Raw genomic sequence first — 52,633 nt, forward strand, 5'->3', positions numbered from 1 at the left:
CTCCCACCCGACCCTCGATGGAGGAATCGTGTCCACGCACCCTGACATGCCCGAAAGATCCCATAGATCCAGCTTATTATCCCGGCGTTCCTTCGCCACAGCGGCCGGCGGCACCCTGGTCGCCCTCGGCGCCGGACAGGCCCTCGCCCGCGCCGCCGACGCCCCGGGCGGGGCCGCCGCGCAGGCGGCTGCTGCCGCCGCCAACGGCCCGTACACGGAGGCCTTCCTCGCTCAGTACGAGAAGATCAAGAACCCGGACAGCGGCTACTTCAGCCCGGACGGCATCCCCTACCACTCCGCCGAGACCCTGATCGTCGAGGCCCCGGACCACGGACACCAGACGACCTCCGAGGCGTTCAGCTTCTGGATCTGGCTGGAGGCGGCGTACGGCCGGGTCACCGGCGACTGGGCCCCCTTCAACAAATCCTGGGAGGTCGCCGAGGCCTCGATCATCCCGCCGCACATCGACCAGCCCACCAACGACTCGTACAGCGCCGCCAAGCCCGCCATCTACGCGCCCGAGCACCCCCAGGTCACCAGCTACCCGGCCGAGCTGACCGCCTCCGTCCCCGTCGGCTCCGACCCCATCGCCGCCGAACTCGCCTCCGCGTACGGGACGATGGACATCTACGGCATGCACTGGCTGATGGACCTCGACAACGTCTACGGCTTCGGCAACAAGCCCGGCACCGGCGACGAGCTCGGCCCCGGCAGGATGGCGTCCTTCGTCAACAGCTACCAGCGCGGCGCGCAGGAGTCCGTCTGGGAGACCATCCCGCAGCCCTCCACCGACCTCTTCAAGTACGGCGGGCCCAACGGCTACCTCGACCTCTTCGTCAAGGACGCCTCGTACGCGAAGCAGTGGAAGTACACCAACGCCCCCGACGCCGACGCGCGCGCCGTGCAGGCCGCCTACTGGGCGCTGACGTGGGCGACGGCGCAGGGCAAGGCGGGCCAGGTGTCCGCCTCCGTGGCCAGGGCCGCGAAGATGGGCGACTACCTGCGCTACTCGATGTTCGACAAGTACTTCAAGAAAATCGGCAACTGCACCAGCCCCACCGGGTGCTCGGCCGCCTCAGGGCGCGACGCGCAGCACTACCTGCTGTCCTGGTACTACGCCTGGGGCGGCTCCTCCGGCACCGGCGGTGGCTGGGCCTGGCGGATCGGCGACGGCATCGCCCACCAGGGCTATCAGAACCCCCTCGCGGCCTGGGCGCTGTCCACCGTCCCCGCGCTCACCCCCAAGTCGCCGACCGCCAAGGGCGACTGGCAGAAGTCGCTCACCCGGCAGCTGGAGTTCCTGCGCTGGCTGCAGTCCGCCGAGGGCGGGCTCGCCGGCGGCTGCTCCAACAGCTGGGACGGCCAGTACGGCACCCCGCCGGCCGGCACCCCGACCTTCTACGGCATGGCGTACGACTGGCAGCCCGTCTACCACGACCCGCCGTCCAACAACTGGTTCGGCTTCCAGGTCTGGTGCATGGAGCGCGTCGCCCAGTACTACTACGTCACCGGCAACGCGGCCGCCAGGACCGTCCTCGACAAGTGGGTGGCCTGGGCCGCCGGGGAGACCACCGTCGGCGCCGACGGCAGCTACCGCTTCCCCGCCACCCTGCGCTGGACCGGCGCCCCCGACACGTGGAACGCCGCCGCCCCCGGCGCCAACACCGGCCTGCACGTCTCGGTCGTCGACTACGGCGACGACGTCGGCGTGGGCGCCGCGCTGGCCATGACGCTGATCTATTACGCCGCGAAGTCCGAGGACGCCGACGCCGCCGGACTCGCCAAGTCACTGCTCGACGCGATGGCCGCGCACGCCGACGCCAAGGGCATAGCGGTCCCCGAGACCCGCCGCGACTACGACCGCTTCGACGACCCGGTGCACTTCCCCTCGGGCTGGTCCGGCACCTCCCCGCAGGGCGTCAAGCTGGGTTCCGGCACCACCTTCATCTCGATGCGGCCGTGGCTCAAGCAGGAGCCGGGCTGGTCGAAGGTGCAGGCGTACCTCGACGGCGGCGCCCCGCCGGTCTTCACCTACCACCGCTTCTGGGCGCAGGCGGCGCTGGCGCTCTCCTTCGCCTCGTACGCCGAACTCCTCGGCGACGAGGGCGACCCCGGCGGCGACGACACCACCCCGCCGACCGTCCCCACGGGCCTCACGGTCACCGCGACCACCAGCACCAGCGTGTCGCTGTCGTGGACCGCGGCCACCGACGACACCGGCGTGGCGGCGTACGACGTCTACCGCGACGGCACCCCGGCCGGCACCCCGACCGCTACGGCCTACACCGACTCCGGGCTCTCCGCGTCCACCGCCTACCGTTACCGGGTCGCCGCCCGCGACGCGGCGGGCAACGCCTCCGCACTGTCCGCCGAGGTCACCGGCACCACCAAGGCCGGCGGCGGTACGGGCGGGGTCAAGGTCCAGTACAAGAGCAGCGACTCCAATGCCACCGACAACGCCATCCGGATGTCCCTGAAGGTCGGCAACACCGGCGGCGGCGCGCTCTCCCTCTCCACGGTGACCGTCCGCTACTACTTCACCGGCGACGGCGGCCCGTCCACGTACACCACCTGGTGCGACTGGGCGATGCTCGGCGGCTCCAACATCACCCACAAGGTGGTCGCGCTGAGCAGCCCGAAGGCCGGCGCGGACCGCTACCTGGAGGTCGGCTTCACCGCGGGCGCGGGCAGCGTCGCCGCGGGCGGCGACTCCGGCGAGATCCAGCTGCGGGTGCACAAGAGCGACTGGTCGAACTTCAACGAGGCGGACGACTACAGCCGCGGCACCAACCCGGCCTTCTCGGACGCCTCCAAGATCACCGCTCATGTCGGCGGTGAGCTCGTATGGGGGACGGCGCCGTGAGGAGACGTCAGCTGCGCGGCGCGCTCGCCGCGGCCGCCGCGGGCATCCTGCTCGCCGGGCTCGCGCTGTTCACCGGCGCGGGCCGGGCGGCGGCCGCGACGATCACCGACTGCACCCAGTGGGGCACCACCGCGATGCAGGGCGGCGCCTACACGTACCAGCAGAACGAGTGGAACTCAACGGCCCGGCAGTGCGCCAGCATCGACACCGAGACCGGCGCCTGGAAGCTGACCGAGGCGAACTTCTCGCTCACCACGGCCGGGCCACCGGCCACGTATCCGTCGAGCTACAAGGGCTGTCACTGGGGCGCGTGCACCGCGAACAGCGGCCTGCCGATCAAGGTGAGCGAACTGGGCAGCGCCCGCTCGACCTTCGACACCACCCAGGTCGCCTCCGGCGCCTGGAACGCCGCGTACGACCTGTGGTTCAACTCCACGCCCACCACCGACGACCAGCCGGACGGCACCGAGGTGATGATCTGGATCAACCACCGCGGCGGCGTCCAGCCCATCGGCTCCCGCACGGCCACCTTCACCGCGGACGGGCGGACGTGGGACGTGTGGACAGGGCCCGGCGCCTCCGGGTGGAAGGTCATCTCGTACGTGCTGCAGGGCGGCGCCACCGCGGTGCGGGACCTCGACGTGAAGGACCTCGTCGACGACGCCACCGCACGCGGCCAGATCAACCCCGCGCACTACCTGATCGACGCCGAGGCCGGCTTCGAGATCTGGCAGGGCGGCCAGGGGCTGGGCGTGAACTCCTTTACGTTCGAGGCCAGTAAGGACACGGGGGGCGACGAGGACACCACGCCGCCGACCGCGCCCCGCGACCTGCGGTCCACCGGGTCGACCTCGTCGTCCGCCGCGCTGGCCTGGGATCCCGCCACGGACAACACCGGCGTCACGGCGTACGACGTCTACCGCGGCGGCACGCGCGTCGGCTCCACCGGCGGCACGACGTACACCGACACGGGGCTGGCGGCGTCCACCGCGTACAGCTACACCGTGCGCGCCCGCGACGCGGCCGGGAATGTCTCGCCGCCCGCGGGGCCGGTGAGTGTCACCACGCAGCCGGGCGGTGGCACCGGGGACGGCGATCTGAAGGTGCAGTACAAGACCAGCGATACGAGCTCGTCGGACAACGCGATCAGGATGAGCCTGCAGTTGGTCAACACGGGCAGCAGTGCGCGCAGCCTGAAGGACGTTGAGATCCGCTACTGGTTCGGCGACGAGGCCTCCTCGTACAGCACGTGGTGCGACTGGGCGCAGCTGGGCTGTTCGAACCTCACCCACTCGGTGTCCACGAACGGCACGGCGACCGGGGCGAACCGCTATCTGAAGGTGAACGTCACCGGCGGCTCGCTCGCCGCGGGCGCCTCGACCGGCGATATCCAGCTGCGGCTGCACCGCAGCGACTGGTCGAACTTCAACGAGGCCGACGACTACAGCCACGGGACCGCGAGTTCATACGCGGACGCGCCGAAGATCGGCGTCTACTCCGGCGGCGAACTGCTGTGGGGCACCGCGCCCTGATCCACCCCCAAGACACCCGGTGGCGGGAGTCCTTCCCGCTGCCCCTTCCCGCCACCGGGGCACGTACGTGCAGCCTTATCCGAGAGGAGCACCAGAGCCGCGATGAACACCACCACGCACCTCAGACGCAGGAGCCGCTTCAGGAGGCTCGCCGCGCTGCTGCCGGCGTTCGCCATGGGCGCCGCGCTCAGCGTCGCGCTGCCGGCCTCGCCCGCCGCGGCCGCCCGCGTCGACAACCCGTACGTGGGCGCCAAGCCCTACGTCAACCCCGACTGGTCCGCCAAGGCCAAGGCCGAGCCGGGCGGCTCCGCCATCGCCGACCAGCCCAGCTTCGTCTGGATGGACCGGATCGCCGCGATCACCGGCACCGCCAACGGCCGCGGCCTGCGCGCCCACCTCGACCACGCGCTGACGCAGGGCGCCACGCTCTTCCAGGTCGTCATCTACGACCTGCCGGGCCGTGACTGCTCGGCGCTCGCCTCCAACGGCGAGCTGAAGGCGGAGGAGCTCGGCCGGTACAAGGCCGAGTACATCGACCCGATCGCGGCGATCCTCGCCGACCCGAAGTACGCGGCACTGCGGATCTCCGCGCTGATCGAGCCGGACTCGCTGCCCAACATGGTCACCAACGCGGGCAGTGCGGCCGGCGCCACGGAGGCCTGCCGGCACGTGAAGGAGCTGGGGTCGTACGAGAAGGGCGTCGGCTACGCGCTGAACAAGCTCGGCGACATCCCCAACGTCTACAACTACATCGACGCGGGCCACCACGGCTGGCTCGGCTGGGACACCAACTTCGACCCGGCGGTGGACCAGTTCAAGAAGGCCGCCACCACCGAGGGCGCGACGGTCGACGACGTGCACGGCTTCATCGTCAATACCGCCAACTACAACGCGGTGAAGGAGCCGCACTTCAAGGTCACGGACTCGGTGAACGGCACCACCGTGCGCCAGTCCAAGTGGGTCGACTGGAACTACTACGTCGACGAGCTGTCCTTCGCCCAGGCGCTGCGCGACCGCCTGGTCAGCCGCGGCGGCTTCAACTCCGGCCTCGGCATGCTCATCGACACCGCCCGCAGCGGCTGGGGCGGCACCGCCCGGCCCACCGGCCCCGGCCCGATGACGTCGGTGGACGGCTACGTCAACGGCAGCCGCGTCGACCGCCGTATCCACACCGGCAACTGGTGCAACCAGGAGGGTGCCGGTGTCGGCGAGCGCCCGAAGACCGCGCCCGAGCCGGGCATCGACGCGTACGTGTGGGCCAAGCCCCCGGGCGAGTCGGACGGCAACAGCAAGCCCATCGACAATGACGAGGGCAAGGGCTTCGACCGGATGTGCGACCCGACGTACGGGGGCAACGACCGCAACGGCAACAACCCGACCGGCGCCATGGCGGACGCCCCGCTGGCCGGCCACTGGTTCTCGGCACAGTTCCGGATGCTGCTGGCCAACGCCTACCCGCCGCTGGACGGCGGCGGCGACCCGGGCGACGACACCGAGGCGCCGAGCGTCCCGGCGGGACTGAAGACGACGTCTGCCACCTCGTCGTCCGTGTCGCTGTCCTGGACAGCCTCGACGGACAACGTGGGCGTCGCGTCGTACGACGTCTACCGCAACGGGACCCTCGTCGGCTCCACCGGCGGCACGACGTACACCGACAGCGGCCTCACCGCCTCCACCACCTACCAGTACAAGGTGCGGGCGCGGGACGCCGCCGGGAACGCCTCGGCCCAGTCCGCGCAGGTCGCCGGCACGACGACCGCGGGCGGCGGGCCCGGGACCGGCAATCTGAAGGTGCAGTACAAGACCAGCGATACGGGCATGACGGACAACGCGATCCGGATGAGCCTGCAGCTGGTCAACACCGGCAGCAGCGCGCAAAGCCTGAAGGACGTCGAGATCCGCTACTGGTTCGGCGACGAGGCGTCCTCGTACACGACCTGGTGCGATTGGGCGCAGATCGGCTGCTCGAACCTTACCCACTCGGTGTCGGCGAACGGTTCGGCGACCGGGGCAAACCGCTATCTGAAGGTCAACGTCACCGGCGGCTCGCTCGCCGCGGGCGCCTCGACCGGCGATATCCAGCTGCGGCTGCACCGGGCCGACTGGTCGAACTTCAACGAGGCCGACGACTACAGCCACGGGACCGCGAGTTCATACGCGGACGCGCCGAAGATCGGCGTCTACGCGGCCGGCGAACTGCTGTGGGGCACCGCCCCGTAATCCGAATGGAGGCCTGACCCACGTACGGCGCAAAGCGCCCCCGGTGCGGGTTCCGCACCGGGGGCGTGCCGTCGGTTCAGCACTCGATGACGTTCACCGCGAGCCCGCCCCGCGCCGTCTCCTTGTACTTGACCTTCATGTCGGCGCCCGTCTCCTTCATCGTCTTGATGGCCTTGTCGAGCGAGACGAAGTGGTGGCCGTCGCCGCGCAGGGCCATCCGGGCGGCGGTGACCGCCTTGACCGCGGCCATGCCGTTGCGTTCGATGCAGGGGATCTGGACCAGGCCGCCGACCGGGTCGCAGGTGAGGCCGAGGTTGTGCTCGATGCCGATCTCGGCGGCGTTCTCGACCTGTTCCGGGGTGCCGCCCAGCACCTCCGCGAGGCCGCCCGCGGCCATGGAGCAGGCGGAGCCGACCTCGCCCTGGCAGCCGACCTCGGCGCCGGAGATGGAGGCGTTCTCCTTGAAGAGCATGCCGATCGCGCCCGCGGCAAGGAGGAAGCGGACGATCGAGTCCTCGTCGTCGGCCACCCCGGGGACGAAGTCCCGCGCGTAATGCAGCACCGCCGGGATGATGCCCGCGGCGCCGTTCGTCGGGGCGGTGACCACGCGGCCGCCCGCGGCGTTCTCCTCGTTGACGGCCATCGCGTAGAGCGTCGTCCACTCCATCGCGTGCGTCTCACGCAGGCCCTCGGCGCGCAGCTGGCGGGCCGAAGTGGCGGCGCGGCGGCGGACCTTGAGACCGCCCGGGAGGATGCCCTCCTTGGTCAGGCCGCGGCGGACGCACTCCTGCATCACCCGCCAGAGCTCCAGCAGCCCGGCCCGGATCTCCTCTTCGGTACGCCAGGCCTTCTCGTTCTCCAGCATCAGCGCCGAGATCGACAGGCCCGTCTCGCGGGCCATCCGCACCATCTCGTCGCCGGTACGGAACGGGTACTTCAGCACCGTGTCGTCCAGCTTGATGCGGTCCTCGCCGACCGCGTCCTCGTCGACGACGAAGCCGCCGCCCACCGAGTAGTACGTCTTCTCCAGCAGCGGCGTCCCGGCGGCGTCGTACGCGAAGAGCGTCATGCCGTTCGCGTGGTACGGCAGCGAGCGCCGGCGGTGCAGGATCAGCTGCGACGGCTGGTCGAAGTCGATCTCGTGCGCCTCGCCTATCTCGGCGCCGAGCAGCCGCAGGCGGCCTGAGGTGCGGATACGTTCCACCTCGCTGTCCGCCCACTCCACGTCCACCGTGCGCGGGGAGTAGCCCTCGAGGCCGAGCAGCACCGCCTTCGGGGTGCCGTGGCCGTGGCCGGTGGCGCCGAGGGAGCCGAAGAGTTCGGCGCGGACGGAGGCGGTGTGCGCCAGCACGCCGTCGTTCTTCAGCCGGCGGGCGAACATGCGCGCGGCGCGCATCGGGCCGACCGTGTGCGAGCTCGACGGGCCGATGCCGATCGAGAAGAGGTCGAAGACGGAGATGGCCACGGTGGCAGGACTCCTTTGTCCGGTCGTGGGTGAACCGGTGACGGGGGTGCAGCAGGGGGCAGAGAGCGCGACTTGGGCTTGCGCGCTGCCCTGCCCCCGTTCGTATTGCTTTTTACAGACTCGGGTACAGCGGGTGCTTCTCCGCCAGGGCCGAGACCCGGGCGGCGAGCGCCTTCTGCTTGTCCTCGTCGTACGACGGCTTCAGCGCCTCCGCGATCACGTCCGCGACCTCACGGAAGTCGTCCGCCGTAAAGCCACGGGTAGCCAGCGCGGGCGCGCCGATGCGCAGTCCCGAGGTCACCATCGGCGGCCGCGGGTCGTTCGGGACCGCGTTGCGGTTGACCGTGATGCCGATCTCGTGCAGCCGGTCCTCGGCCTGCTGGCCGTCGAGATCGGACTTGCGCAGGTCCACCAGGACCAGATGCACGTCCGTGCCGCCCGACAGCACCGAGACGCCGGCCTCGACCGCGTCCGGCTGCAGCAGCCGCTCGGCGAGAATCTTCGCGCCTTCCAGCGTACGACGCTGGCGCTCCTTGAACTCCTCGCCCGCCGCGATCTTGAAGGAGACCGCCTTGGCCGCGATCACATGCTCCAGCGGGCCACCCTGCTGACCGGGGAAGACCGCCGAGTTGATCTTCTTCGCCAGCTCCTGCTTGGACAGGATCACGCCACCGCGCGGCCCGCCGAGGGTCTTGTGCGTCGTGGTCGTGACGATGTCCGCGTACGGGACGGGGTTCGGGTGCAGCCCCGCCGCCACCAGGCCCGCGAAGTGCGCCATGTCGACCATGAGCAGCGCGCCGGTCTCGTCCGCGATCCGCCGGAAGGCGGCGAAGTCCAGCTGCCGCGGGTAGGCGGACCAGCCGGCGATGATCAGCTGCGGCCGGTGCTCCTTGGCGAGCCGCTCGACCTCTTCCATGTCGACCTCGCCGGACTCCTCGTCGACGTGGTACGCGGCCACGTTGTAGAGCTTGCCGGAGAAGTTGATCTTCATGCCGTGGGTGAGGTGGCCGCCGTGCGCCAGGTCCAGGCCGAGGATGGTGTCGCCAGGCTTGAGCACGGCGAACATCGCCGCGGCGTTCGCCGAGGCGCCGGAGTGCGGCTGCACGTTCGCGGCCTCGGCGCCGAAGAGCGCCTTGATCCGCTCGCGGGCCAGGTCCTCGACCACGTCGACGTGCTCGCAGCCGCCGTAGTAGCGGCGGCCCGGATAGCCCTCCGCGTACTTGTTGGTGAGCACCGAGCCCTGCGCCTCCAGCACCGACACCGGCGCGAAGTTCTCGGAGGCGATCATCTCCAGGGTGGACTGCTGGCGGTGCAGCTCGGCGTCCACGGCGGCGGCGACCTCGGGGTCGACCGTCTTGAGGGAGTCGTTGAGAAGCGTCATCAGTTACGTACCTCAGCCGGCCGTGAAGGCCGTGTACTCGTCGGCGGACAGCAGGTCGCCCGGCTCGTCGGTGACCCGCACCTTGAACAGCCAGCCGCCCTCGAAGGGGGCCGAGTTCACCAGCGCCGGGTCGTCCACGACGTCCTGGTTGACGGCGGTGACCTCGCCGGTCACCGGCGCGTACAGGTCGCTCACCGACTTGGTCGACTCCAGCTCGCCGCAGGTCTCGCCCGCGGTCACCGTGTCACCCACCTCGGGAAGCTGTACGTACACGACGTCGCCGAGGGCATTGGCGGCGTGGGCGGTGATGCCGACCGTGGACGCGCCGTCCTCGGCGGGCGACAGCCACTCGTGTTCCTTGCTGTAGCGGAGCTGCTCGGGGTTGCTCATGGGGCTGATTCTCCTAGATCAGAGTCGGTGCTGCAGACATGGGCGGGGCCGCAGTGAAGCAGTGAAGTTCAGCGCTCGCGCTTGTAGAAGGGGAGGGCGACGACGTCGTACGGCTCGTGGCTGCCGCGGATGTCCACGCCCACGCCGGCCGTGCCGGGCTCGGCGTGCGCGGCGTCGACGTACGCCATCGCGACCGGCTTGCCGAGGGTGGGGGAGGGGGCGCCGGAGGTGATCTCGCCGATCACGGAGCCGTCGGCCACCACCTCGTACCCGGCCCGCGGCACCCGCCGCCCCTGGGCGACGAGCCCGACGAGCTTCCGCGGCGGCGCGGTCTCGGCCCGCTCGGCGGCCTGCTCCAGGGCCTTGCGGCCGACGAAGTCCACCGGCTTGTCGAACTTCACCACCCGGCCGAGCCCGGCGTCGAAGGGCGTGAGGGCGGTGCTCAGCTCGTGCCCGTAAAGCGGCATCCCGGCCTCGAGCCGCAGGGTGTCGCGGCAGGAGAGCCCGCACGGGATCAGGCCAGCGCCCTTGCCCGCCTCGGTCAGCGCCTCCCAGACGGTGACGGCGTCGGCGGGCCGTACGAACAGCTCGAAGCCGTCCTCGCCGGTGTAGCCGGTACGGGCGATCAGGGCGCTGACGCCCGCGACCGTGCCGGGCAGGCCCGCGTAATACTTCAGCCCGTCCAGGTCGGCGTCGGTGACGGACTTCAGGATGCCGGAGGACTCCGGGCCCTGGACGGCGATCAGCGCGTACGCGTCCCGGTCGTCGCGCACCTCGGCGTCGAAGCCGGGGGCGCGGGCGGTGAGGGCGTCGAGGACGACCTGCGCGTTGGAGGCGTTGGCGACGACCATGTACTCGTGGTCGGCCAGCCGGTAGACGATCAGGTCGTCCAGGATGCCGCCGTCCTCCTGGCAGATCATGGTGTAGCGGGCCCGGCCGACACCCACCGCGGACAGCCGTCCGACCAGTGCGTAATCGAGGAGCTCGCCGGCCTGCGGGCCGGTGATCGTGATCTCGCCCATGTGCGAGAGGTCGAAGAGCCCGGCGCGCGTACGGACGGCGTTGTGCTCGTCGCGCTCGCTGGCGTACCGCAGCGGCATGTCCCAGCCGGCGAAGTCGGTCATGGTCGCGCCGAGGGCGCGATGGGTGGCGTCGAGGGCGGTGCGACGGGGGGCATCGGTCATGATCATCAGGCTCCCGGACAGGGGTGGGCGGATGTCCCTCCCCATCTGTCATCGGCACCTGAGAGGTTCGCCACAACCGCTGGGGCGGGTGGCTTGCACCTTGGGTGGAGCGCGCGGGGCCTGCGGCCTGCGGCTCGCTTTTCAGACTTGCCTATTCCGTGCGGTATCTGTGCCTGAGAGATTCGAGGGGGTCTTGCTCCTTCGGCGCCTGGCGTGATTCCAGGACTCTCCCGCGCGGAGTCGAGCGGCCTGTATGCGGTTGTCGGCACATCATGGCACGGATGGCGGGCGGCGGTGGCCGGTCGCGGGGGACCCATGGAAGGAGCGGGCGGCTAGGGTGCTGGATGTGGTCGACCCGTTACAGCCGGTTGCGAGAGGCACCCTTGCTGCAGATTGCCATTTCTTTACACTCGGCCGGGACAGGCCAAACGCGCCTGGAACCCTAGGGGGACGATGAACGTGCACGATGTCGCCCCGGCACAGCCGGACCTCGAACGGTCCGCGCGGGTGCCCGCGCGCCGCGGGCCCACGGTGTGGGCGCCGCCGCCCGGGCTGTCCGATCTGCGGGGACGGCCGTTCCCCGGTCGGGCGCTGGCCTTCCCCGCCGGTGATGTGGTGGTCGTCTCCGGGCTGCCCGGCAGCGGGAAGTCCACGCTGATCCGGCGGGCCGGAAGCGTCCGGCGGGTGGACTCGCAGGACACCCGGGACCGCTGGGACACCCGGCTCGGGCGCCGGCTGCCGTACGCCGTCTACCGTCCCCTGGTGCGTGCCGCGCACTACCTCGGCCTCGGCCGCGCGCTGCGCGGTGCCGCCGGCGTCGTCGTACACGACTGCGGCACGCTGCCCTGGGTACGGCGCTGGGTCGCCCGCGAGGCGCGGCGGCGCGGCGCCGGCGTGCACCTGCTGGTCCTCGACGTGCCGCCGGATCTCGCCCGCGCCGGCCAGCGGGCCCGCGGCCGCGAGGTCTCCCGCTACGCCTTCGCCCGCCACCAGCAGGCCACCCGCTCCCTCGTCAGAGCCGCCGAGGAGGGCACCCTGACAACAGGCTGCGACAGCGTGGTCCTGGTCGACCGCGAGGCAGCGGACGGCGTCCGGGCCATCCGCTTCGAGTAGCGCGGGCGGCCGCGGGCCCTCAGCCGGCGGCGACCAGGGCGAGCGTGGGCGCGGCGGTGGCGGCGGCGCTCACCCAGCCCAGGGCGAACACGGCGAGTACCGGCGTCGCGACGATCACCCAGGGCAGCACCCCGTCGTTCTCGGTCGGGTTGCCCACCGTGAGGCCGCGGGCCTTCAGGGGCCAGTTGACGGCAAAGTAGAAGAGCAGCCAGAACGGCACGACGGCCGGCAGTCCCAGCAGCAGGTTGACCGCCAGCGGTGCCGGCCACTGCTTGCGCATGCTTCCCCCCCCCACAGGGGCGGCGTGGTCCAAGGCGCCCGGCTCGGATTATCGTTCACCGCGTGAGCTATCCGGAGCAGCAGTTTCCCGTCAATGAGCTGGAAGAGGTGCTTGCCGCGGCCGTTGGGCGGCCGGAGGCGGGGGCGCGGTTGCTGGAGGTGGTCGGGCGGAGTCATCTGTGGGTGCCGCTGCCGGAGGGCGGGAGTCCGGGCAGCGCGACGCTGGATCTGCCGACCACCGAGATCGGCGGGCAGGCTTACGTGCCCGTCTTCTCCTCCAAGGAGGAGTTCCTGAAGGTCGTCGGCAGCCATATGTCGTTCACGGTCGCGCCGGCCCGCGAGTTCGCCCGCGGACTGCCCCCCGAGCTGGGAATCGCGCTGAACCCGGGCGGCGCCATCGGCGTGCCGCTGCCGCCGCAGGCCGTCGCCGAGCTGTGCCGCGAGCCGTACGCGGGAGCCGCCGGCGGCCGGGTGCGGCTGAGCGAGCCGGACTGGCAGGAGGACCCGGTGGACTTCCTGCGCCGGGCGGGCGACGAATTCCACGCCTCCGGCGTCGTGCTGTCCGCGCGCCGCGCGCTGGCCTCGGTGGAGGGCGCGCCCCCGCAGCTGTACGTGGGCGTCCAGCTGACCGAGGCCTCGGATCAGGCCCAGCAGGCAGCGGTGGACGCCCTCGGCCGGGCCCTCGGCGCCCACCCGACGCCCTGGCCCGTACAAATGGTCTTCCTCGACGCGGTAGCAGATCCGGTGGTCACATGGATGGCGGAGCGGGTGCGTCCCTTCTTCGGGGCGGCCTAACCTGATTTGATTGCCAGGGCCGCCGCGCACGCGTGTGCGGCGGAACGTGTGACGTGCAGGACTGATACGGGGGCTGGAGGCGTGCGGTGAGCGGGGGCGCGACGGTGGGGCAGCTGGTAGAGCAGCAGGCTCCGGGGCGCTATGACGCGTACGAGGCGCTGCTGGCCGCGCTCGCCGAGGGGCAGGTCTGGATGCTGCTGTGGCAGGGCATGCCCGGCACCCACGACGCCCAGTACGGCAACATGCAGGTCGACGGCCTCGGCTACGCCCCCTGCGTCAGCTCCGCCCAGGAGCTCGCCGCCAGCGGCTGGACCCGCTCGCACGAATCGGTCGCAGGCCGCGACATCGCCGCCGCGCTGTACCCGGACCACTGGGGCCTGTGGCTCGACCCGCACGCCCCGGGCGGCGGCGTCGGCATCCCCTGGCTCGACCTGCGCCGGATGGCCACCGGGCTGGAGCGGCTGCCCGCGGGCCCGCTGCGGATCAGCGAACCGACCGTGGAGGCGCAGCAGTTCTACGCCGTCCTCGGCCAGGCCGCGCATCGCACCCAGGCGGTACGGGCGTTGACCCGCGCCTGGGTGGAACCGGCGCTCGGCGAGCCGTACTTGGCGATCGGCCTCGACCTCTACGACGACGCGACCCCGTCGGTCGCGGCGGCGCGCACGATGATGCAGGAAGCGGTGGCCGCGGTGCCGCCCGGGCTGCCGGTGTCCACGGTGGCGATGGCCGACGACTACGACCCGGTGGCGATGTGGATGCGGGCGAACGCGCGCCCCTTCTTCGACCGCGGCGCGTACAGCGAGGGCGGCCTGGCGGTCTCCCCGGCCGCCTCCGGCTACGGCTACCCGCCCCAGGGCGGCTGGCAGCAGGGCGCCGCGCCGCGGGCGTACTGAGCGCCCGTCCGGCCCGCGCCCGGCTGAGGTTCCGCCCGGCCCGCGCCGGGCGCCCACAGACTGAGACAGTGCGCACCCATTAGTCCGTTATGGCCCCAGATCCCGGCCATGCCGGGCTACTTGACCCACCGTTTACCGTCCGTGGACGTCCGGATAACGGAAGACGGTGTCGCACATCACGAATAGGCATCCTTTCCCCGTCAGGGCTGGCGGGTGATCGCGACCCCCATGAAGACTCCCGGTCCAGGGACTTTCGTCCCGGTGTACGAATGGCCTCAACGAGCTCTCCCGCACCATCCGTACATCCAGCACCAGTGATGTGACTCAGCCGCTACCACGGCGCAGCACGGGCCGGCCGATCGCCGGCCGAGAGGGGTCCTGCCACGATGACGGCGCCATTGCACGACACGCCCGCGGAAGCGGCCCCGAGTGAGGTATCCGGGGCCGCTGATCAGGCCGGGGCGAAGAAGGTTGAAGGGCGGTCGCTGAAGCAGATCGCCTGGAACCGCCTGAAACAAGACAAGCTCGCGCTTGCCGGTGCGGTCATCGTGCTCGTGCTGGTCATCGTCAGCGTTTTCGCGCCGTTGATCGTCGACCTGTTCGGGCATCCGCCGACGGAGTTCAACCAGGACAAGCTCGACCCGCTCACCAACCTGCCCCAGGGCGCCCTCGGCGGAGTCAGCGCCGAGCACTGGTTCGGTGTCGAGCCGAACAACGGCCGCGACATCTTCAGCCGGATCATCTACGGCGCCCGGGTGTCGATGCTGGTGGCGTTCCTCGCCGCGATCCTGGCCGTGGTGCTCGGCACCCTCTTCGGCATCATCGCCGGCTTCTTCGGCGGCTGGGTGGACGCGGTCATCAGCCGTGTCATGGACGTGCTGCTGGCCTTCCCGCAGCTGCTGTTCATCATCTCGCTCGTGTCGGTGCTGCCCAACGACCTGTTCGGGCTGACCGGCAGCGGGGTGCGCATCATGATCCTGATCCTGGTGATCGGCTTCTTCGGCTGGCCGTACGTCGGCCGGATCGTCCGCGGCCAGACGCTGTCGCTCAGGGAGCGCGAGTACGTCGAGGCGGCCCGCAGCCTCGGCGGCGGATCCCGGCACATCCTCTTCCGCGAGCTGCTGCCGAACCTGGTGGCGCCGATCACCGTCTACACCACCCTGATGATCCCGACGAACATCCTCACGGAGGCGGCGCTCAGCTTCCTCGGCGCGGGTGTCCGGCCGCCCACCGCATCGTGGGGCGGCATGCTGCGGGACGCGCTCGGCACCTACGAGCACGATCCGATGTTCATGGTCTTCCCCGGTCTGGCGATCTTCATAACCGTCCTGGCCTTCAACCTCTTCGGTGACGGTCTCAGGGACGCGCTCGACCCGAAGGGAACGCGCTAGCTACCAACTCCTGCCCCCTGCCGTCCAGGTCGGGTGGCTCTTCCCCACGGTTCTCCGGCAGCAAGGCCAAGGACCCAGAATCTCGGAGGATGCGAGAAGAATGCCCAGAGTTTTCAAGAAGCGACGGCTCACCGCGGGTGCGGCCATCATCGTCGCGTCGACGATGGCCCTCACCGCCTGCGGCGGCGGAGACGAAGGCGAGGACGGCGGCGACAGCAAGGCTGCCGGCTACAACGCCGCGATAGGCAAGATCGCCAACCCGTCGAAGAAGAAGGGCGGCACGCTCAAGTTTGTCGCCAAGCAGGACCTGGACTACGCCGACCCGCAGCGCATGTACTTCGGTATGTCCTGGGACTTCAGCCGCTACTACGCGCGCACGCTGGTCACCTACGACACCAAGCCGGGCGAGGCGGGCAACAAGCTGGTCCCGGACATGGCCGAGGACATGGCCAAGGTCTCCGAGGACGGCAAGACCTACACGTACAAGCTGCGTGACGGTCTGACGTGGGAGGACGGCTCCAAGCTGACCTCCGAGGACATCAAGTACGGCATCTCCCGCATCTGGGACAAGGATGTCATCACCGGTGGTCCGGGCTACCTGCGCAGCACGCTCGACCCGAAGGAAGAGTACAAGGGTCCCTACAAGGACAAGAACCTTGACAACCTGAAGTCGATCGAGACGCCGGACGACCAGACCATCGTCTTCAAGCTGCCGAAGCCCAACGGTGACTTCGAGCAGATGCTGGCGATGCCGACCGGTGCTCCGGTCAAGGCGGCGAAGGACACCCGGGCCAAGTACGACCAGAAGCCGTTCTCCAACGGCCCGTACAAGTTCGAGTCCCGGCACGTGAACAAGTCGATCACGCTGGTCCGCAACAAGGCCTGGAAGAAGTCCTCGGACCCGATCCGCCCGGCGCTGCCGAACAAGATCACGGTCGCCATCAACAAGAACCTCGAAGAGAACGACAAGCGCCTGATGGCGGGCGACTACCACATCGACATGAACGGCACGGGCATGACCCAGTCGGGTCGTACCACCGCCATCCAGGACCACCGCGACAGCGTGGACAACATGCAGACGGACTTCATCCGTTACGTGGCGCTGGTGACCAAGACCAAGCCGCTGGACAACGTCAACTGCCGCAAGGCCGTCTTCTACGCCACCGACTTCGCGGCCCTGCAGCAGACCCGTGGCGGCAAGCTGGTCGCGGGTGAGATCGCCAACAGCCCGTACCCGAAGTCGATTCCGGGCAACGACGACTACGACCCGTACGGCGTGCTGGAGCGCAAGGGCAAGCCGGACGAGGCCAAGGCCAAGGCCGAGCTGAAGAAGTGCGGCAAGCCGAACGGCTTCGAGACCGTCATCACCGCCCGCAACGACAACCCGGGTGAGGAAGACGCCGCCGAGGCGATGCAGGAGCAGCTCGGCAAGGTCGGCATCAAGCTCGAGATCGCCACCTTCTCCGGCCAGGACTCGTCCAACATGTCCGGCAGCCTCGAGAAGGTCAAGAAGGAGGGCTACGGCATGGTCATGACCGGCTGGGGCCCGGACTTCCCGTCCGGCCAGGGCTACGGCCAGCCGCTGTGGGACAGCCGCTTCATCCAGAAGACCGGTAACTACAACGAGGCCCAGATCAACGACAAGTCGATCGACAAGGCCTTCGACGACGCGATCGCGACGACCGACCCGGCCGAGGCCAAGAAGATCTACACCGACCTGGGTCACAAGATCCTGGACGAGGCCTACTGGATGCCGTTCCTCTACGAGAAGAACATCAGCTGGCGCAGCCCGAACGCGACGAACGTGTACTCGACGGCCGGCTACAGCGGTCGCTACGACTACGTCATGCTCGGCGTCAAGTAACCGCGACCGGTCCCTGAAGAGACACCACGCCAAACCCGCCAGTCCGAAGGGCAGGTGATGGCCCCGGCCGGCGGCCGGGCCCCCGCAACCCGGGGTCCCGGCCGCCGGAGGGCCGCGCACAGTGCTTGCTTACCTCATCCGGCGCATCATCGCCGTCATCATGATGGTGCTGGTCGTGCTGCTCACGACCTTCTCCATCTTCTATCTCTTGCCCAAGTGGTCCGGGCAGGACCTCGCGGTGGTCTACGCCGGAAAGGGGACATCCCCCGAGGCGCTCGAGGGCATCCGGAACAAGCTCGGCCTGGATGAACCGGTGCTCGCGCAGTTCTGGGAGTTCGTCAAGGGCATCCCGATGGGCCGCGACTACGCCAACGGCGCGGACGACGTGACCCATTGCGACGCCCCCTGCCTCGGCTACTCCTTCCGCACCGAGACCTCGGTGTGGGACGCGCTCACCTCCGCCCTCCCGGTCACCGGCGCGCTCGCCCTCGGCGCGTGCATTATGTGGCTGGTCGGCGGTGTCGCGGTCGGCGTCCTCTCCGCGCTGAAGCGGGGTTCGTTCTGGGACCGCACCGCCATGATCGGAGCGCTCTCCGGCGTCTCCATGCCGATCTTCTTCACCGGCATGATCATGATGGGCGTCTTCGTCCACAGCCTCGGTCTGCTCAAGCTGGACGACGAGCTGACCTCCAGCGACTCGATCGGCGTCTGGTTCGAGACGCTCTTGCTGCCATGGATCGCGCTGGCCTTCCTGCAGGCGGCGATGTACGCGCGCCTCACCAGAGCCACCATGCTCGAGGTCATGGGCGAGGACTACATCCGCACCGCCCGCTCCAAGGGCCTCGGCGAACAGGCCGTGATCATCCGGCACGCCCTGCGCTCCACGATGACCCCGATCCTCACCGTCTTCGGCCTCGACCTGGGCGTGCTGATGGGCGGCGCCATCCTCACCGAGCAGACCTTCGGCCTGAAGGGCATCGGATACGAGGCGGTCAACGCCGTCGGCTCCAAGGACCTCCCGGTGATCCTGGGCGTCACCCTGATCGCGGCGCTCGCCATCGCGGTGGCCAACCTCGTCGTGGACATCATGTACGCCGTCATCGACCCGCGAGTGAGGCTCGGATGAACGACCTGAACCGAAGCGGAGCCGTGGCCGGCGAACCCGTGGACACCACCTCCGCACCCCCCTCCGCCTTCCTTGAAGTCCGCGACCTCAAGGTGCACTTCCCCACCGACGACGGCCTGGTGAAGTCCGTCGACGGCCTGAGCTTCTCGCTGGAGAAGGGCCAGACCCTCGGCATCGTGGGCGAGTCCGGCTCCGGCAAGTCCGTCACCTCGCTCGGCATCATGGGCCTGCACACCGTCGGCCAGTACTCCAAGCGGCGGGCACGGATCTCCGGTGAGATCTGGCTGGACGGGCAGGAGCTGCTCACCGCCCCGCCGGACAAGGTGCGCAAGCTGCGCGGCCGCGAGATGTCGATGATCTTCCAGGATCCGCTGTCCGCGCTGCACCCGTACTACTCGATCGGCAAGCAGATCGTCGAGGCGTACCGGGTCCACCACAACGTCGACAAGAAGACCGCCCGCAAGCGGGCGATCGAGCTGCTCGACCGCGTCGGCATCCCGCAGCCGGACAAGCGGGTGGACTCCTACCCGCACGAGTTCTCGGGCGGCATGCGGCAGCGCGCGATGATCGCGATGGCGCTGGTCAACAACCCCGAGCTGCTGATCGCCGACGAGCCGACGACGGCGCTGGACGTCACCGTCCAGGCGCAGATCCTCGACCTGATCCGGGATCTGCAGAAGGAGTTCGGCTCCGCGGTCATCATCATCACCCACGACCTGGGCGTGGTGGCCGAGCTGGCCGACAAGATCGTGGTCATGTACGGCGGCCGGTGCGTCGAACGCGGGCCGGCGGAGCAGGTGTTCACCCACCCGCAGCACCCGTACACGTGGGGCCTGCTCGGCTCCATGCCGCGCATCGACCGCGACCAGACCGACCGGCTCAACCCGGTCAAGGGCTCGCCGCCCAGCCTCATCAACATCCCGAGCGGCTGCGCCTTCCACCCCCGCTGCCCGTACGCCGACCTGCCCAAGGGCAATGTCACGCGGACGGTGCGGCCCGAGCTTGAGCTGGTGGACGGGAGCGCCGAGTCCCACTTCTCGGCCTGCCACTTGTCGGCGGAGCAGCGGGAGCGGCTGTGGACCGAAGAGATTGCGCCGAAGCTGTGAGCGAGGACAAGAAAGTGACGATTCCCGCGCAGAGCGCCAAGGACGCCGTACCGGCTGCCGCGAACGGCGAGACCCTGCTCAAGGTCACCGGCCTGCAGAAGCATTTCCCGATCCGCAAGGGCCTGCTCAAGCGGCAGGTCGGCGCGGTGCGGGCGGTGGACGGCATCGACTTCGAGGTGCGCTCCGGAGAGACGCTCGGCGTGGTCGGCGAGTCCGGCTGCGGCAAGTCGACCATGGGCCGCCTCGTCACCCGGCTGCTGGAACCGACCGCCGGCACCGTCGAGTTCGAAGGCCGGGACATCACGCACCTCGGGGTGCGGGGCATGCGGCCGATGCGCCGCGACGTCCAGATGATCTTCCAGGACCCGTACTCCTCCCTCAACCCGCGGCACACCGTCGGCACCATCGTCAGTGCGCCGTTCAAGCTCCAGGGCGTGCAGCCCGAGGGCGGGCTGAAGAAGGAGGTCCAGCGGCTGCTGGAGACGGTGGGCCTCAACCCCGAGCACTACAACCGCTATCCGCACGAGTTCTCCGGCGGCCAGCGGCAGCGCATCGGCATCGCCCGGGCGCTGGCGCTGCGGCCGAAGATGGTCGTCGCGGACGAGCCGGTGTCCGCGCTGGACGTGTCGATCCAGGCGCAGGTGGTCAACCTGCTGGACGACCTGCAGACCGAGTTCGGCCTGACGTACCTGATCATCGCGCACGACCTGTCGGTGGTACGGCATGTGTCGGACCGGATCGCGGTGATGTACCTCGGCAAGATCGTCGAGCTCGCGGACCGCAAGTCGCTGTACGAGGCGCCGATGCACCCGTACACGAAGGCGCTGATGTCGGCGGTGCCGATTCCGGACGTCAAGCGGCGCCAGCAGCGCGAGCGGATCTTCCTCAAGGGCGATGTGCCGTCGCCGATCTCGCCGCCGAGCGGCTGCCGCTTCCACACCCGCTGCTGGAAGGCGACGCAGGTGTGCACGAAGGAGGAGCCGCCGCTGATCGAGCTGCGGACCGGGCAGCAGGTGGCGTGCCACCACCCGGAGAACGCCGAGGACCGGAAGCCGGGTGACGCGCCGCTCGCCGGCGCGGAGACCGTGGTGGAGAAGAAGACGGTGGCGTAACGGGGCTCGGACAGGCCGATGCGCATCCGCGGACACCCGACCGTGTAGAACGGTCGCGTGTCCGCGGATCTGTTCTCCCCCTCCCTGCAGCACTGGCTCGACCTGGCCGGGATCTTCGTCTTCGCGATCTCCGGCGCCCTGCTCGGCGTGCGCAAGAACTTCGACGTGTTCGGCATGGCCGTGCTCGCGCTCGTCACCGGCCTCGGCGGCGGGCTCTTCCGCGACCTGGTGATCGGGTCGGTGCCGCCCGCGGCCTTCGCGGATCTGGGGTATTTCCTGACGCCGCTGGTCGCCACGCTGCTCGTCTTCTTCCTGCACCCCGAGGTGGAGCGGATCAACACCGCGGTGGGCGTCTTCGACGCGGCCGGGCTCGGGCTCTTCTGCGTGGCCGGGACCGTGAAGGCGTACGAGCACGGGCTCGGGATGACGGCGTCGACGGCGCTGGGGGTGGCGACCGCGGCCGGCGGGGGAGTGCTGCGCGACATGCTCGCCGGCGAGGTGCCGGCGCTGCTCCGCTGGGACCGGGAGATCTACGCGGTCCCGGCGCTGCTCGGCGCGACGCTGACCGCGCTGCTGCTGAAGGCCGATCAGCTCAGCCCGGCGGCCGGCGCGGCCGCGGCGGCGCTGGCGTTCACGGTGCGGCTGCTCGCGATGCGGTACGGATGGCGGGCCCCGCGGGCGTGGCAGCGCAGGAGCGGGCGGGCCGGGGAGGCATAGCCCCGCCGCCGGGCTCGTAGAATCGTGGCTTGTGTCCCCCATCGAGCCGCCCGCTTATCTCGACCATGCCGCCACCACACCCATGCTCCCGGAGGCGGTCCGGGAGCTGACCGGGAAACTCGGCGTCGTCGGCAATGCCTCCGCACTGCACTCCGCGGGGCGGCAGGCCAGACGGGTCGTCGAGGAGGCGCGGGAGCGGCTGGCCGGGGCGTTCGGCGCGCGGCCCAGCGAGGTGGTCTTCACCGGCGGCGGTACGGAGTCGGACAACCTCGCGGTCAAGGGCCTGTACTGGGCGCGGCGGGACGCAGAGCCGCGCCGGGTGCGGGTCATCGCCAGTCCCGTCGAGCACCACGCCGTGCTCGACGCCGTGCACTGGCTGGCCGAGCACGAGGGCGCGCGGGTCGACTGGCTGCCCGTCGACGCGTACGGGCGGGTCCACCCCGAGGCCTTCGCCGAGGCCATCGCGCACGACCCGGGCGATGTCGCGCTGGCGACGGTGATGTGGGCGAACAACGAGATCGGCACCGTCATGCCGCTCGCCGAGCTGGCCGCCGTGGCCGCCGAGTACGAGGTGCCGCTGCACACCGACGCCGTGCAGGCCGCGGGGCAGATCGAGGTCGACTTCGCGGCGGCCGGGCCCGCGGCCCTCACCCTCTCCGCGCACAAGATCGGCGGGCCGTACGGCATCGGCGCCCTGCTGCTCGGCCGGGACCGGTCGCCCGTACCGCTGCTGCACGGCGGCGGACAGGAGCGCGACGTGCGCTCCGGGACCCTCGACGTCCCCGGCATCGCGGCGTTCGCCGTCGCGGCGGAGCTGGCCGTGGCGCGGCGCGAGGAGTTCGCGCGCGAGGTGGGCAAGCTGCGGGACGGGCTGATCGCGGCGGTACGGGCCGCCGTGCCGGACGCCGTGCTCGGGGGCGATCCGGTGGACCGGCTGCCGGCCAACGCGCACTTCTCGTTCCCCGGGTGCGAGGGGGACTCGCTGCTGTTGCTGCTGGACGCGGCGGGGATCCAGTGCTCGACGGGTTCCGCGTGCACGGCGGGCGTCGCCCAGCCCAGTCACGTCGTGCTGGCCACCGGGGCGGATCCGGAGCTGGCCCGCGGCACGCTGCGGTTCTCGCTGGGGCATACCTCGACGCAGGCGGATGTCGACGCGCTGGCCGCCGCCATCGGGCCCGCGGTGGAGCGGGCGCGGGCCGCCGGGCTCAGCTGACCAGGCGCTCCAGGACCGCCTGGAACTCCTCGTCCACCGTCACCCGCAGCTCTTCGTCCTCGATGCTGCTGAGCTGAGTGAGATGGCCGGCCCGCCACCAGTAGACGCACGGGCTGAGCGGGCCGACCGAGTCCATGTGGCCGGCCACGGCGAAGCGGGCCAGGGTGTTCAGGGCCGGGATGACGTTCTGGTCCCGGATGGGGTGGAAGGCCAGCTGGTGGCGGTGCGGGAGGACCACCAGGGCGCCGTCGGGGCTGAGGGCGCGGCCGGTGAGCTTGGTCGTCAGCTCGTCGAGGAGCAGGACGAAGCTGGTGGTGTAGAGCGATTCGCCCATCACCACGTCGATGTCGCCGCCGTCCTCGCGCTCGATGTGCTCGTACTCCATGAGCGGCAGCTGCCGCAGGTTGTCCAGCGCCTGGGCGGTGAGGTCCGGGAGGGTGCCGTACTTGTCGAGGGTCTGGCGCGGGAGCAGGGCGACGCGGTCCGGGTAGTCGAGCGCCAGGCCCTCGCGGAGGCCCGGGGCCAGGGTGCGGCCGTAGTCGAAGATCTCGGCGGCCGAGCTCTCGGTGAGCAGCCGCGGGTAGATGCGGGAGCGGAAGTCCTCGGGTGTGAGGTCGTCCGGCTCGGGTGCCTCCAGGCCGCGCAGCATGATGTCGACGTGCCGGTCGATCAGGCCCGGCCAGACGGCCTGTCCGCGCTCGTCGTTGTGGCAGACCGCAGCGATGTTGCCGAGGCCGAACTGGCGGCCGGAGTCGTCCCGCACCACCGCGGCCGGCACGGTCACCTCGACGCCGCGCTCGGCGAAGGCGCTGCGCACCTGGGTACGGAACAGGGCGCCCTCGGCCTCGGAGAAGAAGGTGAAGTCGGGATCGCGCGGCGCCTCGGGGCCGTCGCGGCGCGGCTTCCTGCGGAAAATGCCCATGCTGTTCCCGTCCTGCTGGTGCCAGGAGGGCCGAGCCTAACGCGGAGCGTATGGCCCTGGCCCATGATTTCGGCGGGGGCGGCGCGGCGGAACCAGATCTCCGCGGCGGGCGTTCTCTCCTCACGTATGAACGAGAATCCCGGGCCCGAGGCCTCAGGACCCCGCATCAGCCGGCGCAAGCTGCTCATCGGCGGCGCTGCCGTCGTCGGCGCCGGCGCGCTCGCGGCCACCGAGCAGGACACCCTCGCCCGCTGGTGGTGGCGGACGCCGGGCGTCGACAAGCCGCGCAAGGCCGGCGAGCTCGACTACCCGCGGGCCCGCTGGACCGCCGCCGACCAGGCGAACTGGCGGCGGGCCGACCGGCCCGCCGACTACGGGATAGACCGCGTGATCATCCACGTCACCCAGGGCGGCTACGCCAGCACCCTCAAGGTCTTCCGCGACCCCGCCCACCAGGCCGCCACGCACTACGTCGTCCGCGCCCAGGACGGCCATGTCGAGCAGATGGTGCGCGAGCTGGACGTCGCGTACCACGCGGGCAACCGGGAGTACAACGAGCGCTCCATCGGCATCGAGCACGAGGGGTGGGTGGACCGGGCCGACTCCTTTACGGACGCCATGTACCAGTCCTCGGCCCGGCTGACCGCCGACATCTGCCGCCGGTACGACATCCCGGTGGACCGGAAGCACATCATCGGGCACAACGAGGTCCCCGGCGCCGACCACACCGACCCCGGGCCGCACTGGGACTGGGACCGGTACCTGGAGCAGGTGCGTACCCTGTAAGGGCTATGACTGACGCCAGCAGCACGACCACCCGCCCCCGCCTGAAGGTCCTCGCCGCCATGTCCGGCGGCGTCGACTCCGCCGTCGCCGCCGCCCGCGCCGCGGAAGCCGGCCACGACGTGACCGGCGTGCATCTGGCGCTGTCGAAGAACCCGAAGTCGTTCCGCACCGGCGCCCGCGGCTGCTGCACCATCGAGGACAGCCATGACGCCCGCCGGGCCGCCGACGTCATCGGCATCCCGTTCTACGTGTGGGACCTCGCCGAGCGCTTCCGCGAGGACGTGGTCGAGGACTTCTTCGCCGAGTACGCGGCCGGGCGCACCCCCAATCCGTGCCTGCGCTGCAACGAGAAGATCAAGTTCGCCGCGCTGCTGGACAAGGCGCTGGCGCTGGGCTTCGACGCGGTCTGCACCGGGCACTACGCGCAGGTGATCGTCCGCGCGGACGGCGGCCGCGAGCTGCACCGGGCCGCCGACATGGCGAAGGACCAGTCGTACGTCCTCGGCGTGCTCGACGACCGGCAGCTGGCGCACGCGATGTTCCCGCTCGGGGACACGGCGACGACCAAGGAGCAGATCCGGGAAGAGGCCGCCGAGCGCGGGCTCTTCGTCGCCAAGAAGCCGGACAGCCACGACATCTGCTTCATCGCCGACGGCGACACCCAGGGCTTCCTCGCCCAGCGCCTCGGCACCGCCGAGGGCGACATCGTCGACGAGAGCGGCGACAAGGTGGGCACGCACTCGGGCGCATACGGCTTCACCATCGGCCAGCGCAAGGGCCTGAAGATCGGCACCCCGGCCCCGGACGGCAAGCCGCGCTACGTGCTGGACATCTCGCCCGTCGACAACACGGTGACGGTCGGCCCGGCGGAATCCCTGGACGTGACCGCGCTGACGGCCGTAACGCCGCGCTGGTGCGGCACGGCGCCGCAGGGCCCGGGCACGTACACGGCGCAGCTGCGCGCGCACGGCAGCGAGACGCCGGTGGCGGCGGAGGTCGTGGACGGCGAGCTGCGGGTGGAGTTCGCCGAGCCGGTACGGGGCGTGGCGCCCGGCCAGGCGATCGTGCTGTACGACGGCACCCGGGTGGTCGGGTCCGCGACGATCGCGGCGACGACCCGGCGTGGGGTGCTTGACCAGGGCATGTCCGCTCCGACAGCGTCATAGGGCATCTCCCGCCCCCCACAAAACCGGAGACCCCGCATGCGACGTCGCCGTCGCCCCATGGCGCTCGTGGCCGCCCTCGCGACCTTGCTGCTCCTGCCCGCCGCGGGCCACGCGACGACGCCCGCCGCGGCGGAGGGCTCGGTGCGGGCGGACGAGCTGCTGGCCGCGCTCCGCGGCTGCGACGCCCAGCTCTCCCGCGGTAAGTACCGCACCGACAGCGACGCTCGCGCCTCCGTACCGGTCTGCGGCCGGAAGGGCGCCGTCTACTGGCACGCCGACATGGACATCGACTGCGACGGCCAGCCCACCGAGCGGTGCAACAAGAAGACCGACCGCTGGTTCCAGCCGGAGACCGCCTTCCAGCAGTCCGACGGGCGGCATCTGAACTCGGCCGGGCTGCCGTTCATCGTCGTACCGCTGCCCAGCAAGATCTGGGACTACCGCGGCGCGGGCATCGGCGGTGGGACCATCGCCGCGGTGATCCACAAGGGCGAGGTCCAGTACGCGGTGGTCGGCGACCTCGGGCCGAAGAAGATCATCGGCGAGGCGTCGTACGCGAGCGCCGCCGGGCTTGGCGTCGACCCCGACCCGTCGTCGGGCGGGGTGGACTCGGGGGTGACGTACCTGCTCTTCCCGGGCTCGGCCGCGGAGCCGATCGAGGACCACGCGGCCGCGGTGGCGGCGGGGGAGGCGCTGGCGGAGAGGTTTCTGGCGGAGAACTGACCGGGGCGCGATGAATTCCCGGCGCGGGGCTGGTCTACCTGACCATGGACCCGTATCTCATCGCGGAACCGGTGGTCGTCGAGCGCGCCGCGCAGCCGTACGCCGGCACCGCCCGCAGCGTCACCATGGCGACCCTCCACCAGATCGCCGACCGCGTGCCCTGGCTCATCGGCCGGCTCGCGGAGCGCGGCATCGCGCCCGCGGGGCCGCCCTTCATCCGCTACAACGTCATCGACATGGACGACCTGCTCCAGGTGGAGGCCGGGGTGCCGGTGGCGAAGGCGGCGGCCGCGGACCTGCCGGAACGCGACGGGATCTTCGCCGGCGTGCTGCCGGGGGGCCGCTATCTGACGGCCGTCTGCGCGGGGAATCCGGAGGCTGACGTAACCCGCGAATTCCTGGACTGGGCCGGGACGCACGGGATGGAGTGGGATGTCCAGGCGACCCCGGCCGGCGCCCGGTGGGGCTGCCGGCTGGAGAGCTTTCTGACGAACCCGGCCGAGGAGCCGGAGCCGGAGAAGTGGCGGACGGAGCTGGCCTTCCGGCTGAGCGACTACTCCACGACCTCGGCGTCGTAGAAGCAGAAGTGGTCCTTGATGGCGGCCACTTCGGGCTTGGGATCGGGATACGCCCAGACGATGTCCGCCGCTCCGGCCGCCGACCAGTACGCCGCGTCGCCCTTGAAGGGACAGTGGGTCGTGGTGTCGGTCGGCGTCAGCAGCTCGGTGCGGACGTCCTCGGGCGGGAGGTAGTAGCGGGGCGGATAGCCGGTCTCGCGGAGCACGAGCGGGCGGCGGCTGTCGGCGAGGACCTGGCCGTCGCGGAGGACGCGGACGTGCTCGGTGCCGTACTCGACGGTGATGCGGTGTCCAGTGGTCATGCTCAGTAGAGCAACGGGATGGGGCGCCTTCTTCCCGTTATTGCCGCGCGTACCGTATGCATCATGAACATTTGCGTCTTCCTCTCCGCCGCCGACCTCTCCGAGACCTACACCGCCCCCGCCCGCGAGTTCGCCGAGCTGCTCGGCAAGCGCGGGCATTCGCTGGTGTGGGGCGGGTCGGACGTCGGGCTGATGAAGGTGGTCGCGGACGGCGTGCAGGAGGCGGGCGGGCGGCTGGTGGGCGTCTCGGTGACGTTCCTGTCCGACAAGGCGCGTACGGGCTGCGACGAGATGATCGTCGCCAAGGACCTCGCGGAGCGGAAGGCGGAGCTGCTGGCGCGCGCCGACGCGGTGGTCATCATGGTCGGCGGTACGGGCACGCTGGACGAGGCGACGGAGATCCTGGAGCTGAAGAAGCACGGCCTGCACACCAAGCCGGTGGTGCTGCTGAACACGGCGGGCTTCTACGACGGCCTGAAGGAGCAGTTCCAGCGGATGGAGACGGAGGGCTTCCTCCCGCTCCCGCTGGACAGTCTGGTCTTCTTCGCCGACGAGCCGGCGGCCGCGCTGGCGTACCTGGAGCAGTGAGAGGATCGGCCGTATGGCTACCCATCTGATCACCGGCGCCGGCTCCGGCATCGGCGCGGCAGTGACCCGGCACCTGCTCGACCGCGGAGACGAGCTGTGGCTGCTCGCCCGTAACGCGGGCCGGGCGAAGGAGCTCGCGGACCGCTTCCCCGGTGCGAAGACCCTGGTCGGCGACCTGGGCGAGCCGGAGCGGCTGTCGTGGGCCTTCGGCCACCAGGAGCTGCCGCAGCAGCTGGACTCACTGCTGCAGGTGGCGGGCGTGGTGGAACTGGGCCCGGTCGGCGACCTCACGCCGAAGGTGTGGGCGGAGACCCTGGCGGCGAACCTGAGCGGCCCGGCCGAGCTGACCCGCCTGCTGCTCCCACAGCTGCGCCAGGCGCGCGGGACGGTCATCTTCGTGAACTCCGGCGCGGGCCTGGCGGCACACGCCCAGTGGAGCGCGTACGCGGCGAGCAAGCACGGCCTGAAGGCCCTGGCGGACTCCCTCCGGGCAGAGGAGAAGCCGAACGGGGTGCGGGTCACGACGGTGTACCCGGGCCGCACGGCCACGCCGATGCAGGAGAAGGTCCACCGGCAGGAGGGCAAGGACTACGACGCCGAAAAGTGGATCGACCCGGAGTCGGTGGCGAAGACGATGCTGCTGGCGCTGGATCTGCCGCGGGATGCGGAGGTCACGGATCTTTCGGTGCGGCCGGGGGGTTGAGTTTTACTTGGTGGTGAGCAGCATGATCCGCTCGGTCGTCGCGCTGAACTGGCCGTCCCAGCGCAGCGCGACCAGGTCGTCCTGGGCTTGCCACGGGAGGATCTGGCCGCTGTTGCCGCTGTAGTCGCCGCTGGTGGGCTTGAGCACCGGCAGCCGCGTGGTGTGCAGCAGCCGGCCCGTGTCCGCGTTCAGTACGAGCAGTTCGGCCGGGCCCGGCTGTCCCTTGTCGCTGCGGGAGAGCGGCCGCTGCTGTACGACGTAGACCTTGCCGTCGGCCACCAGCGGCAGGCTGAGCCGCTTGCCGGGAGCCGGGCGCCGGGTCCAGCGAACCGGGTAGTCGCCGCGAGCTGCGCGGCCCTCCAGCACCTCGTCCTCATCCTTGCCGCTCTTGGCGTCCCGTACGGTCAGCAGGACGCCGTCGCTCGCTTCCGTCAGCCTGCTGTCGCCCGGAAAGCGGGCCTCGGGGTGGAGCACCGGGCGGGTGCGCGACAAGTCCGCACGTACCAGGCCGGCTTCCTCCCAGACCAGGGTGTCGGCATCGAGCTGCCGGGAGAGCAGGCTCTGGTCCTGGATGCGCCACCGCACGGCACCGGTCCGCCGGTCGAGGCCGAGCCGGCCGAAGCCGCCCTCGCAGTCATGGACCTTCAGCGTGTCCACCCCGGCCATCGCGTAGATGCCGTCGTCGTCCGGTTTGCACCCCTTCGGCAGGCGCGTGCGCCACAGCCGCTTGCCGGAGTCCTCGTCGTACGCGGCGACCTCGCGCCGCGTGATCGTGACCACCTGGCCGTCGAGGATGCGCACTATCGGGCTCGTGTCCGGTGCGTCCGCGTGCCAGCGCGGCTTGCCCGTGCGGATGTCGAGCCCGACCAGCACGCCGTCGTCCCACCACTGGGCCACCGTGCGCCGGTCGAAGTCCACGTCTCCGGCCGTCGTTTCCTCGCGGTCGTACCGCCAGAACTCCTTGCCCGTACGGACGTTGACCGTGCCCACACCCTTGCCGTCGGAGCTGACACTCAGCCCGCCCACGATGCCCGAGGTGTCATCGGGCAGCGTGCGCAGCACCCGTGCAGGGGCCTCGGGCGCCCCGCTGCCCAGGGCCCGGGGGAAGTCGCCGTGCGGCCCGCTGGTGTCCTCGTGATACCGGGTCACGTGCTCGTAGACGAGGAAGCCGGTGACCACCAGGGCCACCACGACGACCAGCGCCAGTGCCAACCGCAGCCGCTCGCGCATGTGCGCCCCGCCCTTTGTCCCCGTAGAAGATCACGGCAGCGTACCGCCGTACCCTTCGGAGGGTGAGCGAGACTGTGAAGTTTGCCTGGGGCCCCGCCGGTGCGACCGGGGTCGGATCGATGCCCGGTGGGGATGCGCGCGAGACGGCGCGGATGGTGACCGGGGAGGTCGGGGGGTTTCCGTTTCTGGCTGAGTTGCCTGCGCGGGGGCCCGGGGCCGACATGGTCGGGCGGAGTGCCGGGATGCTGGTCGATGTGTATGCGCACCTCGAGCCCAGCGGGTGGCGGATCAGCGATCGTCCCGGGCGCGACACCAAGCGGGCGCAGTCCTGGCTGCGCGAGGACCTCGACGCGCTGGAGGAGTTCACGCAGGGGTACGAGGGGCCGCTGAAGGTGCAGGCCACCGGGCCCTGGACGCTTGCCGCCGCGCTCGAGACGCGTAATGGGGAGGCCGCGCTGCGCGATCCCGGTGCCTGTCGCGATCTCGCCGGCTCCCTCGCCGAGGGGCTGCGGAATCATCTCGCCGACGTCCGCCGCCGCGTCCCCGGCGCCCAGGTCGTCCTCCAGCTCGACGAGCCGTCGATCACCGCCGTGCTCACCGGGCAGGTGAAGACCGCCAGCGGGTACCGGACCTATCGCGCCGTCGACCGCGCGATCGTCGAGTCCACCCTCCGCGACGTCCTCGCCGTCAACGGCGACGGCCCAACCGCCGTCCACTCCTGCGCCCCCGACGTCCCCATCGCGCTGCTCCGCCGCGCCGGCGCCGCCGCCGTCTCGCTGGACTTCGGGCTGCTCACCGAGCGTCAGGACGACGCCGTCGGGGAAGCCGTCGAGGACGGCATGGCACTCCTCGCGGGGGTCGTGCCGGGAAACGGCGCGGACACGGGCGCATTGTCAGACCCTGCCGGTAGCGTCGGGGGTGTCAGGACGTTGTGGCGCAGGCTGGGGCTCGATCCCGGCTCCCTCGCGGAGTCGGTGGTGATCACCCCGGCCTGCGGTCTCGCCGGGGCCTCGCCCGCGTATGCGCGGGCGGCGCTGGCCCACTGCGTCCGCGGGGCGAGGTCGCTGTCGAGTGACCCAGAGTGACTACGGGAGGCACTCCTTGAGTACGGAGCGTACGGACAGTGCGGCGCGCGAGCAGCACCGGAAGCTGGCCGAGCAGATCGAGGAGCACCGCTTCCGGTATTACGTGACGACGCCCGTCGTCAGCGATGCCGAGTTCGACAAGCTGCTGCGCGAGCTGGAGGCCATCGAGGAGAAGCACCCCGAGCTGCGGACGCCCGACTCGCCCACCCAGAAGGTCGCGGGGGCGTACGAGACGGAGTTCACCTCCGTCGAGCATCTGCAGCGGATGCTGTCGCTCGACAATGCCTTCACGGACGAGGAGCTCGACGCCTGGGCGGAGCGCGTCGAGAAGGACCTCGAGGGCATCCCGCACCACTTCCTCTGCGAGCTCAAGGTCGACGGCCTCGCCGTCAATCTCACGTACGAGAACGGGCGTCTGGTCCGCGGCGCCACCCGCGGCGACGGCCGCCAGGGCGAGGACATCACGCCCAATGTCCGTACGATCGAGGGCATTCCGCACCGCCTCAAGGGCAAGAACATCCCGGATGTCGTCGAGATCCGCGGCGAGGTCTACTTCACCCTCGAGGACTTCGAGAAGCTCAATGCCGACCTGGTCGAGGCCGGCAAGCCCGCCTTCGCCAACCCGCGCAATTCCGCGGCCGGCTCGCTGCGGCAGAAGGACCCGAAGGTGACCGCGACCCGCGCGCTGCACATGGTCGTGCACGGGATCGGGCACATCGAAGGCGTCCGCTTCGACCGGCTGTCGGAGGCCTACGAGCTGCTGAAGGAGTGGGGGCTGCCCACTTCCAAGTACGCGAAGGTCGTCGACGACATCCCTGCCGTCCGCGAGATCATCGCGTACTACGGCGAGCACCGGCACGACGTCGAGCACGAGATCGACGGCATCGTCGTCAAGCTCGACGAGATCCGGCTGCAGGGGCGGCTGGGGTCCACCTCGCGGGCGCCGCGGTGGGCGATCGCCTGGAAGTATCCGCCCGAGGAGGTCAACACCAAGCTGGTCGACATCCGGGTCGGCGTCGGGCGCACCGGGCGGGTGACGCCCTATGCCGTCGTCGAGCCGGTGCTGGTGGCGGGGAGCGAGGTCGAGTTCGCCACGCTGCACAACCAGGACGTGGTGAAGGAGAAGGGCGTCCTGATCGGGGACACCGTCGCGCTGCGGAAGGCCGGGGATGTGATCCCCGAGATCCTCGGTCCGGTGGCCGATCTGCGGGACGGCAGCGAGCGGGAGTTCGTGATGCCGGCCGAGTGCCCCGAGTGCGGCACCAAGCTGCGGCCGATGAAGGAGGGCGACGTCGACCTGCGCTGCCCCAATGCGCGGTCCTGCCCGGCGCAGTTGCGGGAGCGGCTGTTCTATCTGGCCGGGCGCAAGTGCCTGGACATCGAGAACTTCGGCTATGTCGCTGCCACCGCGCTCACCCAGCCGCTGGAGCCGTCCGAGCCGCCGCTGAAGGACGAGGGCGGGCTCTTCGACCTGGTCGAGGACGCCTTGCTGCCCATCAAGTCGTACGTCCTCGACCCGGACAGCGGGCTGCCCAAGCGCGACCCGAAGACCGGCGAGCCCAAGGTGGTCACCTTCTTCGCGAACCAGAAGGGCGAGGCGAAGAAGAACACCGGCCTGATGCTGAAGCACATCGAGGAGGCCAAGAGCCGGCCGCTCGACCGGGTCATCACCGGTCTGTCGATCCGCCATGTCGGGCCGGTGGCGGCGCAGGCGCTGGCGCGCGAGTTCCGTTCCCTCGACCGGATCATGGAGGCGAGCGAGGAGGAGCTGGCGGCGGCCGAGGGGGTCGGGCCTACCATCGCGGCGTCGCTGAAGGACTGGTTCGCCGTGGACTGGCACCGCGAGATCGTGGAGCGTTGGCGGGCCGCGGGCGTCACGATGGAGGCCGAATCGACCGGATCGGAAGGTCCGCGTCCGCTGGAAGGTCTCACCGTCGTCGTAACGGGAACACTTAATTCACATACGCGCGACGGCGCGAAGGAAGCTTTGCAGCACCTCGGCGCCAAGGTCACGGGATCGGTGTCCAAGAAGACCAGTTTCGTGGTCGTTGGCGAGAACCCGGGGTCGAAGCACGACAAGGCAGTCCAGCTGAAGGTTCCAGTGCTGGACGAGGCCGGTTTTGCCGTACTGCTGGAAGAGGGACCCGACGCCGCACGCCAGGCCGCGGCGACAGGTGAAGACGGTGCTGCCACATCCCCGGGGGCAAGCCCCCGGACGCCCGAGGACTCGGCCGGATCAGACACCGGCACCGAGTAAGACAGGAGTAGGACGAGAAGGAGTTATCGGGCGACCGAGGCCGATCGCCGCCCGTCCGGGCCCTCCGCGGCCTACTGTTGACTCCAGTGGTGTGCGCGCAGGCGCACACCTGCCGGTGAGAGGGACGGGGATGCCGCAGTCGCCCGGGGTACGCCCCCCGGACCCCCGCGCGGGGACCGAAGGCGCCGAACGGGCGTCCCGGCTGCGCGGATTCCTGCCCACCTCCGCCACCGTCACGACGCTGCTCCCGGTGCTGGTGCAGATCGCCGCGGGGTTGACCCTCGCCGCCGGACTCTACGGGGCGATCACCGGCGATCGCGCGCTGTTTCCCCGATCCACGGTCGGCTGGTCGCTCGCGGTGCTCACCGCGATCATCGTCGGGCATCTGGTGGCGATGGGCCGCGACCGGTGGTGGGGCGGCACGGGCTCCGGCTCTGCTCTCACCCTCGCGGTGCTGCTGCTCTACGGCTGGCTGCCCGCCATGTTCGTCAGTCTCGTGGTCGTGGTCCTGGTCGGAGCGGCGCGACGGCACCGGTGGCGGCAGGCGCTGCTGCACGGCGCCGTCGATGTGCTCGGAGTCGCCTGCGCGGCGCTCGCGCTGCGCGGCTTCGGGGTGCATCCGTCGGTCTCCGAGCCGTGGGAGCCGCAGACCTGGAATGCTTATGTGCTGCCCGAGTTGATCACGGTCGCCGCGGCGTATCTGCTGGTCACCCGGGTGGTGCTCTGGTACGGGACGGCGCCGCAGCACGCCGGGCTGCCGACCCGCAGCGCGCTGGCGCGGACGGCGCTGATCCGGCAGGGCCTCGTCGGCGTCGCGCTGCTGGGCATCTCGCCGCTGATCGTGGTGGTGGCGGTGCACATGCCGGTGCTGCTGCCGCTGTTCGCCGTGCCGCTGATCGCGCTCGACTCCACCCTGTGGATTGCCCGGGCGCGCGCCGAGGAGCAGCTGCAGGACCCGCTGACCGGGCTGCCGAACCGGCAGTGGCTGCTGGAGCGGACCTGGTCGGCGCTCGACGAGGCGGAGCGGACCGGGGAGCGGGCCGCGCTGGTGCTGATCGACCTGGACCGGTTCCGGGCCGTCAACGACACTTTGGGACACCTGGCCGGCGACCGGCTGCTGCTGCAGATCGCCGAGCGGCTGCGGCTGGCGCTGCCGCGCGGGGCGGAGGCCGCGCGGCTGGGCGGCGACGAGTTCGCGGTGCTGCTGCCGACCGTCGATTCGACGACGTCCGCGCAGCGAGTGGCGCGGACGCTGGTCGCCGCCCTGGGATCGCCGCTCGATCTGGACGGGCTGACGCTGGTGCTGGAGGCCAGCGCCGGGGTCGCGGTCTTCCCGGAGCACGCGCTCGAGACCGAGGGGCTGCTGCGGCGCGCGGACGTCGCGATGTACCAGGCCAAGCGGGACCGCAGCGGCGTCGAGGTCTACGAGGCCCGGCGGGACGGCAACACCCCGGACCGGCTGGGACTGCTCGGCGACCTGCGCCGGGCCCTGCAGTCGCACGAGGTGGAGCTGCACTACCAGCCGAAGGTCGGCTTCGACGGCGAGGTCGTCGGCCTCGAGGCGCTCGTCCGCTGGGAGCACCCCGAGCGCGGGCGGGTGAGCCCGGAGGAGTTCATCGCGATCGCCGAGACGTCGGGGCTGATGCCGCTGCTGACGGAGTACGTACTGGAGACGGCGCTGGAGCAGGTGGCGACCTGGCGGTCGGAAGGCCTGCGGGTGCCGGTCGCCGTCAACGTCTCTCCGCGTGACGTGCACACGCCTGGATTCGCGGGCGCGGTCGCCGCCCGGCTCGCGCGGCACGGTGTGCCGCCGGGGGCGCTGCAGCTGGAGATAACGGAACATGTGCTGCTGGAGGACCCGCAGCGAGCGGCGGACACCCTGGCCGGGCTGACCGGGCACGGGGTGAAGATGTCGCTGGACGACTTCGGTACGGGCTATTCGTCGCTGGTGCATCTGCGGCGGCTGCCGGTGTCGGAGCTCAAGATCGACCGCTCGTTCGTGGCCCGGCTCGCGATCGACAACGAGGACGCGGAGATCGTCCGCTGCACCGTCGACCTGGCGCATTCGCTGGGCCTCAGGGTCGTAGCCGAGGGCGTCGAGGACGACGAGACCTGGGAGCGGCTGCGCGACATGCGCTGCGACGCGGTGCAGGGCTGGCTGGTCGCCGCGGCGATGCCGCCGGAGGAGACGACGGCGTGGCTGCGGGCGCGGGGAGCGCGGGAAGCGCTCGAGCTGCCGGCGGGAGAGTCGGCGGAGGAGTCGGCGGAGACCGCCGAAGCGGAGGAGCGGGCGATCAAGTAAGGGCCGCCCTCGCCCACCGCGGGACGGCCGCCCCCCGCAGGACCACGGCCACCGCGGTCCACCGCCCACCCTCCCCGGCAGGGGAATCCGTTTCGAGGCATCCCTGCCGTGCCCATAGGATTGCCCTCAAACCGAAACCACCCCTGTGAGGATCCAGCACATGCCTGGCATCACCCGCGAGGAGGTCGCTCACCTCGCCAAGCTGGCGCGGCTTGAGCTCAGCGACGGAGAGCTCGACCATTTCGCCGGTCAGCTCGACGCGATCATCGGCGCCGTCGCGGCCGTCTCGGACGTCTCCGACGCTGACGTCCCGCCGACCTCCCACCCGCTGCCCCTGACGAACGTCATGCGCCCGGACGAGGTCCGCCCGTCCCTGACCCCCGAGCAGGCGCTCTCCGGCGCCCCGGCGCAGGAGCAGCAGCGCTTCAAGGTGCCGCAGATCCTGGGGGAGGAGTGACGGACATGACCGACATCATCAAGCTGACCGCGGCCGAGACCGCGGCGAAGATCGCGAACGGTGAGCTCACCGCCGTCGAGGTCACCGAGGCCCACCTGGCCCGGATCGAGGCCGTCGACGAGAAGGTGCACGCCTTCCTGCACGTGGACCGGGAGGGCGCGCTCGCCCAGGCCCGTAAGGTCGACGAGAAGCGCGCCGCGGGCGAGAAGCTCGGCCCGCTGGCCGGGGTGCCGCTCGCGCTCAAGGACATCTTCACCACCGAGGGTGTGCCCACCACGGTCGGCTCCAAGATCCTCGAGGGCTGGATCCCGCCGTACGACGCCACCGTCACCAAGCGGCTGAAGGCCGCCGACGTCGTCATCCTCGGCAAGACCAACATGGACGAGTTCGCCATGGGGTCCTCCACCGAGAACAGCGCCTACGGCCCGACCGGCAACCCCTGGGACCTCACCAGGATCCCCGGCGGCTCCGGCGGCGGCTCCTCCGCCGCCCTCGCCTCGCACATGGCCCCGCTCGCCATCGGCACCGACACCGGCGGCTCCATCCGCCAGCCCGCGGCCGTCACCGGCACGGTCGGCGTGAAGCCGACCTACGGCGGCGTCTCCCGGTACGGCATGGTCGCCTTCTCGTCCTCCCTCGACCAGGGCGGGCCCTGTGCCCGTACGGTCCTCGACGCCGCTCTGCTGCACGAGGTCATGGCCGGGCACGACGAGCTCGACTCCACCTCCATCGACGCCCCGGTGCCGCCGGTCGTCGAGGCCGCCCGCAACGGCTCGGTGGCGGGCCTGCGGATCGGCGTGGTGAAGGAGTTCCGCGGCGAGGGCTACCAGGCCGGCGTCATGCAGCGCTTCGACGAGTCCGTCGAGCTGCTGAAGGAGCTCGGCGCCGAGGTCGTCGAGGTGTCGTGCCCGTCCTTCACCAAGGCGCTCGCGGCGTACTACCTGATCGCCCCGTCCGAGTGCTCGTCCAACCTCGCCCGCTTCGACGGCCTGCGCTACGGCCTGCGTACCGGCGACGACGGCAGCCACTCCGCCGAGGAGGTCACGAGCCTGACCCGCGAGGCCGGCTTCGGCCCCGAGGTGAAGCGGCGCATCATGCTCGGCACGTACGCGCTCAGCTCCGGCTACTACGACGCGTACTACGGCTCCGCGCAGAAGGTGCGGACGCTCATCACGAAGGACTTCGAGAAGGCCTTCGAGGACGTCGACGTGCTCATCTCGCCCACCACGCCGACCACCGCCTTCCCGATCGGCGAGCGTGCCGACGACCCGATGGCGATGTACCTCGCCGACCTGTGCACCATCCCGTCGAACCTGGCGGGCAACGCCGCGATGTCGCTGCCCTGCGGCCTCGCCCCCGAGGACGGCCTGCCGGTCGGCCTGCAGATCATCGCTCCGGCGATGAAGGACGAGCGCCTGTACACGGTGGGCGCAGCCGTCGAGGCCGCCTTCGCCGCCCGCTGGGGACACCCGCTGCTTGAGGAGGCACCCGCGCTATGAGTAAGCCCGGCAAGTCGCTTGCCAAGGTCAAGAAGTCCAGGGCAGGCACGTATCTCTCGATCGGCACCACGCTGTTCGGTGCGGTCAGCGTCGCCAAGCAGATGAAGCAGGCGCGCTTCGAGGACGACAAGCTGCGGATGCTGGACGCGCTGGTCTCCGGCGCGGCCATTGCCACCGGTGTGGCCATAATGCTCCGCGAGCTGCGCCGTAAGAACGACGACGACATCCTGGCCGGCTGAGGGACGAGAGCGTGACTGTTACGTACGAGGACGCCCTCGCGTCCTACGAGCCGGTCATGGGCCTCGAGGTCCATGTCGAGCTCGGCACGAAGACCAAGATGTTCTGCGGCTGCTCCACCGAGCTCAAGCAGGACCCGAACAGCCAGACCTGCCCGACCTGTCTGGGGCTGCCCGGTGCGCTGCCGGTGGTCAACGCCATCGGCGTCGAGTCGGCCATCAAGATCGGTCTTGCGCTGAACTGCGACATCGCCGAGTGGTGCCGCTTCGCCCGGAAGAACTACTTCTATCCGGACATGCCGAAGAACTTCCAGACCTCGCAGTACGACGAGCCGATCGCCTTCAACGGCTATCTGGACGTCCAGCTCGAGGACGGCGAGGTCTTCCGGGTCGAGATCGAGCGCGCCCACATGGAGGAGGACACCGGTAAGTCGCTGCACGTCGGCGGCGCCACCGGCCGTATCCACGGCGCCTCGCACTCGCTGCTCGACTACAACCGGGCCGGGATCCCGCTGATCGAGATCGTCACCAAGCCGATCACCGGCGCGGGCGAGCGGGCGCCGGAGGTGGCGAAGGCGTACGTCGCCGAGCTGCGCGAGCTGATCAAGGCGCTGGACGTGTCCGAGGCGCGCATGGAGCAGGGCCAGATGCGCTGCGACGTGAACCTGTCGCTGATGAAGCCCGGCGCGGAGAAGTTCGGCACCCGGAGCGAGACGAAGAACGTCAACTCGCTGCGTAGCGTGGAGCGGGCCGTACGGTCCGAGATCTCCCGCCACGCCGAGGTGCTCAACGGCGGCGGAACGATCATCCAGGAGACCCGGCACTTCCACGAGGACACGGGGTCCACGACCTCGGGCCGGGTGAAGGAGGAGGCGGAGGACTACCGCTACTTCCCCGAGCCGGACCTGGTGCCCGTCGCTCCCTCGCGCGAGTGGGTGGAGCAGCTGCGGGCCGGGCTGCCCGAGCTGCCGCGGCTGCGCCGCAACCGGCTGCGCGAGGAGTGGGGCATCACGCAGCACGACATGCAGTCGGTGCTCAACGCCGGCGCCATCGGGCCGATCGTCGCCACGATCGACGCCGGCGCGGATGCCGCCGCCGCCCGTAAGTGGTGGATGGGCGAGCTGGCGCGGCATGCGAACGAGACCGGCGTCGAGCTGGGCGAGCTGCCCGTCACGCCCGAGCAGGTCGCGCGCGTGGCCGCCCTGGTGCAGGAGGGCTCGCTCAACGACAAGCTGGCCCGGCAGGTCCTCGAAGGCGTGCTGAAGGGCGAGGGCACGCCGGACGAGGTCGTCGAGGCCCGCGGGCTGAAGATCGTCAAGGACGAGGGCGCGCTGGGGGCGGCGGTCGAGGAGGCCATCGCCGGCAACCCGGATATCGCCAAGAAGGTCCGGGACGGCAAGATCCAGGCCGCCGGCGCTCTGGTCGGTGCGGTCATGAAGGCCACCCGTGGCCAGGCCGACGCGGGCCGGGCGCGGGAGATGATCCTGGAGAAGCTCGGCGTCGAGGGCTGAGCTGCAGCACTGCCCGTACGAGGGCGGCACACCCGTTTACGGACGGGCGTGCCGCCCTCGTTCTGTGAGTACGGACACGAAACAGGCAATGGATCTCTTTCAAGTGGAATAGTGCAAAAGAACTTTGGGAGCTCGTTGGGGGCTGTTCCCTGATACATCCGGAATGTTTACAGGGAGCAGTTTCTTGTCGGTGATAGCCCGCTGGTGCCTGCGGCGCCGTCTTCTCGTCGTCGTGCTCTGGCTCGTGGTGCTCGCCGGTACCTCGGCCGCGGCCCTCGTCGCCGGGTCCGCGTACTCCAATGACTACGACGTCCCCGGCACCGAGTCCGGCCGGGCGCAGGCGCTCGTCGCCGAGGCCTTCCCGGGCGGCGACGGGGACGTCGACACCGTCGTGTGGCACCGCGCCGACGGGGACGTCAGCGGCGGGGACACCGAGCAACGGATGACCGAGACGCTGCGGGAGATCGCCGGACTGCCGGGCGTGGCCGGGGTGGACGGTCCGTACGACGAGCGGGGCGCCGACCGGATCAGCGCGGACGGACACACCGCGTACGCCACCGTCACCTACGACAACCCCGTGCAGGACGTCGCCAAGGGCGACATCGCCGAGGTCGTCGACACCGCGAGGGCCACGGCGGGCGACGGGCTCGAGGTGCAGGTCGGCGGGCCCGGGGCCGCCAAGCTGCAGGCGCCCGAGGTGCACTACACCGAGGCCGTCGGGGTCGTGGTCGCCGCCATAGTGCTCTTCCTCGCCTTCGGATCGCTGGCCGCCATGGCGCTGCCGATCGCCACCGCGCTGGTCAGCGTCGGCACCGCCTACGCCGGGATCGGGCTGCTCGGGCATGTCATGACCGTCGCCGACTTCGCGCCGATGCTGGGCATGCTGGTGGGGCTCGGAGTCGGGATCGACTACGCGCTCTTCATCGTCACCCGGCACCGGCGCGGGCTGCGCGAGGGGCTGCCGGTCGGGGAGGCCGCCGAGCGGGCCGTGGCCACGTCCGGGCGGGCGGTGGTGTTCGCGGGTGTGACCGTGTGTATCGCGCTGCTCGGCATGCTCGTGCTGCGGCTCAGCTTCCTCAACGGGGTCGCCATCGCCGCCTCTCTGACCGTGATGCTGACGGTGCTCGCCTCCGTCACGCTGCTGCCCGCTCTGCTCGGCGTCATCGGCATGAAGGCGCTCAGCCGCCGCGAGCGCCGCGCCCTCGTTGAGCACGGCCCGCGGCCGACGCTGCCGCACGGGCTCGCCGCCCGCTGGGCCGGCTTCGTCGAACGGCGGCCGAAGCTGCTCGGCGCGCTCGCCGCCGGCTTCATGGTGCTCCTCGCCCTGCCGATCTTCGCCCTCCACCTGGGCACCTCCGACCAGGGCAACCACCCGGCGTCCTCGACCACCCGGCAGGCGTACGACCTCCTCGCCGACGGCTTCGGGCCGGGCTTCAACGGCCCGCTCACGCTGGTCGCCGAGACCGAGAGCGCCGGCGACCGGCTGGCCTTCGAGAAGCTCCCCGAAGAGCTGCGCGACGTGCCGGGCGTCGCGGGCGTCGACGCCTCCGCGCTCGGCGACGGGAAGGGCGACACGAGCGTCATCACCGTCGTACCGGAGACGTCGCCGCAGTCGCAGGAGACCTCCGAGCTGGTGGACCGGCTGCGCGCCGAGGTGCTGCCCGCCGCCGAGGCCGGGACGTCGCTGGATGTGTACGTGGGCGGGATCACCGCCTCGTACGACGACTTCGCCGAGGTGATCGTCGGGAAGCTGCCGCTGTTCGCCGGGGTCGTGATCGGGCTCGGCTGCCTGCTGCTTCTGGTGGCCTTCCGGTCCATCGGGATACCGCTGAAGGCCGCGGCCATGAACATCGTCGCCGTCGCCGCCTCCTTCGGCGTCGTGGTCGCCGTCTTCCAGTGGGGCTGGGGGAGCGAGGCGCTGGGGCTCGGCGGGGCCGGGCCGATAGAGCCGTTCCTGCCGGTGGTGATGATCTCGGTGCTCTTCGGGCTCTCCATGGACTACCAGGTCTTCCTGGTCAGCCGGATGTACGAGGAGTGGCTCGCCACCCGCGACAACCGGCGGGCGGTGCGGATCGGACTCGCCGAGACCAGTCGGGTCATCAATTCGGCGGCGATCATCATGATCGCGGTGTTCGGGGCCTTCGTGCTGGGCGGCGACCGGATCATCGCGATGTTCGGGATCGGGCTCGCGGTGGCGGTCGCGCTGGACGCGTTTGTGCTGCGCACGCTGCTGGTGCCGGCGCTGATGCATCTGCTGGGCGGGGCGAACTGGTGGCTGCCGGGGTGGCTGGAGAAGCGGCTGCCGCGGATCGGGATCGAGGGGCCGCTGCCGGTCGCGGAGCCGGAGCCGGTGCCCGTACCGGAGCCGCATTAAGTTCGCTCTCATAAAGCACCCCTACGGTGCCCGGCATGAGTGCAACGACCAAGACCGACGACCAGACCGAGAACAAGACCACCGAGGCGGAGCTGGAGGAGTCCGAGGAAAAGGCGGAAGCTGCTGAGGCCGCCGATGACGAGGTGGAGGACGACGACGTCGTCGAGGACCTCGCACCCCCCGCCAAGCCCCGTACCGGCGTCGCCGCCGGCGCCGCTTCGATCGCCGGAGCCGGGCTCGGTCTCCTCTCCCTCACCGGGACCTGGATGGCGGACACCATGGCCGCCCGCAAGGAGCTGATCGGCCAGATCAAGACCTCCGCCCAGGGCCAGTCCGGCGGCAACCCCGCCGACCAGATCGCCGACGTCTACGCCACCCCGTGGCACACCACCGCCCTCTTCAACGGCACCTTCGCCCTGGTCGCCGTCCTCGTCTCCGCCTTCGTGCTGCTGCGCCCGGTCATCGCCGGTGGCCGCGAGCAGCCCGTCACCTGGGTGCGTTCCGTCGCCGTCGCGGGCCTGGTCCTCGGCGTCCTCGGGCTGATCATCGCGGGCGGGATGTACTTCGACCTCTTCGCCTCGGTGCCGTCCGTGCCTTCCTCCTAGCCCGGGCCGCTCTGCCCGGAGAAAAACTCACTCCCGCGTTGTCGGACCCCTGTGCGATGCTCTGCAGCGTGGAGAGCCGTTCGATCAGCCCGGTCTTCGTCGGCCGCGCGGAAGAGTCCAGCACGCTGCTCGCCGCGCTCGCCCGCGCCGCGACCGGCGAGCCGCAGGTGCTCGTGGTCGGCGGCGAGGCGGGCGTGGGCAAGACGCGGCTGCTGGAGGAGTTCCTGGCCGCGGCCTGCGAGCAGGACGCCACGGTCGCCGTGGGCGGCTGCCTCGAGCTGGGCGCGGAGGGGCTCCCGTTCGCGCCGTTCGCCACCGCGCTGCGGACGCTCCACCGCAAGCTCGGCGATGAGATGACGGCCGCCGCGGCCGGCCGGGAGGCCGAGCTGGCGCGGCTGCTGCCGGAGCTCGGCAGCGCGGGCCGGGATGTGCACGACCAGGAGGGCCGGGCGCGGCTCTTCGAGCTGACCGTCCGGCTGCTGGAGCGGCTGGCGGGGGAGCGCACCATCGTGCTGGCCCTGGAGGACCTGCACTGGGCCGACCGCTCCACCCGTGAGCTGCTCGGCTATCTGGTGCGCTCGGTGCAGAGCGCCCGCCTCGTCGTGCTCGCCACGTACCGCTCCGACGACGTCCACCGCCGCCATCCGCTGCGCCCCTTCCTCGCCGAGCTCGACCGGCTGCGCAGCGTGCAGCGCATCGAGCTGCCCCGGCTCGTGGAGGACGAGGTGCGCGCCCAGCTCGCCGGCATCCGCGGCGTGCCGGAGCCGGACCACGGGCTGGTGCAGGAGATCTTCGAGCGGTCCGAGGGCAATCCGTTCTTCGTCGAGGAGCTGGCGCTCTCCGGCGGCGACGGCCGGCTCAGCGAATCGCTGCGCGACCTGCTGCTGGTACGGATCGAGGAGCTGCCCGAGACCGCCCAGCGGGTGGTGCGGGTGGCCGCCCGTACCACCACGGTCGAACACACCCTGCTCGCCGCCGTCTCCGGCCTCGGTGAGGACGAGCTGATCGAGGGCCTGCGGGCCGCCGTCGGCGCCAATGTCCTGGTCCCCGCCGCCCCCGACGAGGACGGCGACGGCTATCGCTTCCGGCACGCCCTGCTCCGCGAGGCCGTCATCGACGACCTGCTGCCCGGCGAGCGCACCCGGCTGAGCCGCAGATACGCCGAGGCGCTGGAGGCCGACCCAGGGCTGGTCCGGCCCGAGGAGCGGGTCACCCGCCTCGCCAGCTACTGGTACTACGCCCGCGATGCCGCCAAGGCGCTGCCCGCCGTCGTCCAGGCGATCGAGGAGACCCGCGAGCGGCATGCGTACGCCGAGGAGCTGAAGCTGCTGGAGCGGGCGATGGAGCTGTGGGACGAGGTGGACGAGGCCACCCGGCTCGCGCTGCCGCACATGGGCAGCCTGGAGTCCTATCCGCCGTGCGGCTGCGGGCCGGAGAAGTCGCACCCCGAATTCCTCGACCTGCTCGCCGAGGCCGCCGCGGCCGCGCGGGTGGACGGGATGCGCGAGCAGGGCCTGAGTTTCGTGAAGAAGGCGCTGAAGCTCATCGACCCGGCCAAGGACCCCAAGCGGGCGGCCTGGTTCTGGATGGAGCGCTCCCGGCTGACCGCCGGCTCCGGGCGCGGCAACGGCTGGGCCGAGCTGGCCGAGGCGCTGAAGCTGGTCGAGGACCAGCCGCCGTCCCCGGTCCAGGCCGATGTGCTGTCCAACGCGGCGAACTGGCTGGTGCTGCACGGCTGGGACGACCGCACGGTCGAGATGACCGAGCGCGCGGTGGAGGTGGCCCGCGAAGTGGGCGCCCTCGAGGTGGAGTTGAACGCCCGGGTCACGCTCGCCACCATGCGGGCCGAGCGCAATGAGGAGGACGGCTGGCTCGCCGAGCTCTTCGAGACCCGCGAGCAGGCCGGCCGGATCGGGGCGCCGCGGCTGCTCATGCGGATCCACGCCTCGGTCACCGACCAGCTGGAGAAGTACGGCCGCTCGGCGGAGGCCGTGGAAGCCGGCCGCGAGGGCATCGACGAGCTGCGCCGCCGCGGTCTGTACGACGCCGCCGCCTTCCTCGCCGGCAATGTCGCCGAGTCCCTGATCACCCTGGGGCAGTGGCCGCAGGCCGACGAGGTGATCCAGGAGTGGAGCCGGTATGCCGGCGGCTCCCGGGCCCGCGCCGCCATGGTGAAGAACGCGGCCACCCTGGCGCTGCTCCGGGGGCAGCACGAGGAGTCCCGGCGGCTGCTCACCACGGCCCGCGCCCACATGGGCAAGAACGACGGCGAGCCGCAGTACGAACTCCCGCTGATCTTCAGCGAGATCGCCTGCGCCGCCGCCCATGGCGAGACCGCCGAGGCGGCGGCGATGCTGCGCCGCGGCTTCGAGATGCTGCCGCTGCCCGGTCAGGCGCCTTACGTGGCGCAATTCCTGCTCGCCGGGGCCGAGTTCCTGGCGGACGCGGCCGGGCTGCCGGGCGTAGCCGCGCAGGAGCATGCCGCGCTGCTCGACCGGCTGGCCAAGGAAGCCGACCGGCTCACCCAGAAGCAGGTGCGCCGCCCGGCGATGGTGCTGCACATCCAGGCCGAGCTGGCCCGCGCCCGGGGCGCGGACGACCCCGCCCTGTGGGCGCGCACGGCGGCCGGGCTGGAGCCGTACGCCTTCGCGTACCAGCGGGCGCGGGTGCGGCACCGCTGGGCCGCCGCCCTGCTCGCGGCGGGCGGGGACGGTGCCCGCGACCAGGCCGCCGAGCTGCTGACCGCCGCCCACAGCGCGGCCGAGGACCTGACCGCAGAGCCGCTCCGCGCGGAGATCGAGCGGCTGGCGGGCCGGGCCCGTATCGCGCTGGGCGGGGACGGGGGCGAGACGCCCGCGGACGCCGTGGAGAGCCTGGGACTGACCGCCCGCGAGCAGGACGTGCTGCGCCTGGTGGCCGCCGGCCGCTCCAACCGGCAGATAGCCGAGGAGCTCTTCATCTCCCCGAAGACCGCCAGCGTCCATGTCTCCAACATGATGGCCAAGCTCGGCGTCGCAGGCCGCGGCGAGGCCGCCGCGGTGGCCCACAAGCTCCGCCTCTTCGAGCGGGCCGAGCCGGTCTAGGCCCCTCCTAAGGCCCCCGCGCCCAGGGGTCTTAGACGTATCCACCCCTCCTCAGGCCCGTATCTAAGGCACCCGCGGCCCAGAGATGGGGAGGTCTCCCGATGTGGCGCACCCCCCTTGGAGAAGAAGCTGTAGGCACAGCGAAAGACGCTGGCACACAAACCCTCCAGGGGAGACACACCATGTTTGAGTACGAGCTTCACGAAGCCCGCGCCACCGAGCTCCACCGCCAGGCCGCCGAGCGGCGCCTCGCCCGCGAGGCCGCCAAGGCGGACAAGAAGGCACGCAAGAGCGGCCGCGTACACGGCCGCTCGCATGGTCGCCAGTGGGTGAAGGCCGCGTGACATGGCGACGCCAGGCGCGTCCGTCGCATCAACCGCCCGTGACATGCTCTCTGTTGTGGAGAGCATCCGCCTGAGTCCGGTCTTCGCCGGACGCACGGAAGAGATGGAAACACTGAACGCCGCGCTCGCCCGCGCCGACGCGGGCGAGCCGCAGGCGTTTCTGATCGGGGGCGAAGCCGGGGTCGGCAAGACCAGGCTGCTGGAGGAGTTCCTGCGCGGCGCCGAGGAGCGCGGCGCGATGACCGCGGTCGGCCGCTGCCTGGAGCTGGGCACCGACGGCCTCCCGTACCACCCGTTCGTCACCGCGGCCCGCGCGCTGACCGGCAACGAGGCCGAACTCGAGGCAGTACTTCCCGAGTTCGCCCCCGATGCCGTGTCGGAGCTGTGGCCGTGGGGACTTGTCGATATGGACGACACGCATCCGCGGGAGGGCCGTTCCCGGCTCTTCGAGCTGACGGCCCAGGCCTTCGAGCGGCTGGCCGCCGACCGCACCGTGGTGCTGGTCCTCGAGGACCTGCACTGGGCGGACCGCTCCAGCCGCGAACTGCTCGCCTACCTGTACCGGTCCGTGCACCGGACGCGGCTGCTGATCGTCGCCACCTACCGCTCGGACGACGTCCACCGCCGCCACCCGCTGCGCCCCTTCCTGGCCGAGCTGGACCGGATGCGCGTCGTCACGCGTCTTGATCTGCGCCGCCTCACCCGCGAGGAGGTGCGCGCTCAGCTCGCCGGGATCCGGGACCTCGCCGAGCCGGAGCCCGCCCTGGTGGCGCGGGTCTTCGACCGTACGGACGGCAATCCCTTCTTCGTCGAGGAGCTGGTCTCCTCCGGCGGCGACCGGCTGAGCGAATCGCTGCGCGACCTGCTGCTCGTACGGATCGAGGAACTGCCCGATCACGCCCAGCGGGTGGTCCGGATGGCGGGGGAGGGCGGCGACCTGGTCGAGTACGGGCTGCTGGCGGCCGTCACCGCGATGCCCGAGGACGAGCTGCTGGACGCGCTGCGGGCGGCGGTGGCGGGGTGCGTGCTGGTGCCGGACGTGTCGTGCGGGCGGGACGCGTACCGCTGGCGGCACGCGCTGCTGCGGGAGGCGGTGTGCGATGACCTGCTGCCGGGGGAGCGCAGCCGGTTGAACCGGCGGTATGCGGAGGCGCTCGAGGGGGAGCCGGGCCTGGTGCCGGCGGAGGAGTTCCGTACTCGGGTGGCGAGGCACTGGCACCACGCCCGGGTGGCGGCGAAGGCGCTGCCCGCGGTGCTCGCGGCGGCGGCGGAGGCGCGCGGCCGGCACGCCTTCGCGGAGCAGCATGAACTGCTCGAGCGGGCCCTGGAGTTGTGGGACGAGGCGCCGGCGGACGTGCGCGCGGTGGTGGACTGGGAGGACTTCGGAAAGGCGGAGGCGTATCCGCCGGCGGGTGGATATGTCGACCTGCTGGCCGAGAAGGTGATCGCCGCCAGGTACGCCGGGGAGCACGAGCGTGCGTATTCGGCGGCGAAGTGGGCGCTGAAGCTCGTCGACGAGGAGCGCGAGCCGGTACGGGCGGCGTGGTTCTGGCTGCAGCGCAACCGGCTGGTGTGCGACCTGGGGCGGGGCGACGGCTGGAAGGAGATCAGCCGGGCGCGTGAACTGCTGGCCGGGCAGCCGCCGTCCGACGTGCACGCGGCCGTGCTGGCCTCCGCCGCGGGATGGGCGATGGTGCACGCACCGTCCGCCGACGGACTGCGCACCGCCGAGGAAGCGGTGGCGCTCGCTGTCGCCTCCGGCAGCGATGAGCAGGAGATCAACGCCCGGGTCACCGCCGGCGTGCTGCGCTGCCTCCTGGGCGACCACGAACGCGGCCTGAGCGAACTGCTGGCCACCCGTGAGCGCGCGCACGAGCTGGACGACCACCTCGGCGTGGTACGGGCCGGGCTGAACCTGTCGGCCGAGCTGGGCGCCCTGGGGCGCTCGGCGGAGGCGATCGAGGCCGCGGAGGCGGCGGCAGCCACCGCCGGACGGCACGGCCGCGGCTGCACCGCGGCCTTCGCGCTGGCCAACAAGGCGGAGGCACAGCGCTCCCTGGGCCGCTGGGACGACGCCGAGGACACCCTTGCGCGGGCCGCGGACGTGGTCCGCTCGCCGTTGGTGCGCGGCGCGATCGCGCTGAACCGCGCCGCTCTGACCCTGCTGCGCGGCCACGACGAGGCGGCCGGGACGCACCTCGCGGACGCCCGTGAACTGATCGGAACGGAGGCCTCCCAGCCGCAGGTCGCCATCCCGCTGCGCGCCATGGACCTGGAGCTGGCCGGCCGGCGCGACGACCGGGAGGAGGCCCGCAGGATTCTCAGCACCGCCCTGGACGAAGGTTTCCCGCCCGGCCAGCACCGCCACGCCTGGCCACTGCTGCGCATCGCCGCGGCGCATGCGGTCGCGGAGCCGGACCTGCTCGCCCGCCTTCGCGAGGCAGCCGCCGCACTCCCGCAGGACGCCCCCGTCTGGGTCGCGTACGCGCGGCTCACCGAGGCCGAACTCGCCCGCGCGGAAGGGGCGTCGGCCCCCGACGCCTGGGCGGCGGCCGCCACGGCCTTCGAGCCCCTCGACCGCCCGTACGAGCTGGCCCTCGCCCGCCATCGCTGGGCCGAGGCGCTGCTGGCGAGCGGGCAGCGGGCGGCGGCCGCGGCGTTGCTCCGGCAGGCGTACGAGACCGCCGACCGGATGCGCGCGGCGCCTTTGCGGGACGAGCTGGCGCAGCTTGCCGCCCGGGCCGGGATCCCGCTCGTGCAGGAGCCCGAAGCACCGACCGCCGAGGACGACGCCTTCGGCCTCACCGCGCGCGAGCGCGAGGTGCTGCGGCTCGTCGCCCAGGGCCGTACCAACCGGCAGATAGCCGAGGAGCTCTTCATCTCGCCGAAGACGGTGAGCGTGCACGTCTCCAACGTGATGGCGAAGCTGGGCGTTTCGACGCGGGGCGAGGCGGCGTACAAGGCGCGGCCGGTGCTGGAGGGCCGGTAACTCGGATCGTTGTCGGCGGCGCATGGCATGCTCGACGGCGTGACCTCCGCACCCCACATCAGCCCCGTCTTCGTCGGCCGCGCCGTCGAACTGGACGCGCTCGCCGCCGCGCTCGGGCGCGCCGCCGGCGGCGTCCCGCAGGCGATGCTGGTCGGCGGTGAGGCCGGGGTCGGCAAGAGCCGCCTGGTCGAGGAGTTCCTGCACGCCGCCGAGGCGGAGGGCGCCGTCGTCGCCGTGGGCGGCTGCGTGGAGGCCGGTGCGGAGGGCCTGCCCTTCGCTCCGCTCACCACCGCGCTGCGGTCGCTCCGGCGCACCCTCGGCTCGGCCATGGACGAGGCCGCCGCGGGGCGGGAGGGCGAGCTGGCCGGGCTGCTGCCCGAGCTCGGCGACCTCGGCGAGCGCATCGGCGAGGCCGGCGCCCGGCCCGAAGCGGCTGCCCGGGGGCGGCTGTTCGACCTCACCGCGCGGCTGCTGGAGCGGCTGGCCGCCGACCGCCCGCTGGTCCTGGTCGTCGAGGACCTGCACTGGGCCGACCGCTCCACCCGCGAGCTGCTCGCGTATCTGCTGCGCTCGCTGGGCGCGGCCCGGCTGCTCATCCTGGCCACGTACCGCACCGACGACCTCGACCGCCGCCACCCGCTCCGCCCCGCCCTCGCCGAGCTCGACCGGCTGCGCAGCGTGCAGCGCGTCGAACTGCCCCGGCTCACCCGCGCCGAGGTGGCGGGGCAGATCGCCGGCATCCGCGGCGCCGAGCCGGACGCCGCGCTGCTCGACGCCGTGTTCAGCCGCGCCGACGGCAATGCCTTCTTCGTCGAGGAGCTCGCCCTCTCCGGCGGCGCCGCGCACGGCGGCCCGCTCAGCGACTCCCTCCGCGACCTGCTCCTGGTCCGTATCGAGGCGCTGCCCGAGGAGGTCCAGCGGGTGGTGCGGATCGCCGCGGGCGGCGGCTCCACCGTCGAGTACGAGCTGCTGGCCGCCGTCACCGGACTGCCCGAGGACGAGCTCATCGCCGCGCTGCGCGCCGCGGTCGACGCGGGCGTGCTGCAGCCGGCGGCGGACAGCGAGGCGTTCCGCTTCCGGCACGCGCTGCTGCGCGAGGCGGTCGCCGACGACCTGCTGCCCGGCGAGCGGCACCAGGTCGCCCGCCGGTACGCGGAGGCGCTGGTGGCGGCCCCCGGGCTCGTACGACCCGAGGAACGCGCCGCCCGGCTGGCCAGCTTCTGGCACCAGGCCCGCGACCCCGCCCGCGCCCTGCCCGCCACGCTGCAGGCCGCCGCCGACGCCCGCCGCCGGCATGCGTATGCCGAGCAACTGCAGCTCCTCGACCGCGCCGTGGAGCTGTGGGACGAGGCGCCCGAGGAGGCCCACGGTGGCCAGGACCTGATGGACCTGCTGGCCGACGTCGTGGTGGCCGCCCGGCTCACGTCCGAGCTGGAGCGCGCCCTCTCGCTCGCCAAGCAGGCCCTGCGGCTGCTCGACCGGCGCCCGCAGGACGCCGACACGTCGCTGCGCGCCGCCTGGTTCTGGACCGAGCGCTCGATCGGCGTGCAGCTGACCGCGCGCGGCGACGGCTGGGAGGAGCTGGCGAAGGCGGAGGCGCTGGTCCGCGGCCTGCCGCCGTCACCCGTGCACGCGTACGTCCTCTCCGAGGTCGCCACCTGGCAGGCGCTGCACACCCCGGGCCGCGAGGCGATGGAGACCGCCCAGCGCGCGGTCGACCTGGCCCGCCTGGTCGGCGACGAGCAGACCGAGCTGCATGTCCGCATCCCGCTCGGCTGGATGACGGCCGACACCGGCGACGTGGAGGGCGGCCTCGCCGAGATGTACGAGGTGCGCAGGCGCGCGGTGGCGCTCGGCACCCCGCTGGTGATCCAGCGGGCCTACATCAACCTGCCCGACTGCCTGGAGGGCCTCGGCCGGTCCGCGGAAGCGCTGGAGCGCGGCGAGGAGGCGGTCGAGCTGATGGGCCGCTACGGCCTCACCGAGCCGATGGCGATGGCGCTCTCCAACCAGGCCAACAGCCTGATCTCACTGGGGCGTTGGGCGGCGGCCGACGCCGCGGCCACGGAGGTGGGCCGCGCGGTCAACAGCCCCAAGCGCCTCGGCTCCGCCGCCCGCGCCCGCGCCGACCTGGCCATCCTCCGCGGCGACCGGGAAGCCGCCGCCGCGCAGCTCGCCGAGGCCCGCAAGCACCTCGACACCCACGACGTGCACCCCCAGTACTCCCTCCCGATCATCCGCGCCGACGTCACCATCGCGGCCGCCGGCGGCCACATCCTGGAGGTGCGGGCGCTGCTGGCGCGGGCGGCGGCGGAGGGCTTCCCGCTGGGCATGCAGCGGTACGCCTGGCCGCTGCTGTACGAAGCCGCGGCGGCCGAGGCCGACGCCCGGGTGCTGCCGGCGGCGCAGGCCGGGCGGGGCGCGGCGGTGACGCGAATCCGCGAGGCGATGCGCGGGCTGCCGCAGTTCGTGCCGGTATGGGCGGCGCAGGCGCTCGACACCGAGGCCGAACTGCTCACCGCCGACGGCTCGGACGCCGCGGCCGCCGAGCGCTGGGCGGAGGCGGTGGCGGCGTGGGAGCCGCTGGACTGGCCGTACCACCTGGCGCGGGCCCGCTTCCGCTACGGGCAGGCGCTGCTGGCGGCGCGGCCGGGGGAGCGCCCGGCGCCCGCGGCGCTGCTGCGGCAGGCGCACGAGACGGCCGCGGAGCTGGGCGCCGCCCCGCTGGCCGCCGAGATCGCGGCGCTGGCGGCGCGGGCGCGGGTGGCGCTGACGGACGGCGACCACGCGGCGGTGCCGCAGGACCCGGCGCAGGAGCTCGGCCTGACCTCCCGCGAGCGGGACGTGCTGCGCCTGGTGGCCACCGGCCGCTCCAACCGGCAGATCGCGGACGAGCTCTTCATCTCACCGAAGACGGCGAGCGTGCACGTCTCCAACATCCTGGCGAAACTGGGCGTCTCCAGCCGCGGCGAGGCCGCGGCGGCGGCGCACCGGCTGCGGCTTTTCGAGGACGGCCTCAGCTGACCTTGAGCCGCAGGATGCGGTCGTCGCCGTCGCGCACGTCGCCCCGCCCGTCGGTGTTGCTGGTAGTGACGAGTAGATCGCCGTTTTCGAGGGCGACGACGGTACGCAGCCGCCCGTACTCACGCTCGAGGAAGGCCTGCGGCTCGGCGACGGCCTTCGTGCCGTCGAGCGGGACCCGCCAGAGCCGGGTGCCGCGCAGGCCCGCCATCCAGAGCGAGCCCTTGGAATACGCGAGGCCGCTGGGCGAGGCGTCGGCGGTGGACCACTGCTCCAGCGGGTTGGTGTAGCGCTTGTCCTCGCTCTTGCCCTCGACGACGGGCCAGCCGTAGTTCTTGCCCGGCTGGATGTGATTGAGCTCGTCCCAGGTGTCCTGCCCGAACTCCGAGGCCCACAGCCGCTTTTCGCCGTCCCAGGCGAGGCCCTGGACGTTGCGGTGCCCGTACGAGTACACGACCGAGTCGGCCTTGGGGTTGCCCTTGGCGGGCTTGCCGTCCGGGGTCATCCGCAGGATCTTGCCGTTCGGCTTGTCCTTGTCCTGTGCCAGATCGGGGTGGTAGCGCTCGCCGGTGCCGACGTAGAGCATCCCGTCGGGCCCGAAGGCGATGCGCCCGCCGTTGTGGTTCTGGTCCTTCTCGAGCCCGCGGTAGACGACGTCGGGGGCGCGGAGCTGCTGCCCTGCGGGCTTGTCCTTGTCGTAGAGCATCCGCACGATGCGGTTGTCGGAGTCGGAGGTGAAGTACGCGTAGAGCTGGTTGTCATCCCCCATGGCCAGCCCGAGCAACCCGCCCTCACCGCCGGCCTTCACCCCCGGCACCTCACCGACCTGGGTTTTCTTCCCGCCCTCTGCCGCCACGTGGGTGACGGTCCCCTCATCCCGCGAGGCGACGAGTAGATCTCCCTCGGGCAGTACGACCATGCCCCACGGCGACTTGAGCCCTTCGGCGACGGTCTCGACAACCTCGACAGAGCCCTTGGCGGGCGGCGCGTCCCCCTGCCCGCCAGGCGCGGAGCTGTCGCTACGATCCGAGCTGCTCGGCTGCGTATCGGGCTCGTCGCCCTTCCCGTTCCCGTCCCCGGACGAGCATCCGGCGAGCAACAGGACGGCGGCGAGAGCGGCGGTGGCGGTGCGACGTGACATGTGTCCTCCGGACGGGGTGGCGGGGTTCACACGCGGCCAGCATATGTCTGCGGGTTGCGGTGTGCGTGGGCTGACCCACCCGCCCAC

At 71.4% G+C, this 52,633-nt stretch carries 40 protein-coding genes, 1 pseudogene and 1 riboswitch; of the genes and pseudogenes, 32 read left to right on the plus strand and 9 right to left on the minus strand.

The window, feature by feature from the left end; all coding sequences use genetic code 11:
• Positions 1-115 precede the first annotated feature (115 nt).
• The 3 genes from G5C51_RS08720 to G5C51_RS08730 all read left to right on the plus strand — a co-directional run bounded on the left by G5C51_RS08720 (position 116) and on the right by G5C51_RS08730 (position 6,615).
• Complete coding sequence (locus G5C51_RS08720) at positions 116-2,863, plus strand: glycoside hydrolase family 48 protein (RefSeq protein ID WP_240929495.1); 2,748 nt, start codon at positions 116-118, stop codon at positions 2,861-2,863.
• Positions 2,860-4,395, plus strand: a complete 1,536-nt coding sequence (locus tag G5C51_RS08725; RefSeq protein WP_338118067.1) for a GH12 family glycosyl hydrolase domain-containing protein — start codon at positions 2,860-2,862, stop codon at positions 4,393-4,395. Before G5C51_RS08720 ends, G5C51_RS08725 begins: the two co-directional genes overlap by 4 nt.
• 174 nt (positions 4,396-4,569) lie before the next feature.
• A complete protein-coding gene (locus G5C51_RS08730) occupies positions 4,570-6,615 on the plus strand; it encodes a glycoside hydrolase family 6 protein (RefSeq protein WP_165234565.1) in 2,046 nt (681 codons plus the stop codon).
• 76 nt (positions 6,616-6,691) lie between these two features.
• On the opposite strand, the gene G5C51_RS08735 is transcribed toward G5C51_RS08730, so the two are convergent.
• The 4 genes from G5C51_RS08735 to gcvT all read right to left on the minus strand — a co-directional run bounded on the left by G5C51_RS08735 (position 6,692) and on the right by gcvT (position 11,035).
• Complete coding sequence (locus G5C51_RS08735; protein WP_165234458.1) at positions 6,692-8,080, minus strand: L-serine ammonia-lyase; 1,389 nt, start codon at positions 8,078-8,080, stop codon at positions 6,692-6,694.
• Between the two features lie 112 nt (positions 8,081-8,192).
• On the minus strand, positions 8,193-9,461 hold the full coding sequence (gene glyA, locus G5C51_RS08740; protein WP_165234462.1) for a serine hydroxymethyltransferase: 1,269 nt from the start codon (positions 9,459-9,461) through the stop codon (positions 8,193-8,195).
• Positions 9,462-9,473: 12 nt separating this feature from the next.
• A complete protein-coding gene (gene gcvH / locus G5C51_RS08745) occupies positions 9,474-9,851 on the minus strand; it encodes a glycine cleavage system protein GcvH (RefSeq protein ID WP_165234465.1) in 378 nt (125 codons plus the stop codon).
• 68 nt (positions 9,852-9,919) lie between these two features.
• Positions 9,920-11,035, minus strand: a complete 1,116-nt coding sequence (gcvT, locus tag G5C51_RS08750) for a glycine cleavage system aminomethyltransferase GcvT (protein WP_206313615.1) — start codon at positions 11,033-11,035, stop codon at positions 9,920-9,922.
• A gap of 151 nt (positions 11,036-11,186) precedes the next feature.
• A riboswitch (glycine riboswitch) is annotated at positions 11,187-11,278 on the minus strand.
• A gap of 210 nt (positions 11,279-11,488) precedes the next feature.
• Between gcvT and G5C51_RS08755 the strand changes: the two genes are divergently transcribed.
• Complete coding sequence (locus tag G5C51_RS08755; RefSeq protein ID WP_165234469.1) at positions 11,489-12,148, plus strand: AAA family ATPase; 660 nt, start codon at positions 11,489-11,491, stop codon at positions 12,146-12,148.
• Positions 12,149-12,167: 19 nt separating this feature from the next.
• On the opposite strand, the gene G5C51_RS08760 is transcribed toward G5C51_RS08755, so the two are convergent.
• Entirely contained in the window at positions 12,168-12,428 is a 261-nt protein-coding gene (locus G5C51_RS08760; RefSeq protein ID WP_165234472.1) for a hypothetical protein, read from the minus strand.
• 62 nt (positions 12,429-12,490) lie between these two features.
• On the opposite strand from G5C51_RS08760, the gene G5C51_RS08765 reads away from it, so the two are divergent.
• The 9 genes and pseudogenes from G5C51_RS08765 (at position 12,491) to G5C51_RS08805 (ending at position 22,644) form a co-directional block, all read left to right on the plus strand.
• Positions 12,491-13,222 (plus strand): enhanced serine sensitivity protein SseB C-terminal domain-containing protein, encoded by a 732-nt coding sequence (locus G5C51_RS08765; protein ID WP_165234475.1) that lies wholly within the window; start codon positions 12,491-12,493, stop codon positions 13,220-13,222.
• A 104-nt stretch (positions 13,223-13,326) separates the two neighbouring features.
• Entirely contained in the window at positions 13,327-14,115 is a 789-nt protein-coding gene (locus tag G5C51_RS08770; RefSeq protein ID WP_165234478.1) for an enhanced serine sensitivity protein SseB C-terminal domain-containing protein, read from the plus strand.
• A gap of 386 nt (positions 14,116-14,501) precedes the next feature.
• Positions 14,502-15,506 (plus strand): ABC transporter permease, encoded by a 1,005-nt coding sequence (locus G5C51_RS08775; protein WP_165234481.1) that lies wholly within the window; start codon positions 14,502-14,504, stop codon positions 15,504-15,506.
• A gap of 100 nt (positions 15,507-15,606) precedes the next feature.
• A complete protein-coding gene (locus G5C51_RS08780) occupies positions 15,607-17,370 on the plus strand; it encodes an ABC transporter substrate-binding protein (protein ID WP_165234484.1) in 1,764 nt (587 codons plus the stop codon).
• Positions 17,371-17,491: 121 nt separating this feature from the next.
• Positions 17,492-18,496, plus strand: a complete 1,005-nt coding sequence (locus G5C51_RS08785; RefSeq protein ID WP_165234487.1) for an ABC transporter permease subunit — start codon at positions 17,492-17,494, stop codon at positions 18,494-18,496.
• Complete coding sequence (locus G5C51_RS08790; RefSeq protein WP_165234490.1) at positions 18,493-19,602, plus strand: ABC transporter ATP-binding protein; 1,110 nt, start codon at positions 18,493-18,495, stop codon at positions 19,600-19,602. Before G5C51_RS08785 ends, G5C51_RS08790 begins: the two co-directional genes overlap by 4 nt.
• Positions 19,599-20,681, plus strand: a pseudogene (locus tag G5C51_RS08795) (ABC transporter ATP-binding protein); the annotation flags it as partial. The gene G5C51_RS08790 and the pseudogene G5C51_RS08795, both read left to right, overlap by 4 nt.
• 90 nt (positions 20,682-20,771) lie before the next feature.
• Positions 20,772-21,431, plus strand: coding sequence for a TRIC cation channel family protein (locus G5C51_RS08800; protein WP_165234497.1), 660 nt, complete (start codon positions 20,772-20,774; stop codon positions 21,429-21,431).
• 40 nt (positions 21,432-21,471) lie between these two features.
• A complete protein-coding gene (locus tag G5C51_RS08805; protein WP_165234571.1) occupies positions 21,472-22,644 on the plus strand; it encodes an aminotransferase class V-fold PLP-dependent enzyme in 1,173 nt (390 codons plus the stop codon).
• Here G5C51_RS08805 and G5C51_RS08810 read toward each other — a convergent pair.
• On the minus strand, positions 22,637-23,566 hold the full coding sequence (locus G5C51_RS08810) for a hypothetical protein (RefSeq protein WP_165234500.1): 930 nt from the start codon (positions 23,564-23,566) through the stop codon (positions 22,637-22,639). The two genes, G5C51_RS08805 and G5C51_RS08810, sit on opposite strands and share 8 nt — an antisense overlap.
• Positions 23,567-23,692: 126 nt before the next feature.
• Between G5C51_RS08810 and G5C51_RS08815 the strand changes: the two genes are divergently transcribed.
• From G5C51_RS08815 to G5C51_RS08830, 4 genes are read left to right on the plus strand one after another with little or no spacing between them, the layout of a single operon-like run.
• On the plus strand, positions 23,693-24,352 hold the full coding sequence (locus tag G5C51_RS08815; RefSeq protein WP_165234503.1) for an N-acetylmuramoyl-L-alanine amidase: 660 nt from the start codon (positions 23,693-23,695) through the stop codon (positions 24,350-24,352).
• 5 nt (positions 24,353-24,357) lie between these two features.
• Positions 24,358-25,518: a tRNA 2-thiouridine(34) synthase MnmA gene (mnmA, locus tag G5C51_RS08820; RefSeq protein ID WP_165234506.1), complete on the plus strand. Its 1,161-nt coding sequence runs from the start codon at positions 24,358-24,360 to the stop codon at positions 25,516-25,518.
• A 36-nt stretch (positions 25,519-25,554) separates the two neighbouring features.
• Entirely contained in the window at positions 25,555-26,241 is a 687-nt protein-coding gene (locus tag G5C51_RS08825) for a glycoside hydrolase family 75 protein (RefSeq protein ID WP_165234508.1), read from the plus strand.
• Between the two features lie 44 nt (positions 26,242-26,285).
• Positions 26,286-26,819: a GyrI-like domain-containing protein gene (locus tag G5C51_RS08830; RefSeq protein WP_165234511.1), complete on the plus strand. Its 534-nt coding sequence runs from the start codon at positions 26,286-26,288 to the stop codon at positions 26,817-26,819.
• Here the strand turns inward: G5C51_RS08830 and G5C51_RS08835 are convergent.
• Entirely contained in the window at positions 26,795-27,127 is a 333-nt protein-coding gene (locus G5C51_RS08835; protein ID WP_165234574.1) for a DUF427 domain-containing protein, read from the minus strand. The two genes, G5C51_RS08830 and G5C51_RS08835, sit on opposite strands and share 25 nt — an antisense overlap.
• Positions 27,128-27,184: 57 nt before the next feature.
• Between G5C51_RS08835 and G5C51_RS08840 the strand changes: the two genes are divergently transcribed.
• Positions 27,185-27,709 (plus strand): LOG family protein, encoded by a 525-nt coding sequence (locus tag G5C51_RS08840; RefSeq protein ID WP_165234513.1) that lies wholly within the window; start codon positions 27,185-27,187, stop codon positions 27,707-27,709.
• A gap of 13 nt (positions 27,710-27,722) precedes the next feature.
• A complete protein-coding gene (locus tag G5C51_RS08845; RefSeq protein WP_165234517.1) occupies positions 27,723-28,412 on the plus strand; it encodes an SDR family oxidoreductase in 690 nt (229 codons plus the stop codon).
• 3 nt (positions 28,413-28,415) lie between these two features.
• Here the strand turns inward: G5C51_RS08845 and G5C51_RS08850 are convergent, their stop codons facing one another.
• Positions 28,416-29,642, minus strand: a complete 1,227-nt coding sequence (locus tag G5C51_RS08850) for an outer membrane protein assembly factor BamB family protein (RefSeq protein ID WP_165234520.1) — start codon at positions 29,640-29,642, stop codon at positions 28,416-28,418.
• A 62-nt stretch (positions 29,643-29,704) separates the two neighbouring features.
• Here G5C51_RS08850 and G5C51_RS08855 point away from each other — a divergent pair, with 62 nt between their 5' ends.
• From G5C51_RS08855 to G5C51_RS08915, 13 genes are all read left to right on the plus strand, one after another.
• Positions 29,705-30,727, plus strand: coding sequence for a uroporphyrinogen decarboxylase/cobalamine-independent methonine synthase family protein (locus tag G5C51_RS08855; RefSeq protein WP_165234523.1), 1,023 nt, complete (start codon positions 29,705-29,707; stop codon positions 30,725-30,727).
• A 16-nt stretch (positions 30,728-30,743) separates the two neighbouring features.
• Positions 30,744-32,984, plus strand: coding sequence for an NAD-dependent DNA ligase LigA (gene ligA / locus G5C51_RS08860; protein ID WP_240929494.1), 2,241 nt, complete (start codon positions 30,744-30,746; stop codon positions 32,982-32,984).
• A 130-nt stretch (positions 32,985-33,114) separates the two neighbouring features.
• Positions 33,115-35,286, plus strand: coding sequence for a putative bifunctional diguanylate cyclase/phosphodiesterase (locus G5C51_RS08865; RefSeq protein ID WP_165234529.1), 2,172 nt, complete (start codon positions 33,115-33,117; stop codon positions 35,284-35,286).
• A gap of 160 nt (positions 35,287-35,446) precedes the next feature.
• Entirely contained in the window at positions 35,447-35,743 is a 297-nt protein-coding gene (gene gatC / locus G5C51_RS08870) for an Asp-tRNA(Asn)/Glu-tRNA(Gln) amidotransferase subunit GatC (protein ID WP_165234532.1), read from the plus strand.
• Between the two features lie 5 nt (positions 35,744-35,748).
• Complete coding sequence (gene gatA / locus G5C51_RS08875) at positions 35,749-37,242, plus strand: Asp-tRNA(Asn)/Glu-tRNA(Gln) amidotransferase subunit GatA (protein WP_165234535.1); 1,494 nt, start codon at positions 35,749-35,751, stop codon at positions 37,240-37,242.
• Positions 37,239-37,481, plus strand: a complete 243-nt coding sequence (locus G5C51_RS08880; protein WP_165234538.1) for a hypothetical protein — start codon at positions 37,239-37,241, stop codon at positions 37,479-37,481. Before gatA ends, G5C51_RS08880 begins: the two co-directional genes overlap by 4 nt.
• A gap of 11 nt (positions 37,482-37,492) precedes the next feature.
• Positions 37,493-38,989, plus strand: a complete 1,497-nt coding sequence (gatB, locus tag G5C51_RS08885; RefSeq protein WP_165234541.1) for an Asp-tRNA(Asn)/Glu-tRNA(Gln) amidotransferase subunit GatB — start codon at positions 37,493-37,495, stop codon at positions 38,987-38,989.
• Positions 38,990-39,173: 184 nt separating this feature from the next.
• Entirely contained in the window at positions 39,174-41,363 is a 2,190-nt protein-coding gene (locus tag G5C51_RS08890) for an MMPL family transporter (RefSeq protein ID WP_165234544.1), read from the plus strand.
• Between the two features lie 35 nt (positions 41,364-41,398).
• Positions 41,399-41,968, plus strand: coding sequence for a hypothetical protein (locus G5C51_RS08895; RefSeq protein ID WP_165234547.1), 570 nt, complete (start codon positions 41,399-41,401; stop codon positions 41,966-41,968).
• Between the two features lie 56 nt (positions 41,969-42,024).
• Positions 42,025-45,051 carry a helix-turn-helix transcriptional regulator gene (locus G5C51_RS08900; RefSeq protein WP_165234550.1) on the plus strand — a complete coding sequence of 1,009 codons (3,027 nt, stop codon included), beginning with the start codon at positions 42,025-42,027 and terminating at the stop codon, positions 45,049-45,051.
• A 182-nt stretch (positions 45,052-45,233) separates the two neighbouring features.
• Positions 45,234-45,395: a hypothetical protein gene (locus tag G5C51_RS08905; RefSeq protein WP_165234553.1), complete on the plus strand. Its 162-nt coding sequence runs from the start codon at positions 45,234-45,236 to the stop codon at positions 45,393-45,395.
• A 1-nt stretch (position 45,396) separates the two neighbouring features.
• Positions 45,397-48,384: a helix-turn-helix transcriptional regulator gene (locus G5C51_RS08910; RefSeq protein WP_165234556.1), complete on the plus strand. Its 2,988-nt coding sequence runs from the start codon at positions 45,397-45,399 to the stop codon at positions 48,382-48,384.
• Positions 48,385-48,411: 27 nt separating this feature from the next.
• Positions 48,412-51,408, plus strand: a complete 2,997-nt coding sequence (locus tag G5C51_RS08915; RefSeq protein ID WP_165234559.1) for a helix-turn-helix transcriptional regulator — start codon at positions 48,412-48,414, stop codon at positions 51,406-51,408.
• Here G5C51_RS08915 and G5C51_RS08920 read toward each other — a convergent pair.
• Complete coding sequence (locus tag G5C51_RS08920; RefSeq protein WP_165234562.1) at positions 51,401-52,546, minus strand: PQQ-dependent sugar dehydrogenase; 1,146 nt, start codon at positions 52,544-52,546, stop codon at positions 51,401-51,403. The two genes, G5C51_RS08915 and G5C51_RS08920, sit on opposite strands and share 8 nt — an antisense overlap.
• Positions 52,547-52,633: the final 87 nt, after the last annotated feature.

The organism is Streptomyces coryli (assembly GCF_011044975.1).
In the GTDB taxonomy this organism is placed as follows: domain Bacteria; phylum Actinomycetota; class Actinomycetes; order Streptomycetales; family Streptomycetaceae; genus Streptomyces; species Streptomyces coryli.

Excerpts from the sequence above, each read along its gene's own strand:
- G5C51_RS08900 (WP_165234550.1), top strand. The coding sequence starts at position 42,025 with ATGCTCTGCAGCGTGGAGAGCCGTTCGATCAGCCCGGTCTTCGTCGGC.
- G5C51_RS08840 (WP_165234513.1), top strand. The coding sequence starts at position 27,185 with ATGAACATTTGCGTCTTCCTCTCCGCCGCCGACCTCTCCGAGACCTAC.
- gatA (WP_165234535.1), top strand. The coding sequence starts at position 35,749 with ATGACCGACATCATCAAGCTGACCGCGGCCGAGACCGCGGCGAAGATC.
- G5C51_RS08830 (WP_165234511.1), top strand. The coding sequence starts at position 26,286 with ATGGACCCGTATCTCATCGCGGAACCGGTGGTCGTCGAGCGCGCCGCG.
- G5C51_RS08910 (WP_165234556.1), top strand. The coding sequence starts at position 45,397 with ATGGCGACGCCAGGCGCGTCCGTCGCATCAACCGCCCGTGACATGCTC.
- G5C51_RS08850 (WP_165234520.1), bottom strand. The coding sequence starts at position 29,642 with ATGCGCGAGCGGCTGCGGTTGGCACTGGCGCTGGTCGTCGTGGTGGCC.
- gcvT (WP_206313615.1), bottom strand. The coding sequence starts at position 11,035 with ATGACCGATGCCCCCCGTCGCACCGCCCTCGACGCCACCCATCGCGCC.
- G5C51_RS08825 (WP_165234508.1), top strand. The coding sequence starts at position 25,555 with ATGCGACGTCGCCGTCGCCCCATGGCGCTCGTGGCCGCCCTCGCGACC.
- G5C51_RS08760 (WP_165234472.1), bottom strand. The coding sequence starts at position 12,428 with ATGCGCAAGCAGTGGCCGGCACCGCTGGCGGTCAACCTGCTGCTGGGA.
- G5C51_RS08865 (WP_165234529.1), top strand. The coding sequence starts at position 33,115 with ATGCCGCAGTCGCCCGGGGTACGCCCCCCGGACCCCCGCGCGGGGACC.
- G5C51_RS08905 (WP_165234553.1), top strand. The coding sequence starts at position 45,234 with ATGTTTGAGTACGAGCTTCACGAAGCCCGCGCCACCGAGCTCCACCGC.
- G5C51_RS08790 (WP_165234490.1), top strand. The coding sequence starts at position 18,493 with ATGAACGACCTGAACCGAAGCGGAGCCGTGGCCGGCGAACCCGTGGAC.
- G5C51_RS08915 (WP_165234559.1), top strand. The coding sequence starts at position 48,412 with ATGCTCGACGGCGTGACCTCCGCACCCCACATCAGCCCCGTCTTCGTC.
- gcvH (WP_165234465.1), bottom strand. The coding sequence starts at position 9,851 with ATGAGCAACCCCGAGCAGCTCCGCTACAGCAAGGAACACGAGTGGCTG.
- G5C51_RS08810 (WP_165234500.1), bottom strand. The coding sequence starts at position 23,566 with ATGGGCATTTTCCGCAGGAAGCCGCGCCGCGACGGCCCCGAGGCGCCG.
- G5C51_RS08755 (WP_165234469.1), top strand. The coding sequence starts at position 11,489 with ATGAACGTGCACGATGTCGCCCCGGCACAGCCGGACCTCGAACGGTCC.
- gatC (WP_165234532.1), top strand. The coding sequence starts at position 35,447 with ATGCCTGGCATCACCCGCGAGGAGGTCGCTCACCTCGCCAAGCTGGCG.
- G5C51_RS08845 (WP_165234517.1), top strand. The coding sequence starts at position 27,723 with ATGGCTACCCATCTGATCACCGGCGCCGGCTCCGGCATCGGCGCGGCA.
- mnmA (WP_165234506.1), top strand. The coding sequence starts at position 24,358 with ATGACTGACGCCAGCAGCACGACCACCCGCCCCCGCCTGAAGGTCCTC.
- G5C51_RS08730 (WP_165234565.1), top strand. The coding sequence starts at position 4,570 with ATGGGCGCCGCGCTCAGCGTCGCGCTGCCGGCCTCGCCCGCCGCGGCC.
- G5C51_RS08815 (WP_165234503.1), top strand. The coding sequence starts at position 23,693 with ATGAACGAGAATCCCGGGCCCGAGGCCTCAGGACCCCGCATCAGCCGG.
- G5C51_RS08895 (WP_165234547.1), top strand. The coding sequence starts at position 41,399 with ATGAGTGCAACGACCAAGACCGACGACCAGACCGAGAACAAGACCACC.
- G5C51_RS08920 (WP_165234562.1), bottom strand. The coding sequence starts at position 52,546 with ATGTCACGTCGCACCGCCACCGCCGCTCTCGCCGCCGTCCTGTTGCTC.
- G5C51_RS08780 (WP_165234484.1), top strand. The coding sequence starts at position 15,607 with ATGCCCAGAGTTTTCAAGAAGCGACGGCTCACCGCGGGTGCGGCCATC.
- glyA (WP_165234462.1), bottom strand. The coding sequence starts at position 9,461 with ATGACGCTTCTCAACGACTCCCTCAAGACGGTCGACCCCGAGGTCGCC.
- G5C51_RS08775 (WP_165234481.1), top strand. The coding sequence starts at position 14,502 with ATGACGGCGCCATTGCACGACACGCCCGCGGAAGCGGCCCCGAGTGAG.
- G5C51_RS08880 (WP_165234538.1), top strand. The coding sequence starts at position 37,239 with ATGAGTAAGCCCGGCAAGTCGCTTGCCAAGGTCAAGAAGTCCAGGGCA.